The organism is Ruminococcus flavefaciens (genome assembly GCF_900143025.1).
Taxonomy (GTDB): domain Bacteria; phylum Bacillota; class Clostridia; order Oscillospirales; family Ruminococcaceae; genus Ruminococcus; species Ruminococcus flavefaciens_I.
On record NZ_FRCT01000002.1, the window covers coordinates 1 to 57,671 of the forward strand.

Genomic DNA, 57,671 nt, shown 5'->3' on the forward strand with positions numbered 1-57,671 from the left:
ACCTGTTCAGTATTTGATTTTCCTGCAGCTTTACGGATAAATACGCTTGTTCTCGGAAGAACATTGTGTATCACTGCTCTGTCTCCGCCAGTTATATCAGCCATAACATAATCGCCTACGGCAGGGAAATCAGATACAGTTTTGACGTCGTATCTGAATTTGCCCGATACCTGTGCCTGCATCATCCCGTCTTTATGTATGACATGGTAAAGCTCTTTTTCCTGCAAAACTATACGGCACACTGTAAGATCAGGATATTCTGCACTGTATGCCTCATATACAGGCGGTAAGCTCTCTAATTTCATTTTTATCTCCTATCTGTTCAGTGCTCGCTTTTCGGAACTTTGAAAAGCATTATCCCCTTAACTATAAGCAGCAGAAACGCTACTGTTGCCGCATAGGGTATTCTTGCCATGGTCAGGAATAAAACCGCGATAATGCTAAGTACAAGCGATGCCACTGTAACAGTACTTCTACCATTTTCTATGTTTCTGTAATTCATAAACAGCTTCACTGCACCAATGATGATAAGAGCGGCAAACAGTCCCCAGCAGACACAGCTTATCCCGAAGGAAATATTCGTGTAATCAAACAGGGCAACTGCCGAGACTGTCTCTCCTGTCTTTTTCGGATAAAGCGGCAGGAGAATAAGCATAATGCTCATTATATCTACTATGCCTATCAGCAGATCTATCATTTTCCCGATATTTGAGCGGTTCTCGTCTTTTGCTGCGGTAAGGAGTTCCTCCGATGACAGAAGCTCATCTATGGTCACAGAAAAGAACTTTGATATCTCTTTCAGCGAATCAATATTCGGATAACCCTTTCCCGATTCCCATTTCGATATAGCTGTACGTGAAACATAGAGCTCCATTGCAAGCTCCTCCTGAGTTAAGCCTTTTTTCTTTCTTAATTCCTGCAATTTCTCGTGAAATTCCATTTTCATTTCTCCGTTAGTTATTTTTTGTCAGTGAGTCGGACAGCACCTTGATATATGAGATAAAGTCCCAAGCTCAGCAAAACAGAGCCTGCTATATCCGTCAGCCAGTGTACTCCTGCAACAGTTCGTCCCACCACCATAAACGCCGTGAATAAGACCGTAAACGCATAAATACCGTATCTGACTTTAGTATTCCTTATCCTGCGATGCACCTGAAAAGCCAACGTAGGCATTACGCTCATAACAAGGAGCGTTGTTGACGACGGGTAAGAAGCCTCCATACGTCCTTCTATAAGTATCGGTCGGTAGTTTACAGGTATCATCTCAAATATGAGATAACCGAATATCACAAGGATATAGTAAATACCAAGCAGGATAATATCCTTATCAACTTTAAGAAGACTTCTCCGCTTTATAAGCTGGACAAGACCGACAACTCCGAATATCATACAGATAAAGATCGGCACAAGTCCAAGCCAGTCGGTGACAGTATACACCCACATATGAACGCCTGTCATTTTATGGAACCACACGTTCAGACCTGCAAAACCGATGTCGGTTCCGTTCTGTCCCACTGCCTGAACATCAACCGTCTGTATCAGTACAGTCCAGACTGCAAACAGTATCAGCATAATCGTACCTGTGATAAGTGTGTTCTTTTCATTCTTTTTCATAATTCCGTGTTCCTTTCAGATGATTTCCTTTCGGCTAATCTCATGGTAACACGGGGACTGAAAAAAGTAAAGAACCGTACGGTCACACCCATGACACGAATCGTAACATATGCGATATTTCGCCATTTGCAGCACATCTGCCGCCACGACTTTTTTATGACTTGAGCCTGATTATATTATAACCGAAAGGTGAAATTCCGTCAACCCATAGTCTTGACCAAACCATGCAGATATGTTATGATATAAACAGCACAACTGTGCAATCAAATGACAAAGATAAAAACGCAACGTATACCTTCGGGTATGCTAGAGCCGGTAGGTAGCCCGGCCGTCCTGTGAATACAGGGTAAGTAACCTGCCCCTCCGGGTTGTCCGTTCTTTGTCCATAGCAATTTTTAGGAGGGAAAGATATGGACAAAACGAACGGTATGCTGACAGTATTTTTCGATGAGCCTTTCTGGGTGGGAGTATTTGAACGCTCTGAAGATGATAAACTCTCAGCGGCTAAGGTCACATTCGGAGCAGAACCCAAGGACAGTGAAGTCTGGGATTACGTGCTGAGGCATTACTACAAGTTGAAGTTCAGTCCTGATGTTAAGGCCAAAACAAAGCAGACTGCTGATAATCCCAAACGGCGGCAGCGCAATGCACGAAAGCAGCTCAGTATCGCAGGTATCGGCACAAAGTCGCAGCAAGCGCTGAAGCTAATGCAGGAGCAAATGAAGACCGAACACAAGCAGCTCACAAAAGAGCAGCGTGAAGCCGAAAAGCAGCGTCAGTTTGAGCTTAAACAGCAAAAGCGCAGGGATAAGCATAAAGGTCATTGACAGCTTCCTGCGAAAAAAGTCCTGATAGTATCGGCTGTCAGGACTTTTTATCCAATCATTAATAATAAAAATATATGGTTCAGGAGAAAAACATGATAGATACAGCTTCTTTTATAGATAAATATATCTCAGCCTTGAAAAATACGTTTCCTGACAGGATATGTTTCGTTGGCTTGCAGGGTAGCTACGCACGCGGAGAAGCAACAGAAAGCAGCGATATTGATTTCGTTGTTATTCTCGATAATCTTTCGTGTGAAGATGTAAGACGTTACCGAACAATGCTTGACGCCCTTCCGTACAGGGAATTATTCTGTGGATTTCTTTCTGATGCAGACGATCTCAGAAACTGGGATGTCTCTGATCTGTTCCAGTTTTACCATGATACGAAGCCGATAATAGGAACTCTTGATGATATTGTTCCTTCGATAACTGATGATGATATCAGGCGCTCAATCAAAATAGGAGTCTGCAATATTTATCACTCCTGCGTTCATAATCTGATATATGAGAAAGATCCTGCAATACTGAAAGGATTGTACAAATCCACATCCTTTGTGATACAGGCACTCTGGTATCTGCGGTCAGGAGAATATAGCGCACGTTTACAGGAGCTTTTCAGCAAAGTTGAAGGCAGCGAAAAGGATATTATCTCCGCTTATATACAGATAAAAAACAGCGGAGTATCTGATTTTGAAAGACTGTCAGACCTTATCTTCAATTGGTCGAAGAAGCAGATAAATCAGATGCACGAACAAATTGAAAGGTAGCCTATTGCGTAATGTCATTAAGCTAATCAAATACGTAAAAGAACAGGAGTATGTTTGGAATATGACCAGACATACTCCTGCTGTTACATTCGCAAAAAATGCATGACGAAAAGACAGATCCGAGATCTGCTTGAAAAAAGATTGACATAATCGAAGAATTATGATAGTCTGTAGTTGAAGGGAATAGCAGAATGATATCGAGTTTTCCTATCAGCAATACAATCAGGTCTGACAGGGCACTTGTTTCTTGCTATCAGCTCTTCCAAAAGAAAAGGATTTGCGTGTGCAGAGCGAAAGAATTTGATGCAGATATGTATAGCAAAAGCATAATTGATTTTATAGCGGTAATCATTATGCTTATCGTCATCTATGGTGATATTTTCGGTGATCAGCATAGAGAAGTTATACATGATAAGACTTGCAAAGATTTCCTGTATCACGCAGTCCTTTTTCTTTGAATGGAAAGCAATAAGACCAACCTGGTACTTCAGTTCTCTGAATGAAGTCTCGATCCCCCAGCGCATTTTGTATATCATCTTTATATCTTCGGCAGAGAACTCATCATCACAGAGATTGGTAACAATGGTTTCATAGTTATCTTCAGATATCTTGAGCCTTATTATCCTGAATTTAAGAGGATATGTATCTTTCGATTCTTTCGGAAGGAAGTCGAAATTTGAAGAGTGCGGAAGATAACGATAAAGTTCAGGATTAGCCTTAACTTCATTAGTTTGTCTTCTTGTAATAATAATATTTGCAGCAAAATCAGCTTCCTCATTATGGGGAATGTTGAATTTATGAGCAATTCCAACGCTTGTCTTGATGCGCATCACATATTTCAAGCCGTTATTTTCAAGATGAGCGATCGTGTTGTAGGATTCATATCCTCTATCCGCAACGATAATGGACTCATGTCCGATATTTTCAAGCATACTTATGAGAGCAGAATGCTCATTTTCAATGCGACTGTCCTGTAATACAGCATCGATATATCTACGGTTCATAATGTCATACAAAGCATTCAGATGCATGAGGTTATAGCCTTTTACATCATTATTTGCACGATAAAAAGTATTCTTATCATAACGGTCATTCTGTGATCTTTTGTGCCTTATGGTAGTTTACTTCGTCAATGATTTTCTGCTGTTCCATAGCATACCTCCCTTAAAATCAATGTGACATTTCTGTCAAAAAAAATGAAACCTGTGTGAAAATTAGCACTCTCCCCTTGACAGTGCTAATTCAGAGTGCTATAATATAATCAGAACAAAGGAACAGAGAAGCACCAAAGGATCCGGGTGCTGAACCCTCCGTCCCCTTGCTCGAAGCAATGGAAACAATGTGACGAGTAAAAAGGAGGACTGACCTATGTTGTATCCTAGCATTTTCGGTGAAAACTTATTCGATGATTTCTTCAGATTCCCTGACTTCGGCAGAGACGTGGAGAAGAAGCTGTACGGCAAGCACGCTGCGCAGGTTATGAAGACGGATGTCCATGAGCATGACGACCACTATGAGATCGTTATCGATTTGCCGGGCTTCAAGAAAGACCAGATTAATCTTGAGCTTCAGAACGGTTATCTGACTGTCAGTGCCGCAAAGGGTCTTGACAAGGACGAAAAGACTGAGAAGGGCAAGCTGATCCGTCAGGAGCGTTACGCCGGTGCAATGCAGAGAAGCTTCTATATCGGTGATACTGTTACCGAAGCCGATGTGAAGGCAAAGTTTGAGGACGGTGTTCTGAACATCTGCGTTCCGAAGGCAGAGCCTAAGAAGCTGGAGAATCACAAGTATATTGCAATTGAGGGATAATACCTCGCTAAGATATGATTCCGAAATAATGCTCCCCGGAGCTGTTCGTTTTGAGCAGTTCCGGGGAGTTTTTGTGCCTGATGGCTATGTGGGCGTAACACATTGACTTTTTCAGGAATGGGATGTATAATATAAGCAGGAGACAATCAAAGTAATATATGAATGGAAAGGGATAAGATAGATGTTGAAAAACTTGTTTAAGGATCGTGAGAACACCGAAAATATCATTGTAAAAGCTCCAAATAAGGCGCTTTTAGAGTCCATATATCAGTACAACGACAAGATCGACAGTTTCGAGAAAAACATCAAAAGAGCAGCGCTTCTCTTTGTCATCATCATGGCAGTGATATGGATCGGCGGGGATATTGCCGGAATGAACTCAAATCTTGTGCTGATGTTTGGACTGCTGACTATTTTCGGGTATCCGCTGATATTGGTGTTTGGTGCTATATGGGTGAGCAGACCATCACTGAAAAGGAAATCTGAGGAAATGGCGATGCTGGCAGGCAGTGATATGGATGTGCCTGATGATGCAGTTGAAATTGAAATGCTATTTCCACAGAAAGTTTCGGATGACTTTTCGCAAAAGAAGAATCTGCTTTTTGATAACAGCCTGCACCTTGTCTACGCAGACGCTGAAGCATTCTATTTTGTGGATGTGACCGGAACTGCAAAAATTCCTTATTCGTTGATTGAACCGTGGGTAGATTCCGAGAACAATGCTAGGATCCGGCATTGGATCCAGAACAGCAAGCCGTCTGCTTATGCGAAAGAGGGTGTAAAAAAGAAAGGAAGACTGATCTCGCTGATACCTTTTGTGGGGAGTTTTATCCCGGATCATTATTTGATTCCATATAAATATACGGTTCTTCACACAAGCAGCGATGATTACCTGGTTTGTATCCCAAGATATGAAATGGAGAAAATTCAAAGACTATCATCTTTATAAATAGCATTACAATATGTACAGGGGCAGGAAAACCTGCCCTGTTTTTTATAACTTTTTCAACGTTCCCTTATAGCTGTCTTTGCCGATCTGTACAGTCACGGTAACATTGGATTCCTGCACATCGGGGGCAAGTGTGGGAGTCGGTTCAGTCTTACTGAATCCATTCAGCCCCTTACCCTTGATAATGGTCGGGAAATCCTTGTAGCAGATATCCATATCCACATTGCCGTTAAAGCGTATTTTCTGTCTGCATATTCACACACTTAACGATATTACAACTCGCAATGAAAATCTGCGACTTCGTTTTCTTCGATATTACGTTGTTTTGAAACCTGTCCGCATTTTCACACACTGAAAAAGGGGCAATCGCAGAATTACACACCAACCAACCGAGTGCGTAAAAATGCGGAAATATCGTGTATCTCATGGGACTTTTCCAGTTTGCCTGATATGTTCCCATTTACACGAAAACCGGGCTGGTTTGAGTGCTTTTTGAATGACGTATATTCCGTAAAACCACGTAAAATCGGCGTTTTATCAGTCGTTCCTTGTCAGCAGAACCACGCACTCAACGTGCAGCGTATTTGGAAACATGTCTATATTATTATAATATCAGATGCCTAAACTCTTGTCAATAAAAAAACGCCACCATACAAAGGCTCATTATAATATGTCAATAGCCCAAGGTCTATTGGCATAGCCAAAAACTGTGTCATTAGAGTTGTTTTTTAGATATTGCAATATTTCAGAAAAAATGAACACGCTATTGGAATATAATTGGAGCCGGTTATCCCGGCTCCGTCTCATTTATATATACTTTCTTTTGTATTCTTTTAGCCTGCGGTAAAAGGTGTTGGCACGCAGGCCCATTTCTTTCTGAAACCATACAGCTGTAATAGCGCCAGATTTCCACTGCTCATACAACTGTCCGAACTTTACCCAGTCAACGGCGATAGGCTGCCTACCTTTGTACTTACCCTGAGACTTGGCTATAGCGATATCCTCGCGCTGGCGCTGTAATGTCTGTTCGCGTTCAAGCTCGGAGAGTGCCGCGAAGATAGACAGCACAAAGCGACCTTGTGGAGCATTGGTATCGATGTTCTCCTTGCTGCTGACAAGAGTAACGCCTTTCCTTTGGAGAATGTCTATAATATTGAGCAGGTCTCTTGTCGATCTTCCGAGCCTGCTTATGCTCTCTATATACAGGGGATCACCATCCCGGACATATTCCAGCATAGCCTTCAGCTCCGGACGGTTGGCGTTCTTACCGGACATCTTCTCGGCAAAGACACGTTCCACCTGATATTGCTCCATGATAGCTTCCTGACGGGCAGTCTCCTGATGTTCTGTCGATACGCGGATATACCCGATCTTGCCCATCAAAAGGCCCCCCCATAGCAACCCTCATAGATATCCTCGCCGTACATATACTTCACATCCCTGAGTGCTTCATGGAGCAGTCTATGATCTGCGAGCATATCCTCGATTTCATCACAGGTATATCCATAATCGAGCAGAAGTTCTACGTCAGTACTGTCGACACCATAGCAGCCACAGTATTCCAACAGTATCTCCTCATGTATATTATAATAGGAAGAGCAGTCGTCATCATACCAGCTCAAATACTTAGAGCGATATATCCTTGGTTCGAACTGTGACCTTGTGATTTTTCCGCTTCTGTCAATACGAAGAATATCACCTTCCTCGGTATCTACACGCTTGGATTCGAATTTATGCAAGCCCAGTTGTTTCAGTGCCTTCTTCATGATTGTCTCAGTGCTTGCATATACGTATAAGCCTATTGTCTCAAAGTGGAGCAGGTACATTGGATTGCTCCCCTTTATAATGTATAAGGAGTTGTACTGATCAAGCATTGTGAAGGTGAAGTTGCCTTCTACAGTCTCAGCCATGTACTGTAAGCTGTCAAAGTCCAGCTTTCCTTGTTTCTCGATAAGCTGTACACCGATGTAGCTGTCGGTATCAATATATGAAGTCGGTATAACACCTTCCTTACGTAGATCTTTGTCATTCCATAAAACTCCATTATGAGCAAAAGCAAACTCTTTATCAGCATGACCTGAGAACGGATGATTATTAAAATTATGCTTCTTATCACCCTGAGTAGCCAGTCTGGTATGTCCCATGACGGCTTTTGTGCCGTTAGGTTCATTGAAGTGTATCTTATGCGCAGGCTTGGGCTTTTTGAATATAGTGACTTTATCGTCTTTAACATAGCTGATACCTGCTGCATCATCCTCATGAATCAGAGTATCGCAGCAGCTGCATCTGGTGTAGTGATTCTCATAGCAATGATGACAGAGAGTAGTGTATTCGTCGCCATAGCTATCGTCCGTCCAGATAGTTTCACCACATCTGTCGCAGGTTGTGGTATGACGTTCAAAACAGTCTGTGCAAACTATCTCACCGTTGACCTCTTCATAGTCATCTTCTTCGTCAATAAGTGCTCCGCAGTGCGAGCAGTATAAAGCGTTCTTGTTGTTATCTTCCATTGTTTAAAACCTCCATAAATAGCGATAGCCAGCCCCGAAGGGCTGGCCTTATTTTTAATATTCACTTGATAAAAGCATGGTGCTGTGGTCGCCGTCATCAATGATCACATGACTTTTCATGATCTCCGTCACTTGTCTGCGAGTGTTATGCTCATGCTTAACATTCCTGACAAGTATGCGATGGAGAGGGGAGGGTGGTCGACCAATTCTACGCTTAAATCAGTATATCAGCATACGTTCTCAGAGGAGCGTAAGCAGGTCGATAAAAAGATCGACGATTACTTTAACAGGCTGATTGAAGGATCAGATAAGGATAAGAATTTATGAATGGGGATTATTGGGCAGCCTTGCGGCTGCCTTTTTTTATTTGCTTTTTGATTAAAAAATAAAAATATCATTTTCCATGCTGCACTTTTGTGGTATAATAGAAATATATATAGTGAATGCATTCATATCCGCGAAAGGAGGAAACAAATAATGAAGCAAAGTGAATATCAGAAGCTTCTGGCAACAGACAAGAACAAAGCACAAAGAAATCTATTCAACGAGTATCTCAACTACGTATAGAAAACAGTATTAAATGCATTTTTGCAGATTTGTGTGACTGTTTTACAGTAAAAAACCACACGAAATTATTGGTGGTACAAAGCTATGAAAGAACCAGCTCCCGCAAGGGAGCTGGCCTTTTTAGAATAAAAATAAAGTATATTTTCTCCATATGACATCAATACTTAATAGAAGGCTTGCTCCGTGATGATATGCTCGGATATGTCAAAGAAGCTAAGCATGAGCCTAAGTTTATAGAATTGCTGTTAGAATGATAGTTACAGCCTCCCTAGGAGAGAATTGCCTTTTATACCTATAATCTATTATTCAAGAGGCAATAATTACATTTTGGGTTCAATAGCTTTTCACAAGCTCAATCAAAGAGATTGCTTTTTTATTTCGTTCAGTCGTGATTTTAACGCTATATAGCCTGTTTCGGCATCATCAATTTCTGCCACGGTCTTTTCCATCGGACATATATCCGTACCATGACGGTTAATTATACGCTTGGTCAGGATATCATATGTGCATGGGATACTATGACTTTCAAGGTAAGCTTTTCCGCTTTTAGACATTACTTTGCCGTGAACAGCAGATATTCCTGTTTTAACAAACAGCATCGCCGCTGCTTTGCCTACGATAACGTCGGCAACAGAATAGCCGCACAGATCTTTATTCTCATCGATAAATCTCATCATAGGCGATATCCCTCTGCTGTCGTCAGTGAAGAACCGACCGCTTCTACAGAGACATATTGAATGTCCATTCAGATTCTTTATTGCAATTTCAATATCAGTCATTAGCGTTATCCTTTATGAGAAGTTTTCTCAGGCCGATTATTATAACAGGAACAAGTACAGCCTGTACTGCAAGTCCGGTGAAACCTGTCTGGATCTGGCTCCATATCATTTTTGGAGTGAACTGTGTAAAGTTCTGTGTTGCGACTATTGCTCCGAGAAATACGCTCCTTCCGCAAAACTGAGCGAGTATTACGGCGGGAAAAGCCCAAAGTCCGTTTTCTGATATCTTCTTAGTGAAAAGACCTGAAATAGCTGCAAATACTGCAAGCTCCAGAATCATGAAAGGAAGTCTTGCTGACATAGGCATTGGATTGCCCATAGCTGAAGTTATCAGGAAGCTTACGACAGGGGTGAGTATTCCTATTGCAAGTCCCCATTCAGTTCCGAGCAGGCAGCCGCCTATAAGAACCGGCAGATACATTGGCAGCCATTTGACACCGCCCGGCTGTCCAAGTGCAAGATGAACGAGCTGCGGCAGAATAACAGCAAGCGCGATAAGACCGATAGAAACAAGGGTTTTATATGTTATCTTAGTGCCGTGAGATAAACCTCTCATAGTTAATGCGTTTTCAAACATTGTACTTCCTCCTTAGTGTTCAAAGGTGTTTGCAATATCTTCAAGCAGTTTTCTTATTGGCAGATGCTGCGGGCATATCTTTTCGCATTTTCCGCATTTGATGCAGCTTGAAGCTTTACCGCTGTCACGTGTATGTATATCATAATACATATGCGGATTCCAGTCGTGCGTGAGTTCTCTTGTGTTCATACATGAGAACAGATCGGGAATAGCGATATGCTGCGGACATCCATCCACGCAGTAACGGCAGGCAGTGCAGGGGATAAGGTCTTTGGAATGCAGGATTTCCACTACTTTATTCACTGCATTGAGCTCAGTATCGTTAAGCGGCTGAAAATCCTTCATATAGCTGATATTATCCTCAAGCTGCTCTATACTGCTCATTCCGGACAATACGCACAGCATTCCGTCAAAGCCTGCGGCAAATCGTACAGCATAGCTTGCAATACTGCCGCCGTTGAGTCCGCTTAATACTTGTTTGGCAGCATCAGGAAGATTAACAAGATTTCCTCCCTTAACAGGCTCCATAACAAGAACCGGCTTATTATGCCTGCGACAGACTTCGTACACCTTGCGGCTTTGTACAGCAGGATCGTCATAGTCAAGGTAATTGAACTGTATCTGTACGACTTCTATCTCAGGGTGATCGGTTAGTATCTGTTCGAGCACTTCGGCGGTATCATGGAATGAGATACCAACATGGCGTATCTTTCCCTCTGCTTTAAGTTCAAATGCAGTTTCATAAGCTTTGCATCTCTGAAATTGCTCGTAATTTCCTGCATTCTGAGCGTGCATGAGGTAGAAATCAAAATAATCTACTCCACACCATTCAAGCTGTTTTTCAAAGAATGGTCTGATATCTTCCTGCTTTTTAAAGTAGCTGTCTGTAAGCTTGTCTGTCAGTAGATAAGCTTCACGCGGATATCTGCTTGTAAGGCATGAGCGGATAGCTGTTTCGCTCTGACCTCCGATATATCCGTGTGCAGTATCAAAGTAATTGAAGCCCTCTTCGATGAAGCGGTCTATCATCCTGCAAAACTGTGGCTCATCAACTCTGCCATCCGTCATAGGAAGACGCATACAGCCGAAAGCCAGTTTTTTCTTTACTTTGTTCATTATCATGCCCTCCAAATCATAAGTAATTTTTAATTATTATATCATATCAGGTCATAGTTTTCAATGAATATTATGTAAATTATTTTTAATTCTTTCAATTATCTTGGTTATATTATTGATAAATTTTTCCATCTATGGTATAATTCAGATATGCATTACAAAAGAAAAATCTTATTATTCAGGAGGAAAAAATGTATTTTGATGATATGAAGCTCGGAATGACAGTAAATGTTGCACCTGCGGTTATAGACAAAGATAAAATGCTTGAGTTTGCGAAAGAATATGATGATGTACCGCTCCATACTGATGAAGAATATGCTAAAACTACGCCGTTCGGAAAGCTTATTGCTCCTGGTGTTATGTCTTTCATGGCTGTATGGGCTAAGTATCTTGAGGTGGATTTTTTCGGAGATGAACTTCTTGCTGGAAAATCAACTAAGATCGAATGGGTGAAGCCTGTATTTGCTGAAGATGTGCTGACGGGTAAAGCAACTATAACAGATCTTGTTAAGCGTAATGAGAAAAATGGTATAGTTGCCGTATCATTTGAGGTATATAATCAGAACGGCGAACTGGTATTGACAGACGTTACAGAAGCAATTGTAAAATGCAGATAAAAGTAAGGGGGACAGATATGTCTCAGAATGTTATGATAACCGGAGCAGGTAAGGCGGTAGGACTTGGCTTCAATTTAGTACTTCGCTATCTTGAAGCAGGAGATAATGTTGTGGCTACGATAAGAAAGCCTTGTCCTGAACTTGATGAACTAAAAAATCAATATGGTGATAGGCTTACGATACTGACAATGGATATAAGCAATACTGAATCAGTGCAGACTGCTGCAGCTGAGCTGTCAAGGATACTGGACCATCTTGATCTTCTGATAAATAATGCAGTATCTGTTTCTCCCGATTGTGATAAGGGATTCTTTGATGCAGATCTTGACTATATTGCAAGAACTGTGGATATTGCGGCTGTAGGAGCTATGCGTGTAATAAAAGCATTCTATCCGTTTTTGATAAAGAGTGACAGAACAGCTCTGATTATGAATATCTCTTCAGAAGCGGGAAGTATATCGAAGTGTTACCGTACTGATCTTATTGACTATGGTATGGCGAAAGCCGCACTGAATATGGCTACAATGAACCTTTACAACACTTTTAGGAACGATAGGGCAGTTAATATATTCTGTGTTCATCCAGGATGGATACGAACTGATGGAAAAGCTGATAATCCTGCTCCGCTCTCATCTTATGAAGCAGCAGAGATACTGCGTGAGCTTTTTGAGAAAAAGAGAAATGATTTTGACAGCCATAGGTTTATAACTAATCTTGATGAAGATTATCCGTTCTGAGGAGTTGAGATAATGCAACAGAAAACAAAAGAAACTTTAGTCAGGCTGATACTGTTATTTATTGGACTTGTGATCGCTCATCTCGGGGTTACATTATTTCTGCTTGCAGATTCGGGAGCAGATCCTTTCAATGTTATGATACAAGGACTTCGCCTTCTTGTCATTAAAACAGGTCTGTTTGTACCAACTCATGGAATAGTGCATATGTTCATTTGCTTTTTGATCATTCTTATCCTTTTGATCGTCGACAGAAGCTATATAAAGCTTGGAACGATAGTTTGTATGTTCTGCGGTGGACCGATAATCGATTTCTTCACATGGCTGCTGAGCGGTTTGAAAATCGGAGATGCTGTACTGCCTGTAAAAATTGCTGTACTGATCATAGGTTGTGGGATACTGGCATTCGGAATGTCGATTGTTATTAAATCTGAGGCAGGTACAGGTCCAAATGACCTTGTAGCAGTTGTCATAAGCGACAAAGAAAGATACGATTTGCAGCTGTAAGAATCACTACAGATGTGATATTTGTAGTGACAGGCTTTCTGCTTGGCGGAAAATTTGGCATAGGTACGATAATCTGCGCTTTTCTGGTTGGACCTGTTGCAGATATCTGTATGCCTTTTTCAAAATCTATTGCAGAGAGATGTGTACATAGAATAAGCAAGAATAATTCATAGGAGGATGCTTTATGTCTGAAGAAAAAGGAACCGTAAAATGGGGCGTTATGGGTACGGCCGGGATCGCATCATGGGGTACTATACCAGGGATGCAGAAAGCCAAGCGCTGCGAGCTGTATGCGATAGCAGGCAGAAGCCTTGAAAAAGCTCAGGCGTATAAGGAGCGTTTCGGCTTTGAAAAAGCTTATAAGGGCTATGATGCTTTGCTGTCTGATCCGGAGGTGGAGGCGGTATATATTCCATTGCCGAACGATATTCACTGCGAATGGGTAATAAAGGCTCTTAAGGCTCATAAGCACGTATTGTGTGAGAAGCCACTTGCTATGAACGAAGGCGAGCTTCGTCGTATGTTTGCAGCAGCAAGGGATAACGGCGTTATACTTATGGAAGCTTACGCATATCTCCATAGTCCGTATATATGCCGTCTGAAGGAGATAATTTCATCAGGCGAGATAGGAAAGGTAGACTATATAGATACCGCCTTTCTTACACAGGACTATTCAGAAGATATCAGACTTCACAAGGAGCAGGGCGGAGGAGGAATATATGATGTAGGATGTTACTGTACATCTATGATACTTTCGCTCATTGATTCACCGGTAAAGTACATAAAGGCTGATGCAGAGTTTGGAAGCTCAGACGTCGATCATATGGCTTCTGTTCTTATTGGATTTGAGGATGGTTCAAGAGCTTCATTCAATGCGGGCATGATACTCGGCACTGATACCAGCGACAGGTACGACAGACTGTTTATCCACGGCTCCAAGGGATATATTCGTTCCGATGTTGAGTATAACGGTGAAGGTGAGCTGTCATTTGAGGTAACAGTTAAGAACTCAAATGGTGAAAAAGTTACACGAGCTGAAACTGTTTATGCCGGTTCCAACTACAGTATGGAGATGGAGCAGATGAATGAATGCATTAATGGAAAAGCATTGCCATATATCACTGAGGAATTTTCAATCAGAAATATGCGGATTCTTGATAGTATACTTGATGCAGTGGGATATAATGACTCAAAGGAGCAGTTCATTCTGACAAATGGAACAGTGATACCGGCTGTAGGCTACGGTTCATACCTTTCAACAGAAAATGGCGGTGTTCAGACTATTTTAGACGCCCTTGAAGTCGGCTATCGCTATATCGATACAGCGGCATTCTACGGAAACGAGGAACAGATCGGTGAAGCTATAGAACGTTCTGGTATTCCGAGAGATGAAATATTCCTGTGCAGCAAGGTATGGCATACCGATCTTGGCGGGGAGAAAACGCTGAGATCATTTGAAGAGTCCTGCCGTAAGCTTAAAACTGATTATCTTGATATGTACCTTATTCACTGGCCTAAGAATGACGGAAATGATGAGGAATGGTTTGAAAAAGTCAGCGGCTCATGGGCGGCAATGGAGGAATTATATGAGCAGGGAAGAGTAAAGGCCATAGGTTTGTCTAATTTCCTTCCGCACCATATAAGACCTCTTTTAGAAGTCGCACGAATCCGTCCTATGGTAGACCAGCTTGAACTCCACGTTGGGTATATGCAGGAATATACGCTTTCTTACCTCAGAAAAGAGGGCATACTTCCACAGGCATGGAGCCCGCTTGGCAGAGCAAAACTTATAAACGATGGTGTAGTATCAAATATAGCTGCAAAATACGGTTGCTCGAATGCTGCATTATTGCTCAGATACCTTAATCAAAGAGGCATTCCTGTTATCCCGAAAGCTGCATCAAAGGAAAGAATGAAGGAAAATCTGGATATATTTGGCTTCAGTATTTCTGCTGACGATATGTCATACCTTTCATGTCTCCCTGAGAGAGGATGGTCGGGAGAGCATCCTGATGAAGTATAGGCGATTAATGGACAATTTTTAATTCCGCCAATATGGGCGGAGATCACTTTACATTCTGACATTTTTCAGTATTGATGATATTTATGCTGAAATGTGTTCAGTCAAATTATAAGGAGGAAAATTCAATGAAAGTACTTATAATCAACGGAAGCCCCAGAACCGATGGCAACACATCTGTCGCAGTGAACGAACTTATCAGAATATTTGAGACAGAGGGTATTGAGACCGAAGTCTGTCAGATAGGTAACAAAGTCATCCGCGGATGTATTGCCTGCGGAAAATGTGCTGAGCTTGGACGTTGTGTATTCAATGATGAGGTAAATGATATTGCAGCTAAGTTTGAAGCTGCAGACGGTCTTATAGCAGCCTCTCCTGTTTACTACGCTTCGGCAAATGCGACTCTCATCGCCTGTCTAGACAGATTGTTTTACAGTACTCACTTTGACAAGACAATGAAGGTCGGAGCAAGTGTAGTTGTAGCAAGACGCGGAGGCTGTTCGGCAACATTTGACGAGCTGAACAAATACTTCACTATCTGCGGTATGCCTGTTGCCTCAAGCACATACTGGAACAGTGTTCACGGCAGATTGCAGGGTGAATCTGCATTTGATGCAGAGGGCTTACAGACTATGAGAAATCTTGCAAGGAATATGTCGTTTCTGATGAAGTCCATAGCTCTTGGCAAGGAAAAATATGGTCTGCCCGAAAAAGAAGTATGGAATCCAACCCATTTTGTGAGAGATGATTTGAAATAAGAGGTAAGTATATATGAAAAGATTTGTTGAAGTACATTATTACATAAAAGACGGAAAACGCAACGAATTTTATAAGGCACTTTTGCAGAGTGGCATTGCTGATGCATCCCGTGCAGAGGACGGAAACGAGAAGTACGAATACTACTATAGTCCCGATAACGAAAACGAGCTTCTGCTACTGGAGGTGTGGAAGTCAGCAGAGGCTGTGGAGCTTCATCAGCAGTCGAATCATTTCAAAGCGCTTGGCGAGTTAAAAAAAGAATATGTAACAGAAACAGTATTTACAAGATATGAAATAGCAGAATAATATTAATCACAATCTCATTAGAGTTTTAGTAAAAATTGGTTGAAAACGAATGATGAAGCTTGTAGAAAAAAGTTAAGTGAACTGTTCTAAAGTGAGTATAAGTGCAGAAACGTATTCAACGCACCAAATACTCATCAGTATGATTATATAATGGAACGCCCAGCTATTAAATTAATCAGCTCCCTCTCGGGAGCTGATCCTGTTTTATTGTATCGATAATAATGGTATTGTTTATGCCGTAACAATACTGTCCGCCTTATGAAGCTTCAACTTTTCTACAGCCTGCTCTCTCATCTTGTATTTGAGTATCTTTCCTGCGGCATTCATGGGGAACCCGTCTACGAAATCAATGTATCTCGGGCACTTGTGCTTTGCCATTCTTGCAAGGCAGAAATCCTTTATCTCCTGGTCTGTAGCTGTCTCGCCTTCCTTGAGTACGATACAAGCCATTATCTCCTCGCCGTAGTCCTCATCGGGAACACCTATTACCTGTACGTCCTTGATCTTCGGATATGTGTAGAGGAAGTCCTCTATCTCTTTGGGGTAGATGTTCTCTCCGCCGCGGATTATCATATCCTTGATACGACCTGTTATCTTGAAGTAACCATCCTCTGAACGGCGCCTTGCAAGGTCTCCTGTGTGGAGCCAGCCCTCGGAGTCGATAGCTGCTGCTGTTGCCTCGGGCATCTTGTAGTAGCCCTTCATTATATTGTAGCCTCTTGCTACGAACTCGCCGTCAACGTCGTCAGGAACTTCCTGATTAGTCTCGGGATCAACTATACGGCACTCAACGCCGAAGATAGGTCCGCCGACTGTATTTACGCGCTGTTCCAGTGAGTCGGTAGTCTTGCTCATAGTTGTTGCGGGAGAAGCCTCGGTTTGTCCGTAAGTGATGCATATCTCGCTCATGTGCATCTTCTCGACAACTTCCTCCATTGTCTTGATAGGACAGGGTGAACCTGCCATGATACCTGTTCTCATGTGTGAGAAATCAGTCTTTTCAAAGTCCTCGTGTCCCAGCATAGCGATAAACATGGTCGGTACACCGTGGAAACAGGTTATCTTCTCCTTGTTTATGCAGGCCAGTCCCTTTCTCGGTGAGAAACGTGTTATAGGAGACATAGTTGTGCCGTGTGTCATGGAAGCAGTCATAGCGAGGACCATGCCGAAGCAGTGGAACATCGGCACCTGTATCATCATGCGGTCGGCTGTGGAGAGATCCATACAATCTCCGATAGCCTTGCCGTTGTTGACTACGTTATAATGTGTGAGCATTACGCCCTTCGGGAAGCCTGTTGTTCCGGAAGTGTACTGCATATTTGCAACATCGTGGATATCGATAGTCTTTCTAACTCGCTCGACTTCGCTGTAGGGAACGTTCTTTGAAAGCTCCATAGCCTGCTCCCATGTAAAGCAGCCCTTATTCTCAGAGTCAACTGTGATAACGTTCCTGAGGTAAGGAAGCTTTGCGGAATTGAGCTTGCCTGCCTCGCAGTTTTCAAGCTCGGGACAGAGCCCCTTGATGATGTCAACGTAATTAATGTTCTTGATACCGTCTATCATAACGAGAGTATTCGTATCCGACTGTTTCAGCAGGTACTCAGCCTCATGAATACGGTACTCTGTATTCATTGTAACAAGAACAGCACCGATCTTTGTGGTAGCCCAGAAAGTGATATACCACTGGGGTACATTTGTAGCCCAGATAGCAACGTGGTCGCCCTTCTTTACGCCCATTGCAAGGAGCGAACGCGCAAAGGTATCAACGTCGTCGCGGAACTCCGGATATGTTCTTGTGTAGTCAAGCTCGGTATAGCGGAACGCATACTGGTTCGGGAACTGCTCACAGATACGGTCAAGTATATCAGGGAATGTATAGTTGAGTATACGCTCCTTCGGCCATGGGTACTGTCCGTCACCACGCATATTCGTCTGGAGAGGGTGCTTGTGTGACTTTCTGTATGGTGTCATATACTCAGCGAACTGAGGTATTACTATACCTGCGTCGCTGAGGTCGGGAGCCCAGCGCTTTACCCATTCAAGGGTGATATAGCCTGTGTAGTTGATAGTGTCGAGAGCGGCTATCATCTCCTTTACAGGGATATCGCCCGTGCCCATGATACGGTACTGTACTTTTCCGTCAGCACCCATAACAGAGTCCTTGACTTGTATGTACTTGATGAATTCGCTGAGATTCGCAACTGTAGTCTCGGGAGATTCATTATTATAGCGGTAGGGGTGGTGCATATCCCACAGTGCTGCTACCTTGCGGCTCTTAACACCTTCCAGCACCTTTGCAAGTCTTGCAGTATCTGAATAAACGCCGTTTGTCTCAACGAGAAGAGTAACATTGTACTCCTCAGCGATAGGTACAAGTTTCTTCAGAGCTTCCACTATATAGTCGTCATCGACTTCGCCTCCCGGAGCAGGCTCAAGGTCTCCGAGCACCCTTATATATGAAGCACCAAGCTTGTTTGCAAGCTGAGCATATGCTTTTATCTCGTCCTCAGCTTCCTGATATTTGTCCTTGAATTTAAGGCAGGCTCCTGACGAAAGGCATGGTATTTCAAGTCCCAGCGACTGCAGCTTGGCAATGGTATTAGGCAGCTGTCCTTCTGTAAACGGTTGTGCCTTGACAGAGAATATCTCATTGCCGAGACCTCTTATCTCGATGCCGTCGAATTTAAAATCCTTTGCCAGTGAATAAATGTCTGACCATGCCCAATCGGGGCAAGAAAGAGTAGAAAAACCAATCTTCATTTTTATCATTCCTTTACATATTTTTAAGGCAATACCGCACAAAGATTGTGCTGAATATGCGCCGTGAGATTTTTCGTCAGATTGTATAGAAATTCCGCAGGCATACTGACGTATGTCAAGGGATTTCTGTGCAAGATGACGGAAAATATCCAAGCAGATTCAGTACAAAGACGTCAGGCGGTCTTTGTGCGGTGTTGCCTTAAGTACTAAAATTCATTAACGCCGCAAATTCTGTTTATAACATAGATGTCAGGATATTATTGATGTCCCAACTATCTCTTGAAGATATCTGCTTGTCTTTTTGCCGTGATACTGCGTTAGAAATCCTTGCCTTGCGTCAGCAAGGCGGCGGCTTTCTGCCTTGTCTCACGACAAAAATCCTGCGCATCTATTCTTCAAGATTTAATTGGTACATCAATAGTGATAGCATTTTTCACCTTCCTTTGCTTGGAACGATAAAAACAAAACCCGTCCCAAAGCGTAAGATTGCTTTGAGACGGGTATTATACAATACTCGCGGTACCACTCAAATTGCGGATATAAAAATCCGCCACCTCTTCGAAGTCTATCAACTTCTATGCACTAACGCAGCATTCACGGGAACCGTCTACTGGGTGTTTGAACCTTTGGGAGTTCCAGCTCAGAAGGGAGAAGTAAAGGTTACAGGCATTACTGATTCGCACCAACCATCAGTTCTCTGAAATGCTTTCGCCCTGACTATTCTTCGTCACAGCTTTTCTGTTACGATTTGCATTATATCACAAGTTGCATCTCTTGTCAAGAGGGAAACGCTCAAAAATGGAAAAAATAATTTCTAAAAAGCGTTTGATTATATAAAAATAAATTCTGCCATCAAGCTATCTTCTTCAAGTATTTCTAAAAGTTTATTCGTCAAATCCTCGTCTTGGATAACTATATCTCAGTTGGAGCAATGGTATATGACTTCATGCCGCCATGTCCGCCGAATATCTGCCATTTCCCTATACCGAGACGTTGAAAAAGTGCTGTTCTCTCAGCAGTGCAAAGCTCCTTGTCGGTATCTACTGACGTCATAAGTATTGGTGCATATCGGTTGTACTGTGCCTGCTGAGCGGTCATTTCTTTCATATTTACGAAAATATCACCTGTAAAAGCAATATGGTGATCGTAGTCAATAAGAACAGATTCTCCGGCAAGATGTCCGCCTTTACCCTCAAACAGCTCAAAATGCAGTTCTCCGAAATCAATGAAACCGGTCTGTTCTATAAGCTGACTTATTTCTTTTTTATCTCCTACAACGCTCAGTTTTTCAGCTGACACAGCAGTATATGAAGTAAGGACTTTGCAAATTCGTACATACGGCTTGTGCAGTGGATTCATCTCACGGAATCCGTCCTCGTTGTTACTTTCAAGCCGGAGACACTCCGCTGTTTTAGCGCTTGCATACACAGTATCGAAAATCGGCAGCAGTCCGCAGTGGTCAACGTCCGCATGAGTTATAAAGCATTTCTTTTTAATGCTGTCAAGTTCAGGGATAATGTTTCTGAAAACCGACAGCATTTCTTCTTTATAACAAGCGTAGCCTGTATCAATGAACAGGTATTTGTCACCGCTTTTTATAATAGCCGTATTGCTGCCGCACGGAGGCTCGATAAGGGTTATTACTGTATTCTCAGTAATATTATGATGAGTTATCCTTGGCGAGAAATTCCTGCCCCTTGAAGTCGCAAGTAACTCTGCAAAATGGCTTATGCTGTCAAAAGTACGGTAAGGAGATACACCGGTTTCATCAAGTATCTGCATAGCAAGGTTTGTATTGACTATCAAGTCCGTTGACCGGTTCATCGAGTACAAGAAGATCAGGGTTTCCAAGAAGAGCTATCCCGATACCCAGTCGCTGACGCATACCGAGAGAGAATTCTCCAGCCTTCTTTTTGCCTGTATCCGTAAGATTAACGATTTCCAGAATTTCAGAAATGTTCTTTTCGTTTCCGCCGTAAAGCAGAGAGAAACGATGAAGATTCTCATAGGCAGTAAGGTTTTTGTAAAGTCCAGGTGCCTCGATCAGTGAGCCGATCCTGCGCCTGCCCATATTGTCGATAGGCTTTCCGAACAGCTCGATCTCACCGCCGTCAGGGAATATCATACCGAGTATCATTTTCATTGTCGTGGTCTTTCCGGCGCCGTTTTTTCCGATAAATCCGTAAATATCGCCCTTGCGGATATTCAGGCTTATCTTGTCTGCCACAGTCTTCTGACCGTAGACCTTTGTAAGTTCTTTTGTCTTTAATACGTATTCCAAACTTCATTCCTCCCTGCGTATTGACTTTGGGATTTTATTGTGCTATGATATATATGGTTCATCTGTATCATCAGTATAGCATGGAAGTGCCCGAAAGTCAATAATATCGTGCAATTTGGTACACTTAGGGAGGTTTTGTATCATTTATGAAACGTACAAAAAACAAGCGTCCTCTGACGGTCAAGGACCGTATCGCAAGGGCGTTCATCAGACTGCTGAAAAAGCATGAATATCACGAGATAACTGTTGTGGACATAATCACAGAAGCGCAGGCAGGACGAGTGTCCTTCTACCGCAATTTCAATGAAAAGGACGATGTTCTGCGCTATTATATCACAAGCGTCACGGACGACTGGCTCTCGCAGACCGAGGAGAATTATCTCACGCTTACAAAAGAAAGCCTGAGTCCCTACATAGTATGGCTGTTTGAGCATATGTACGAGCATCGGGATGTGGTGAGTATCCTGATGAAAACGGACAAGCTGTATCTGCTCGAAGAAGAATTTGACAAGCGATTGTTCGCAAGACTGTCCGATACTGCTTCCCCGTGGGAGATCGTCTACAAGATCGGCGGCGTGTATAAGCTGTTCGTATACTGGGCGAAGAACGGCTATCAGCAAACACCGCAGGAAGTGGCGGCGCTTGTGAAATAAGGAGAGTAACGAATATGGGTTCAATGCTTCTTGCAGTGATTTATTTAGCGTTCATAAGTCTCGGACTTCCCGATTCGCTCCTCGGTTCCGGCTGGCCGACTATGCAGAAGGACTTCGGCGTACCGTCCTCTTACGCAGGGTATGTGTCCATGTCCATATCATTCATGACCATAATTTCCGCACTTCTTGCACCGACATTGATACGTAAGCTGCGTACACACCACATTGTAACAGGCTCGATATTGCTGACAGTAATAGGTCTTATCGGATTTTCGCTGTCAAAGTCCTATGCTATGCTGTTTTTATTTGTTGTACCATACGGTCTGGGGGCAGGCTCAGTGGATTCGGCACTCAACAACTACGTCGCAAAGCATTATTCATCAGCGGTGATGAATTTCCTGCACTGCTTCTACGGCGTAGGTGCAATGATAAGCCCCTACATCATGTCGCTGGCTCTTTCAAAAGCGCACTGGAACGAATGTTACCGCTGGACGGCATACATACAGTCGGGAATAATGCTCGTCTGTCTGTTTTCAGCTCCTCTGTGGAAGAAAAACGCCGAAGCCGACGATGACAGCGAGGAACATTCCGCAGGCATAACAGAAGCCCTCAGAATAAAGGGTGTTATCCCTACGCTGATAGCTTTTTACGCCTACTGTGCAGGAGAAGCGACCTGCTTTCTGTGGACTTCAAGCTACTTTATCGGAACAAAGACGATATCTGCACAAACAGCGGCGGCGTTCGGTTCTCTGATATTTGGCGGTCTGATGTTTGGCAGACTTATATCGGCATTCGTTTCAAATAAACTGAACGACAGACTTCTCATACGCATCGGAGTTGCCGTTGAAGCCGTCGGTATATTGTTGATATTTCTGCCATTTGAAGGCTATGTCCCTGCTGCGGTTGGCTTCGTGATAACAGGTGTCGGCATGGGACCTGTCTATCCTGCGATACAGCATATGGCTCCCGAGAATTTCGGCAGACAAAACAGTGCAGCAGTTATCGGTCTGCAAATGGCTTCGGCTTATATCGGAAGCACGTTTATGCCTATGGTATTCGGCCATTTACAGCAGGCTGTCGGTATCGGGATAATGCCTGTATATCTGACGTTATTCGCTGCACTGAACATCGGATTCCTTGAATATGCGTACAGGCGCCTGCTGTCATAACATCTGTCGTTAGTTCGCTGTATTCATTCGTTGACGGTGAGAAGATGCATCAAGAGTATTTAATCTGAGTAACGACTTAGCATCTTCATTTAATGTGAAATTGGCAATAAAAAAAGCAGCTGTAATAACCTCGATACTAATATAGAAGCTTATACAATTTATCTGGGGAAACCTTTCTGAAGGAAGGCTTTCCCCCTACCCCCTTTCCAAAGACTTTTTTAGCTGATTTTTTCTCAGATAGGGCACACCAAAATAAAAAAGCCCCGCAAGTAATGCAGGGTGTGCCCTATCTGAGAAAAAATAAAACTGAAAGTTTTAGGGAGAGAGTTTGAGAGAAGCCCCTTTTTCAAAAGGGGTTCTCTCAATAATTAGTGTAAAATTTCTATATGGGTATCAAGGTTATTTTCAGCTGCTTTTTCTTATTTATGAACCGGTACCGCTGTAGTTTTTGGCACCGTGCATCCATATCTTATAGCTGAGCCAGAAGAATGCGATGCCGATAACAGGCGAGAGCCACGACAGTACGGGTACTTTTTCGGGACGAAGTATAACAAGGCTGGGATAGTAGGCGATAAAGGCTATCGGCATGAGGAATGTAAAAATGAATCTGAATACGTTGCTGAAAATTGTGATAGGGTACTTAGCGTAGTCTCTGAATCGGTATGCTAAATCGAGCACGTAGAATGAATTCTGTATCCAGAAACAGGTCGCTGCCGCAGCGTTTTGCAGGGCTATCATTATAAGCGAAGCCGTTATGAGGAACACGATCAGTTTCAGCAGCATAAGCGGCGTGAAGCCCAGTCCGAGCTTTATCCATGAATAGATAAGCGTTACAAGTCCGAATGCAAGCTGTCCCAGACCTTTTATGTCGAAGACCTCCGACTGATAGTAGAAAAACATATTTATCGGTCTGAAGCAGTATTTGATGAAGTCGCCTGTGTAGACATTTTGTCTCAGGCTCCAGTTGTTGTCGAAGAAGCACTGCACAGGAGTAAGGGATATCAGTGAAAAGCCGTAAAGGAACAGCATTTCGTGGTAGTTCCAGCCCTTTATGGAAGGGAAGTTCCTGAATAATATCCAGAAGCTTATAAAGCCGGCTACATTTGTGAATATCATTCCTATAGTGGATATGATGAAGTCTGCACGGTAGCTCATTTTGCTTTTCAGATCCTGAGCCAGTATCTTGCAGTATATCTTAGCGTAGAAGCGTAAACCATTTCTTTTCATAAGTTATCAGCCTCCGTTTACAGTTATCTGACGCAGTGATGCCTTCCAGAACAGCTTGCTGACGATCATCATTGCTATGCACCAGATAAGCTGAGTTCCAAGAGTTGTAAGCACTGTTTCTGCGGTTGGAGCACCGTCCAGAAGGAGAGTGAGCGGTGCGTTGTATATTGACTGGAATGGCAGGAAGTTCACTATGGTTCTGAGTGTGTCGGGGAAGAATGCAAGGGGAATGGTAGCTCCCGAAAGCAGGAGAACTATGACCTGCTTCATGATGTTTATTCCCCATATGGACTCGGTGTAGAGACAGATCGTACCTACGATGAAGTCAATGCTGTAGTTGATAGAAATAGCCATGACAACGGAAAATATGAAGTACAGCAGATTTATCCCAAGGGGGATAGCTCCGTTGGTAACTATAGCCACGGCTATGAAGGTTGGCAGGAATGTCAGCAGGAACTTTGTAATGAACGAACCCGAAAACGACCAGAACAGATACTTCCGGTATTCCATAGGCTTTAAAAGGTCAAGAACTATCTTGCCCGACTGGATGCTCCTACCTATTTCCCAGACAGCGTACATCTCCATAAAATTGAAGAGGGCAGTTGCCAGAACAAGGTAAATAAGAGTATCCGAAAATGTCATGCCGTTTACTACGTCTGTGCCTGCAGATTCGTAAATAGCGTCCCACAGGAAGTATACCACTATGAGGTAAAGAAGATTTCCGATCACCATTACCACGAATGAAAGTCGGAACTGCAAGGCCTCTATAATGCCTGCACGGGTGAGGGAGAGGTACTTTTTCAGCTTCATTGTACTCCCTCCTCATATATCTTTTTGATGACCTCCTCGGTGGATATCTCTTCAAGCTGCATATCCTTTATATTATAGGAGTGCTGAAGCTTTCCGAGAACGTCTATAACTTTTGCCTTTTCTTCGTCAACGAGTACTGATATCCACTCGTCATCAGCAGATACGGAGAATTCGGGAAGCTCCTTTTGTATGTGTTCAGCCTGTTCTTTAAGGTCGCCGTCTATGCGGAGCTTTAGTGTACGGTATGAACCGAAGAAGCCTTTCAGGTGCTCGATATCGTTATCGTAGAGCATTTTACCCTTGTCGATGATAACTATTCTCTTGCAGAGGGCGTCAACATCGCCCATATCGTGAGTTGTCAGGATAACGGTGGTGTTTTTCTCCTTGTTCAGAGCGTGGATAAGAGTACGTATCTTTGCTTTCATTGATACATCGAGACCGATCGTAGGCTCATCAAGAAATACTATCTTCGGATCGTGGAGAAAAGCTGCAAGTATATCGCTGAGAGTACGCTGTCCAAGAGACATCTGACGGACAGGCTTGTGGAGCAGAGGCTCGATATCGACCAGCGAACGATATAGTTTGAGTATGCTTTCGTATTTTTCGTCGGGTATGCGGTAGATATCTTTCAGGAGCTTGAATGATTCCACAAGAGGGAGAGCCCACCATAGCTGAGAGCGCTGACCGAATACTACGCCTATTTCCTGAGCGTTTTTTGAGCGGTTATTATAAGGGACATTACCGCCTACAAGTATTTCGCCCGAGGTAGGTTCGAGAACGCCTGTCATCATTTTGATAGTTGTGGACTTTCCCGCACCGTTTGGTCCGAGATAACCCACTATCTCACCCTGCTCAATGGTCATTGAGATGTTGTCTACTGCTCGGACGGTCTTGTAATCCCTTGAAAACAGATCTTTAAGACTGCCTTTAAGTCCTTCGTGTCTGTTGAGCACCTTGAACTCTTTGCTTACGTTTTTGATTTCGATTATAGCTGACATAATATCCCTCTCTTTCTTGATTTCCTTGCTTTTTCTGTCAGAAAAAGTATTTTTTTAGTATATCACAATAGAAAATACAAGTCAAGATGAATTTTTTACTTTGTAAGTTTGCTTCTTATTCTATACATAATGTGGAGAACTATGATAAAATAAGCAAAAGGAGTCAAGCAGAAATGTGTTCCTGATATCACATGAACCATTATTCTGTCAAAAGAGTCCATTTGAAACAACTGATCTGTTTATCGGTGAAAGGTATAAAAAACCTTAAGTGGCAGCTGAGAAAATGCAGTTTGCAAATCTTTCTCAGCCCTCTTAAGGAAAATTGAGATTATCAAATTTTAATGGGGCTTGACTATGACAATGCCCTCATGTTGACGCTATAAGGTCTTTTCACAGTCTGTCTTGGTGAGCTCTGTGAATATAGATAGTATGGTTACTATCCATTATTACCGTAAAGCAGCTTATACTGCCGTTCAAGACGTTCCTTAGCCTGTGAGCGCAGGCTGTCAGGACCGAGTATCTCAATAACAGGTCCGAAGCTGAGCAGCATTATGAGCACTTCTGTTTCGTCCTGTTCGTCGTACCAAAGTTCCACAGTATACTCGTTCTTTTCGAGATCTCGCACGGTATGCTTTTCAAAAGAAGCAAATTCAAGCATAAAGCGCTCAACACCATTTCGCTCGTTTGTCACTCTTATAACAGCAGGCTCTTTGCATTTGCGGCTTCTGAAATAGTCATCAACGGAGACAGGTGTTCGGAATACTCGTCCTGTATCGGTTATGCTGCCTATACGTCCTATATTTATAAGACCGCTGCTGCGTATCATATCATTTCTTAGCAGATAGCAGTATGCACGGAATTTGCCGTTCTTAGGCGAGAACTCGATTTTCAGCAGTACAAATCTGCCGCTTGCGTCCTTACCGCGTCCTGTTTTAAAGCGTATATCAACTATCCTCCTGTTCTTTACAGCATCGAGAGCTGCACGGAAATTAGCAATGTATTTTTCATCGGAATAGTCATCATGGTCGGCAAATCTGTCCGTAAGTCTGAAATGCTCATGGCGGTACAGAGGCTTCACATCGGCAAGCTCGGTTTTTAGCTGCTCTATGGTCACATCGTCCATAAACAGCCTTATCCTCGGATCAGAGAGCTTCGCTTTGAGCCACATCTTCTGAAGCTTTGTAAGCACCTTCACAGGTGCTTTTTTGGTTATTCGCCTGAGAGTATTATCCTTTTCCCGTCTGAAAAGTCCCCAGTCCTCATCGCTTGGTATAAGCTTCTGAGGCAGGAAAAGTATGGAATCACGAAAGCCTTCACTAAGCACAGTGTCGCGTACAGTCTTTTCATCGGTGACTTCTTTTTCGAGCAGCTTAGCCGCTATTCGGAAATATGTACCATATATCTCACTGAATATGTTCATCTTCGCCACCTCCGTACATTCTGTACATTCTGGAAATATCCCTGTAAAAACGCACACGCACTTTCTGAGTGCCGCCGTCTATTGAAACTATTCGTCCGATAAAAGTCTTAGCCCAGTGCATTATCTCATTTGGGTCGAACACATCGGCGGTTAGAGTATAAAGTCCGTCGCCTGCCTTTTCGAGCACAGCGCAGCGCTTTTCGCGTTCAAGACGCTCGATTATAAAGGGCTCTCTTTTCTCATCAACAGTAAAGGTTATCTTTATTGCATCGACATTGCCTATTTCATGGCGATTACCGAAGGAAACTCCGAAACAGCGCTGTATATTCACATCATAGCGCTCTCTGAGCCTGTCGTAGTCAGTGCAGACAGTGTTTCTCTTTATCTGTTTTATCCTGTCAAGTCTGTATGTGGAGAATCTGCGCGTTTTCGGCACATATGCAGCAATATACCGCCTGCCTGTCTGAACGGAGACAAGTATCTGCATAGGTATTATTATCTCCTCCGCAGGTTCATCATCAGCTCTTACCGCAAATTTCCTGATTATGATACTGCTTTTATCATCAATAGCCGCCAGTATTTCGGGAACAAGTATATCTTCAAGGGCGTGTATCATATAATTATGCTTTATATGGAAAAGCTCGTTCTTTATACCGACAGCTTTCATTATGCTGTTGCCGATAACGCCGAAATCAGGAGCTTCCGAAAAGAACTTCAATGCGTCAGCAAGTCCCTTGTATTTCTCTATGTATTCATCTGTGCAGGCAGCTGAAAGCGAATAATACATAGTTTTGCCCTGCTTTTCTGCAACGATTATCCCTTCTTCGGTATATTCTTTTAGCTTGTTGCGGACTGTCTGGTCGTCAAAAAGCTGCTCATACTCATTGTTGAGAGTATCGGTAAGCTCCCTGAGAGTGCGGCTTTTTCCGTCACATAGAATGTCTATAAGAAAAAAATGAAGCTTTATATCGTTATCGGTAAAGCTCTTGGAGTAATATGCGTTATATAGCGGATTTTCAGAGATATGACAGCTGTCTACGGATATGGAAACACTTCTGCCGTGAACAGAGTCGTCATAGCGCATATAATCCTGCATCCAGCTCTCTACGCGGCGTTTTTCGTCATCGTAGGTGCGGACGCTCTTTTTGTCGAAATCACTTCTGACCTTACAGCCGTAAACGAAGAAATCACGAACATATTCTCTTGTTTTACTGAAATTCTTTATAAGCTCCGAAAATCCAGCCATTACAGCTACACTCCTTTCTTTATTAATATATTATCAGAAAAATCTGTTATTTTCAAGTGACATATGAGTGTTCGCAGATTTTTTTATATGATTATTTCCATTTCATGTGATATACTAAAGTCAAGCTAAAGGAAAGAGAAGTGAAAGAAATGTTCGTACATTATGAAAAGAATCAGAATATGCTCCCCATAAAGATATGGCAGACAGATATGGAAGCTGTCGGCACAAAATGTATCGAACAGGCGGAGCACCTTGCGAAGCTTCCCTTCGCATACAAGTGGATAGCACTTATGCCCGACACTCATGCAGGCAAGGGTATGCCAATAGGCGGAGTCATTGCCTGTGAGGACGTTGTTATCCCGAATGCGGTAGGAGTCGATATAGGCTGCGGTATGGCGTATGTTCAGACCGATATCCCTGTATCGCTTCTCCGTGAGACAATAACAGGCAGCGGCAACCTTGTACAGACTATCTGCGGCGATATTCTGAGAAATATCCCGACAGGCTTTGCACATTACAAGACAATGCAGGCTTCTAAGGTGCTTGACCGCGCAAAGGCTGAAATGGGCCGCTACGAAGCCGATAATGAGCTTATCCCTCAGATAGAGGAGGGATACTATCAGGCTGGTACACTTGGAGGAGGCAATCATTTTATAGAAATACAGCAGGACGACGACGGAATGTGCGGTATAATGCTCCATTCGGGCAGCCGTCATTTCGGAAATATCGTCGGACAGTACTTCAATAAGATAGCACATGAACTGAACGACAGATGGTTCTCACAGGTACCCAATGAATGGAATTTACCGTTCCTGCCTGTTGATACCGATGAGGGACAGCGTTACCTTGCATGGATGCAGTTATGTATGGACTTTGCCTACGAAAACCGTGCAATAATGCTCGGTAAGGTGAAGGATATCTTCACAAAGCATATCGAGAAGCACACAGGCATTGTACCTGTTTTCTCTGACGAGATAAACTGTCATCACAACTATGCGGCTCTTGAGAATCACTTCGGTAAGAATGTATGGGTACACCGTAAGGGTGCTATCCGTGCAGGTGAAGGCGAAATGGGCATTATCCCGGGAGCTATGGGTTCATACAGCTATATAGTTCGCGGCAAGGGCAATCCCGACAGCTTCATGTCCTCATCTCACGGAGCAGGCAGAGCTTACTCAAGAACAGCAGCAAAGGACACTTTCTCTGTAGAGTCAGTAATGGTGGACTTAAAGGAGAAGAAAGTAGTTCTTGCTAAGAATAATAAGGGCGATGTTGCTGAAGAAGCACGTTTCGCCTACAAGGATATCAACGACGTAATGGCTAATCAGCAGGATCTTACTGAACCTGTAAAGAAGTTATTTACCGTCGGAGTAGTAAAAGGCTGATTTTTCGCCGCTTCCAGCAATTATGGCAGTTCGTTCCAGAACGGGTTCAACTCCCAAAGCGACGAGTTTTAAGACACTGACAGCAGATGTTTAATGAAAATGGATTATTCATACAGTGTCTTGGCAGCGTGACGCTGCACCCTTCCACGTTGGCGCTTGTTTCACGCGCTCAACCTTATCAGAAATGATGATTTCACATCGCTTACAGCACATTTATAAATAAATTATTTTCGGCTCTGACAGCATTATTTAGGGACGCAGGAAGCTGCCCTACAGGGTAAGCACTGTGCAAAAAATGAGCCGCGAATAAGTCAGCAACAGCATATAAAATTGGTGAATACAGGTTCAAATCCTGTCCTGCGGAAACGTATGGTACAAGATGCTGACTTGAAAGCTCCGACAATAAAGTTGTGCCGTAAGCGATGTACACAGTACGCTACAAAGAGAAATAAGCGAGTTTACGAGCGCCATCGTTGATGTCACCGGCGTCACGCCGGTGAAAGGAGAATTACTATGCTTAACTTTTTAAAGAAGGAATCCAACCTGACATATACCGAGAACGGCGGTACTGCTTACCGTTCAACAACTTCCTTCTGCCTTGATATGTTTTTCAAGGCAGGAGCAATGAGAAATTCCACAGCAGAGGAGATAGCAGACGTGGTAACACGCGCTTACGCCGAGGATCCCGACAAGACTATGAAGATAGTCTTCTTTGCCCGTGATGCAAGAGGCGGTCTGGGTGAAAGACGTTTCTTCCGCTGCGCTGTTTCCGCACTGATAAAGACAGCTCCAAAGGCTATAGAGAAGAATATCCCTATGTTTGCTGAGTACGGCAGATATGACGACCTTTGCGTACTGCTGGGCACTCCTCTGGAGAAGGCAGCTGCAAAGGAAATAAAGGCGCAGCTGGACAAGGATATCGCAGCTATGAAGAGAAACGGTCAGGCTTCTCTGCTGGCTAAGTGGCTGCCCTCTGTAAACGCTTCCTCTAAGGATACACGTAACAAGGGCAGACGTATGGCAGCTTTGCTGGGTATGAGCGAGCCTGCATACAGAAGATCTCTGTCATCTTTGAGAGCGTACACAGATATCCTCGAAAACCGTCTCCGTGAGCGTGACTACACATTCGATTATGAGGTGCAGCCTTCCTGCGCTATGTTCAAGTATCGCCGCGCTTTCATCAGAAATGATAATGAGCGTTATGTAGGTTACCTGAACAGCGTAAACCGCGGCGAAACAAAGCTGAACGCCGACAGACTGTTCCCCTACGACATAGTAAGAGCAGCACTTACAGGCAATATCTCTGAAACTGAGAGAAAGTCTCTGGACGCTGCATGGAAGTCCCGGCCCGATCTTACAGCTTCAAGACGCGAGAACGCCATAGCTGTCATTGACGGTTCGGGTTCCATGACCTGCGGCAGAGGTATACGTCCCATAGATGCGGCACTGTCGCTGGGCATATACTTCGCAGAGCACAACACAGGTGCTTTTGCCAACCACTTTATCACGTTCTCCGAGTCTCCCCGAATAGTGGAGATAAAGGGCAGGGATATCGTGGAGAAGGTTCGCTACTGCAACACCTTCAACGAAATAGCAAACACCAACCTTGAGGCGGTATTCCTGCTGATACTCAAGACCGCAAAGAAGTATAAGGTATCGAAGGAGGAAATGCCTTCCAAGATATACATAATCTCCGATATGCAGTTCGACTACTGTATTGTCGGCGGCAACGACGAGTCTATGTTCCGTGAGATGAGAAAGCTGTTCAGAGCCAACGGCTATGAGCTGCCTGATATCGTTTTCTGGAACGTCAACAGCAGATGTGACGCGATGCCTGTTACACGCTCCGAAACAGGAGCTGCGCTGGTATCCGGCTACACACCAACAATATTCGATATGGTCATAGGCGGAGAAGTCTCCCCTGAGGCTGTAATGGATAAGATACTGGCTTCAAAGAGGTATGCACTTATAACGGCTGCATAAGACTAATATTTTTCCCACCTGAAAGGGTAGGGATTACAATAAAACAGACTTGCACGAGGAGGATTTTCCGGTTAGTGCGAGTCTGTTTTTTTATGATATGAATGTGTTATCTGTATTTTTTCTCTGGATGCTGGGCGTAATATTCCTTTTTATTTGCATACATTCTTTCATCTGCAAGTCGCATTGCTGTACGGATATCCTCTCCGTTTGATACAAAGCAACAGCCAACAGCAAAATGGAGATCGTTATCTATTACGGATTTTTCAGTAAGTTGTTGTAATCTTACATTGAACTCTTCCTCTGTTAATCCGGGAGCTATGATCATAAATTCATCGCCGCCTGCGCGGTATACATCACAATCATAAAAGACCTGACTAAGCATAGCCGAAGCAGTACGTAGCAATCTGTCGCCTGCAATGTGTCCTTTTTCGTCATTGATACGCTTCAGACCGTTCAAATCGGCAAAGACTACAGCATATGGCTCGGATATCTTAATTATTCCGGATACCATATCGTCTACGGCATTATTCATTGCATTTCTGTTTTTGCAGCCTGTCAGAAGATCTATGGAACTTAGGAATTCAAGCTGCTTCATAAGCTTGTAGTTTGCTATTTCCGATGCAATAAAGTTAGTGGACAGTTCAAGAGTCTCTTTTATCTTGACTGTATCCTCGGTCTTGAAATTCAACGCCCAAAGATAGCCAAGTATCTCATCGTTGTGCTTCAGCGGAAAAAGTACAACACTGTTCACTTTAGCTTTGCTGAGCAATGAATGTAATGCAGGATTGTTGGAGTCCAGCCATTTCATATCATTTTCATCTTTTATGATAACACAGGAACTGCCGCCGATAGCTGAATCAAATGTATCTGCAACATCATAAAAATCAGCTGCATCGTATATATCCGACAGACATAACGCAGATCCATTAAATGTTGCCTCACAGAAATTAATATACTTTCGTTCCTCAAGTTCGGAAAGAATAATGCTGCAATGTTCAGCACTGCATATTCTGCGGATATCTTCTATGATTTCGTTAAATACCTGACGGATATTTTCTTTATTTGCTCTGCCGAGCTTCAAGCTTATCTCAAGTGCATTTGTGGCAGTATCTGCTGCAAGGCTTGCCTGCTGCTCAGAGTCGGCATAAGGCGAGATATCACAGGAATAAAGACAATAACCTACATTCTCTTTATCAGATTCGATAGGTAAGAGGAACATATTGACCCATAATCCCATATGCTCTACATGAACATATGTATGCAGCGGCTTTCCGAGACAGGCACAGCGATACATAAAATCCTCAAAATTCTTATCCTTAGGCAAGCAGTAATAGTACGGTGAATTTGGAACAAAGGGGTGATGAAATATCATGTCGGCATCATCACGCAGAAGTTTATTTGCGGCAACGACAAGTATATTGCCGTAAGTGCCGTCATCATACTGCTCAACAGAAATAATGCACGATCTGCTTTTATGACCTGTTACTAACTGTTCAAAATCCATAATAATACCTTCTTTCACATTCAAATGAATAAATGCTTTGCGATCTTATATACGAAGGGTTTCTCCGATAATTAATAATAAGATTTTATCTGTATTTTACATACAATTTTATCACTTTCATATATATTCATCAATGTATTATGGTAAAAGTTTACAAAACATAAAAAATTATTGTCGGTTATTACAAAAACAAGGGTAAGTGTTTTGTGTAATAACTACAATAATGAATGAATATGTATTATCTGTAAAGATCTCAGTTGTATAAAGAGGTGGATGAAAGAAATTGTTAAAACATAAATGTTTATAAACATCTGCATTTTGTCCACTTAATCCTTGAAAATGTGGATTGATATTGTCAGAATTATGTGCTATTATTTGATTGAATATATATTTGTATTAAATAGGCTGTGGAAAAGTTCCGCAGTCATATAAATAAAAAGGGATATTATAATTAAAAAGGAGAATTGGAATGAAAAAGATCTTATCGGCAATTGCCATAGCTGCATTGTCAGCTGCATCTCTATGTACGTCAGCTCCTGCTGTTACGTATGCGGAAAATCCTATTGTTCAGACATCATTCACACCAGATCCCGCTCCGGTCGTTTTCGGCGATGAGCTGTATGTATTTACGGGCTGTGATCGTCAGGGCAACAACGACTTTTACTACATGACAGGTTGGCAGTGCTTTTCCACAAAGGATATGAAGAACTGGACTGACCACGGCAGGATACTTGAGGATACAAGCTTCAGCTGGTGTAATGCGAACGACGCATGGGCTTCACAGTGTATCGAGCGCAATGGCAAGTACTACTTCTATTTTACAACCACAAACAAGGGCGGCGGCGGAAGAGCTATCGGTGTCGGCGTGGCTGACAGTCCTGAAGGACCTTACAAGGATGTCCTTGGTAAGCCTCTCTGCGGTCCTAACTGGGATTACATTGATCCTACCGTTATTATTGACGATGACGGTCAGGCTTGGCTAATGTTCGGAAACCCGAAATGCTATTATGTTAAACTGAAAGAGGACATGGTAACACTGGACGGTCAGATCCAGTCCTTCAACCTTTCACTAAAGTCGGGTACAAAATATACGGAAGGTCCGTGGATATACAAGCACGATAATCTCTACTATCTTGTTTTCGCTTCTATGGTTGACGGCTTCGGCGGAGAGAGTATTTCCTACTGTACAGGACCGACTGTTACAGGTCCGTGGACTCACCGCGGAACTATACATGAGGGCTCCAACTGCTTCACAACACACGGCGGTATCATTGATTACAAGGGTCACTCTTATTCATTCTATCATATGAGCGGTATCCCGGGAGGCAGCTCCTTCAACAGAAGTGCAGCTTGCGAGGAGTTCAAATTCAATTCTGACGGTACTATCCCTGTTCTCAAGTCTACCAAAAACGGTCCCGACCAGATAGAGGCTCTAAATCCATTTGAAAGAGTCGAAGCAGAAACTATTTGCTGGAGTGAGGGCATCAAGACTGAAAAGGATGAAAATAACTCAGTCTGCATAGGAAGCATCAAAAAGGGCAGCTATATAAAGGTAGCAGGCGTGGACTTCGGTGAAGGTGCCGATAAATTCACAGCTTGCGTGGCTTCTGCTGAAAGCGGCGGAAACATTGAGCTCCACATTGACAGCAAGACAGGTCCTGTTGTGGGTAACCTTAAAGTCGGCGGAACAGGCGGCTGGCATGACTGGGAAGAGGTATCATGTGATGTAGCGGGTGCTGACGGTGAGCATGACCTTTACCTCGTATTCAACGGCGGAGACGGCTATCTGATGAACGTTGACTGGTGGAAGTTTGAAGGAGCAGGCTCCGGTTCTTCCGAAGCAGACCAGACATATATCTTTAAGAGTACATTTGAAGGCAAGCTTGACGGCTGCTCAGACAGAGGCGGTGCCACTGTTACTGTAAGCAAGGACGAAGCATATGAGGGCGAAAGCTCTGTTTACTGTACGGATCGTTCGGCTTCATGGAAGGGTGTCGGAAAGAGCCTGAACTATAAGTTCAAGGCAGGAGAGAGCTACAGCTTCTCTGCTATCGTTAAGTATAACGAGGGCACACCTTCGACTAAATTCCACCTCACACTTCAGTATGACGGCTCGGACGGTGAGGTCCACTATGATAAGATCGACACAAAGGATGTTGCGAAGGGCGAGTGGACACAGCTTTCAAATACAAGCTTCAAGATACCCGAGGGTGCAAAGAGTCCTCTCGTATATGTAGAAACCGAAGGCGACTCCGATGATGATACGCCTGCTACAAATTTCTATGTTGATAATTTCTTTGCAGCAGTAGACGGTACAGTTATAGAGGGTCCAAAGAATGTGGTAACACCTCCGACTACAACTTCTCCTGCACAGGATCTGAAGGATATACTTAATTCAAAGGTGACAAAATGGGGCGACGCTAACGGTGACGGCGATGTAGATATGAGCGACGTTGTTCTTATAATGCAGTCGCTGGCTAATCCTGACAAGTATAAGCTTGCAGGCTCTGGTATCTACAATGCTGACGTAAGTGAAGCAGGCGGCGGTATTACTTCAAACGATGCACTTGCGATACAGAAGTACCTCTTAGGTATAAATACTGCGCTTCCTGAGAGCTATTCCGATAATATCAAGACAGTTACTGCTCCTGCAACCACAACAACTACTACAACAAAAATAACCACCACAACCACAACGACTACAGCAGCAGCTACTCAGGCAGCAGAACATCTCTCGATGAAGGACTTTACTGCTAAGGTAGAGCCTAAGATAGCTGAAAAAGAGCCTGATTCTGCAAATCAGTCGAAGAACGGCGTAGCTTACGGTGAGATACAGAAAAAGAGCTATTATTCAACTACCTGTAACAGACAGAAAGATGTAAACATACTTCTGCCTCCTAATTATGATCCTAATAAAAAGTATCCTGTTATGTACATAATGCATGGTTACTATGAGGGAATTGACAGAATGCTTACGAAGGGCAACGCTGATATGCACACCCGTGAGATGATCGGCAATGCTATCGCTGAAGGTGCAGCAAAGGAAATGATATGCGTATTCCCTGATGTATTCTCCAGTCCTACACTCAAGTCATGCACAGGCATGGACGAGACAAATAATCAGGGCTATGATAACTTCATAAATGACCTTACAAAGGATCTTATGCCTTTTATTGAGAAGAATTACAGCATCAAGACAGGTAAGGATAACACTGCTATCACAGGCTTCTCTATGGGCGGACGTGAATCTCTTCTCATTGGTATGAAGAGACCTGACCTCTTTGGTTACATCGGTGCTATCTGTCCCGCTCCCGGAGTTACAGGCTCATTCAACTGGAGCAGTGACGATCAGCCTTACTTCCTGATGATAACAGGCGGAAGCAACGATACAGTTGTATATGACAACCCTAAGAACTATCACAATAACTTCCAGAAGAACGGTGTTCCTCATGTATGGCACTATGTAAATGGAGGTTATCACGGTGATAACTGTATCAGAGCTCACCTCTACAACTTCTTCCGCATAGCATTCCAGAACTAATATACAGTAAAAAAGTTCCGACCGTATGGTCTAATGGCATTAAATTTATCAAAACCACCCGTTTTGCGGGTGGTTTTGATTTTATAACAGAGTTTGCAGTATCAATTGTTATATCCAATTATTCAGCTATTTTTATTCGGCAATAAACGACTTGATTTTAAACTGCTGTTTTTATATAATAATGGCATAAAAACATCTCAGGAGGGTGATCATATGAGAAAAATACTGACAAAAATGCTGTCTGTTTTCACAGCAGGCATATGTCTTCTTACAGCGTCAGCCTTTAGTTCCAACGGCAGCACGATAATTGCAAATGCAGTTGATCAGGAGATAAAGGGCATAATCGACGATTACGTTTATGAGATGTGGAACGCTTTACACATGGGTGAATTCAACTATGAAAACACGGAAAACAACGGCTTTTCTGTCAGCTGGGACGGGATAACCGATTTTACGGCACTGAAGGGAAAGGGCTTTGAAAAAAACACTGTAAAGGCTTATCAGGTGGAGGATTACTCTATTGACTACTATCTTGATATCACTACCGACGGGATCGCATATGTCGGTGTACAGGGCTGGATGTCAAACGCAACAGCAAAGTTCAATATTGTTGAAGCCTGGGCATCATGGCAGCCGCCCGGGGAAAACGTTAAAAATCTTGGCAGCGTGATTATCGGCGACACTACTTACGATCTGTTCTGGAATCTGCACTTAGGACAGACTTTTGACGGTAGAGGCATCAATTACCCCATGTATTGGAGCGTTGCTCGCAGAGACCCGCTTGAGCCCGATACTACCAATCACCTGGAAGGGACTATAGATGTGAGCGAGCACTTCAGGGCATGGGCTTCCGCCGGACTTGATCTTGGATATCTTTATGATGTAAAATTCGGAATTGAAGCGTACAAGTCCAACGGTTCCGCAAAGCTTATCTCAATGGATACACACATGGATACGGCTACGGAGCAGCTGTTCGATAAATTCAAAGTACACGTTCCCTATGAGGAGCATGATCCTTTGCCCGTAGGCAAGGACGGAAGAATAATAAATGTTGACTTTGAAACTCCAAACGACAAGGTCGGTCCATACTACAATGAAGGGAAAGAAAACTTAACCAAAGATGTTTTTTTCAGCGGTGAGCAGTCATTGAAGGTGGAACACGGCGAATATGTAATAGCTACTTTCGGTTATGAGCTGGATCCATATGACCTTCCCGTTTCCGCGGACGGTGCTGCTGTCCGTTTTCAAACAGGAGCGAGGATATATGCAGATAAAGACGTTTCGTTCGATGTATATTTGGTCGAATACAATGATGATGAGGTCATACCGCAGCAACGGAATACCCTTATCGGAAAGAGAATATGCAAATCGGGACAATGGACAAATCTTCGCGGTCTGTTCTTTGATTTTCTGCATGATAAATTCAGAAAATACAAGATAGTATTCGCAGCAAATGATAGAGATGTTGATTTCTTTATCGACGATTTCTTCATAGGCTTTGCCGATACCGCAGACGACGCGGCGATACATACATTTGAAGCAGAGAAGCGCGGTGATCTCAATGATGACGGTATTATAAACAGCTTTGATCTCGTGGTATGCCGCAAGGCTTTAATTAAGTCCACAGCCAATAGTCTCATTGAGGAAAACGGTGACGTAAACGGCGATTTCAAGACTAATGTCAGTGATCTTGTGCTCCTGACAAAATATGTTCTAGGTACATCGGACGATATACCTCTTACGGATAATGAAGCAGTTTTGCTGACAGGCGACAGTATTTTCTATAATACAAATGATCAGCGTACTCTGGAGGTCTCAGCTCTCAGACAAAATGACGATACGGTCAGCACCATAGTCCGCAGGGACGGCACATTTACCGCTGAATGGAAAGGAATAGCCGATTATACTTGCGGAAGTTTTGCAGAATACGAAGAAAACTCATTTAATTACTGCAAGGACTTCGATATAAGCTATTGCGCGGATGTAAGCTCAACAAAGGATATAGAAGTGGTGCTTTGCGGCTATGTACAGAAGGATTACAGATGGATAGGCTTTGAGATACACGAATGCTGCAAATGGAGCGGCAAAGACAAGCCTGATATCCGTGAAGCAACAGACAGTGGAAGGCTAAAAACAGTCACCGTAAACGGCATTGAATATTATATGGACATTGGCGATGACAAAAATTCAGTTAATTATATATATTTCTATCGCAAAGATGATCCTATGAATAACAGTGATTCGTGCTGTATCGACAACAAATACAGGTTAAGTGATTTTCTTGGGAACTGGTCAATATACAACGAAGAAAATGATCGAGTCAAGCAAATAGGAATGTATGTTGAAGCATCTGATTCAAATGGTTATGCAGATTTCAAGGAGCTGAGCTTCACAAAATAAAATCTAATAAAATTGATCTCCGCTCATTATGGGCGGAGATCGTTATTTATAAAGGTTATCATATGCATAAATAAAAAAGCTACGCAATCCATGCATAGCTTAAACAAATGAACTTAATAAATATAGAAGGGGAATTGGGGGATTACTTAATCCACTTATAATATACAATTACAACCTTAAAATAGTCTTAATTTATGGCTCCATCTATTGAAAAAATTTATTTTTTTCTTCACTATTATTTTTCAGCGTTCTGTGACTTCGTCAAACTTATAATATAAATAACAAGTTTGCAAGCATCAGAGGATTTTCAGATAAATCAGGCATTGCAGGTGTATGAGTTCTCGACAGTCCTGTAATGTGGGAGAAATTTCAGTTAAGGAATAATTATTGCTAAATGAAATAAATAATGAATGCTGATTTTATAAGCAGACATTGGCTTTTTTAACAACAGGTGTATTTTAAACATACAATATTCTACAACTGTTGACATAATTTGTTTAATATGATAAAATATAGTATAAGGGGAGCTATGTCAGCTTCTACAAATTACAGGAGGTACAAGGCAATGGACATTAGAAATAAGATCAAGGCTTTTATGACAGCAGTTTTAGTGGCTGCGACACCAATGGCTATGAGTCTCTCATCTGTTTCGGCTGAGGATTATATAGTCGAGAATGCTCAGGTGCTCACTCTTTTCGGAGATGTAAACTTTGACGGCAGTGTAGGTATTTCGGACGCGGTCCAGCTTAACCGCTATTTGTTGGGACATATCAATGAGCTTGGCAACATCAAGAACGCTGACCTTTTGGCTGACGGTGTTATTGATATTTATGACATGGTATACCTCAGAAAACAGTTGGTTGCTGAAAATAAGCCTGCGGGTACTAAGCTCAGTGTAAAAGTAGTTGATATGATGTCAGGCGAACCTCTTGAGAGTGCTGATATCGTGCTTTCTGAGATGAACGGAAATCACTTGTATGATATCGGAAACTCTATTTCGACCTACGGCGAAGATGTCAATTACTATGGTCTTCCAAATGATAAGACTTATAAGTATTTCCTTTTAGTAGAGGGACTTCCGAAGAACTACAGTGAATCATACAAGACATGGGATCAAGTTGTAATATTCGATATTGAAGAAGGTACAGCTGAGAAAGAGCTTGTTGTAAGAGTTGCAGCTAATGATGCAGAGAAAAACGTAAAGTTCAAACATATGGATTGGTGTCAGGGCAGAGAGAATATAGGCTACGGCAATCTCTTTATTACTGACAAGGACGGCAATTATTACTATCAGAGACAGTATACAGGAGAGATGTCACTTCCTGACGGCGATTATCACGCTGATTTCAATTTCTTTGATTATCCTGTTTCTTTCGTTGAACCTGACAGTGAGTTCGCTGAAAGGATCAAGGAAAACTATCCCGATGCGCAGTTTGAAGACCTTTCAAACGGCATAGATTTCTCTGTTGTGAATGGAAAGCCTGACAGAGAGCTTTATCTGAATTTTGGCCCTAAGGAAAATATAGGCAATAATATAAATGTAAACTGCTATGACAGCAGTACAGGAGAGCCTCTTGAAGGCGTAAAGCTTTCTATTATTGAAGCTCCATACAGTTATGCTAAAACAGAGAGTTGGATATCAGACGGTACTACTAAGGTGTTCAAAGATCTCTTCCGTACAGGTCCGGACTGTTATAAGGTCGTTGTTGACAGTGTTCCCGAGGGATATATAAAAAGCTCAAAGGATCAGTGGGTATGCTTTGGTTATGTAAATAACTATTCGAGTAATTTCGATTTCTATTTTACCCCTTATGATGGTGAGAAAAATCTGTCATTCGATGTTTTGACATGGCCCGATAAGCAGCCGTACACAGGTGATTGTACATATACTGTAATGCAGGACAATTCTATTATCCTGACAGGTATAAAGCCGGGTGAGAAGTTCGGAATAAAGGACGGAGAATATATGCTGTTCGCCGGATCGTATTCTGAAGATGATCCGTATTGTGGTGCTGATATTTCATCAGAAATTGGTCAGGAACTTGTTAAAGAGACCGATGTATTTGCTGATGGAGCAGCATTCAAGTCAGATATGGCAAAATTCACAGTCAAGGACGGCAAGATGGATAAGGATATCGTTTTGTATGTAGGTGAAAAGGCAAAATGCCGTTCAGTGTATGAAGAAGAACTCATAGAAGAAGAGAAGCGCCTTGAAGAAGAGAGAATCCAGAAAGAAAAGGAATACGAAAAGCTTCTTCTGGAATCTGAATAAGAGCAGCCTAAAAGGCTTGAAATGAAGAATTTCTTAATAAAACGATCTTACATTAATAAGTCCCCGCATTTGCGGGGACTATTCTGTTTCATGCTGCTTTTTCAGAGTATTATGGCAGCATTTTATTATCAATAAATAGTTTTAATAAGTTTTTTATACACATACGCAATATAATACTTGATTTTATTAAACAAATGATGTAAAATTTGTGTAATATTATAGGTATTCGTTCAGGATACATGGGAGGAATTATTATGAGGATACGCACAAGAAGCTTTTTATCCGCTGTTATTTCGGCGGCATTGTGTATTGAGGGGGTGCCGCTTCAGACGGCAAATGCCGATATTATTATCGATCATAATTGCAGCGGAATCGACAAGGGCTATTATTATGAAATAGCAAATAATGATAAGGACAGTCAGCCTGAATTCAGGGTGATGACAAATGGCAACTACAGTTGCAGCTGGGATAACGAGGAGGAATTTTCAGCAGCAAGGGCTATGAAATTTGCTTCGCCTGTGGAGTATTCAAAGCTGGGAGCTATCAGCTACAAATACTGGAAGAGAATAGATATTGAGAGACTTGCCAAAGATAAAGATGCTTATGTAAGATTTGGCGTAAGGCTCCATAATTCAAATGGCGACGTATTTGATATAGTTGAAGTCGATTCGTCCTCAGACAATAAAAACATTACTGAAAAGCAGAGCGGATACAAGAAGATTGGCACACTTGCTTCAAAAGAGGCAATTAATGATTACACTATCTTCGGTCCATCAGCTGATGAGCCGCTCGATGTGGCATATACTCTCTATGTGCGTGAAAACGAGGACAAGAAGAGCAATACCTTCCTGTGCCGCAGAGATGTGCCTATGAACGTGAATAACGATATTGAGAACGAAAGAAGAATAAATATAAACGATAAGCTGGACGCTATAGCAGCGGCAGGCTACGACCTCGGAGATATAACGGATATCGGTCTTTTCCTTGAAAGTGCATACTCAAAGGGTGAGGCTACGATATTTACGTATGATATTTCTATTGAGAATATGCCCGAGATAGCTCCTGATGAATATGATGATGAAGAGGCTCCGATTATCGTCAAGGATTACGATTACGGTGTTCGTACAGGTTATTATTACGGCATCGACAGCAGATTCACCGATGATAAAATAGAGGTAATAGCTCCGTCATTGTTCAAGGCGGAGTGGGATTCAAGGGAAAACAAATACAACTGCGATCCGTATTTCGAGCGTGGAAAGCAGTATGAGAGCGGACAGTCCTACAAGGCTGTTTCAGGTTCATCTATAGATTATACCATGAATTTTGATGTTGAGGGTTCTTTTGCAGTAAGTGCTGCGGCTAAGCTTTCTTCTCTTGAGCTTACCGATAAATTCCAGTCTGCTGAATTATATGTCGTAGATGCTTGCAGCGAGGGCTGGCAGCCGTCGGAATGGTCTAAAAAGATAGATGATTTCAGTGCAGAGGGCACTGAATATGAAGTTTATGACGGTTCGCAAGGTTTGATGGGAACCGGTAAAACGCAGGTAACGAAAAGATATTTCTTTATCAGCAAAGACGCAGTAAAGAATGGCAAAAAGGGAACAGTTACAGCAAAGCACGACATGAAGCCATATATGGAGTATGTTTACGGACTGGGCGAGCCGCTCGGTAGTCCTAAGGTAATTGTTGCTCAGATAAATGGCTATGTATCCAAAGGAAGTGCAGAGCTTGTAAAGAATGAGATCACTCTGCCTGAGTTTATTAAAGATGATGGTGAGTTTGAAAGAGCAAAGAGAAGAATAGATATTAGCGGTTTCAACTCAGATGTTTATGTAAATGGTCTTACCTATGGTAAGCAGGACTATAACATGAGCATGAAGGGCTATGCAGGTGAGAAGCTTAACTGCGAATGGAATTCTGATTCAGCGCCGATAATTGGTTCAAGTGATTATGAATATGGACGTGATTTCTATGTTGGTCTGAATAACTTGGATGAAGGCCGCGGAAACAGCGTTATTGGGAACAGTGAAGATCTGCTGATAGACTACAGTATTGATATTGGCGATGTAAAAGCAATAAAAGATGATCATTACTGGGTTATCGGCGGCAGCATAACAAGCTATAATACTGCTGCTTTGAATGGTAATGAGAATATAGACGATTACACTGACTGCAATATCTTTATAGCTGATAAGTGGGAAGGTGAGTTTGCGTTCAGAAAGCCTTCTTTCAATGATCCGAAGGAGTTCGGAACTATCGAATCAAACGGCGTAAAATATGATGTTATTGTTTCAATGCCCGATGTCAAGAAGGGCAATTCGGAGTATGTTCTCCTTAAACGTCAGGAGCAGCCGGAGCCTGTTGAAGCTTCAGACGTTTCCGATGGACATAAACGTTATACGGGCAGCATAGATGCAGCAGATATCATAAAGAAGCTGAACGGACTCGGCATAAAGACATACGATATATGGAATGCTTATTTTGTACTTGATGTCTACGGCAATGAGGGCTCGGCTGTTATAAATTCTGTTGACGTTAAGGGAATGAAAAATGAAGAGATCACTTACACTAACGATGATCTTGATAAACTGAGTGCTTTCATTCTCGGCAAAAAAGTTGATATCAAGGAAGGTACAGACTATGATGTGAACGGTGACGGAGTTTGGGATACATACGACCTCTGTCTTATGAGAAAGCAGCTTGCAAAAAATAATAATGAGGCGTATGTTGAGCCGGATAACCGCTGCGTATTCGGAACGACATATATTGTTAACGGTGAAAATGTGAACCTATATAGAGGTCCCGGTAAAAACTACGAAGCTGTTGCATCGATTCCCGTAGAAATACAGCTTACAGAACTTGGATATCAGAATAATCATGATTCATGGTTCTTTACTCAGTATGACGGAAAGTATGGCTGGATCAGTTTAAACGATGCGGTAAGTCCATATTATGCAGGCGCACAGTGGGGGAAACCCGTGATCTATCTTTATCCTGAAGAGGAGACAGATGTTCATGTTGAGCTTGAGCTGACTACCTCCGAGCTTTACACAACCTATCCAAAGTATAACAACGGTTGGGACGTGACAGCTTATCCCGATGGTTCACTTCTTAATAAAGCGGACGGTACGCACCATAAGTATCTTTTCTGGGAAAGTGTGAATTCACGTACAAGATTTGATTTCTCAAAGGGCTTTTGTGTCGCAGGAAGCGATACCGAGAGTTTCCTCAAAGAAAAGCTTACATATATGGGACTTACGGAAGAGGAAATGAATGAATTCATCGTGTACTGGCTGCCCAAAATGGAACATAATGAATATAATCTCATTACCTTCCAGGGCGACTTATATACAGATGCAGCCAAGCTTGATATCACACCTTCGCCTGACAGTCTGCTGAGAATATTTATGGTTTATGCTCCGCTTGAAGATGCAATTGATATCGAACCGCAGCAGCTTGATAGCTTTGAAAGAAACGGCTTTACTGTAGTTGAGTGGGGCGGTACTGAAGTACGATAATTTGTGTTTTTATAAAAATTGAACTCTTTGAAAAAATGCAGGAGTTCCGAAAGAATGGCAATATATGTCTGCACTGATATTTTATCATCAGTGCAGACATTTTTTGTTCTATGTATTGGCAGATAATATTTCTGAATTCAGAATGTAAAGTTTTTGTTAGATGCTTGTAAAAAAATATATAATGTGATATAATAAACATATATTGATGAGGATAAAAAAACTTTTGGTGATTTTTGCACAAACTTATCTTTGCGATGTTTTATTAAGGGGGGATACCTCAATCAATGGATATTATTATAGATTTACTGAAAGAATACCAATTGAATATAATGTTTGCGCTTAGCATGATATGCGCAATGCTGGCTTTTTTCGTATTGATAACAAAAACGATGATGGCTTCCAGAAGGCATATATTGCTTTCTTTGGAGCTTTGTGCCATGTTTTTGCTTTTATTTGAAAGAATGTCATATCATTATCGTGGGGATACCACGGATATTGGCTTTTGGATGGTCAGGATAAGCAATTTTATGGTTTTTGTATTGATTCTTGGTATTATTTTTTCGTTTACACTGTATTTGATAGACCTGTTAAAACATGAATGTGGTGTTGATAAGACTCCCAAGCAGCTTATAATTTCATGTTTTATATGTACGATCGCTATTATAATTCTTATAATATCCCAGTTTACCGAGTTCTACTATTATTTTGATGAATTAAACCGATATCATCGAGCACGGGGATTTATTATATGCTATCTTTTCCCACTCATGGTGCTTATACTGGATCTTTCGGTAATTATTGAGTATTATAAGCGTATAGGAAAGCTTCAGCGCATATCTATCCTGCTGTTTTCAGTTGTTCCGCTGATAGCTTCGATAATACAGATATTTACATACGGTGTTTCATTTACAAGTATCACCTTAGTCGGACTTGTTGTTGTACTCTATGTCTTTGCACTTATAGATATGAATAACATAGTCGAGCGGGCAAATAAGCATGAGATAGAGATAATTCGTGGAGAGCAGAAAAATATGCAGCTGCTTTTTAAACAGACTGCTACAGCTCTTGCAAATGCAATAGATGCAAAGGACAAGTATACCCACGGCCATTCGCGCCGTGTAGCGGAGTATTCGGTAAAGATCGCAAAATATGCTCATAAAGGCGAAAAAGAGTGTGAAGAGCTTTATTTTGCTGCTCTTCTCCATGATGTTGGCAAAATAGGCATAAAGGACAGTATAATCAATAAAGAAGGAAAACTTACCAATGAGGAATACGGTGCTATAAAAATGCACCCTGTAATAGGAATGCAGATATTGTCAAGTATCAGTCAGTCGCCGTATCTCAGCATTGGTGCGCACTATCACCATGAACGATATGACGGGCGTGGTTATCCTACCGGACTGAAGGGAGAGGATATCCCTGATATTGCACGTATTATTGCAGTTGCAGACGCCTATGACGCTATGACCTCCAGACGAAGCTATCGTGATCCTATTCCTCAGCAGCTCGTCCGCGAGGAATTTGTAAAGGGCATAGGTACTCAGTTTGACCCTACTTATGCAAGAATAATGCTTCATCTCATAGATCTTGATTCAGAGTACATTATGAAGGAAAGCAGTGGGCAGAATAAAAGTGAAAAGATCGAATCCCTTGTGTGCGGAGCATACAGATCCACTGTCTCAGATGGCATACTGCTTACAAATACAGTGACACATATACATCTGACAAGTTATATGAACGTGGAGCGAAAGCATGAAAATATCCCGAGCTTTGTTCTTTTTGATTCACTTGACGGCAGGATACATGACGATGAAAGAAAATGCAGGGAGCTTTTGTACCATGAATATGCTTCGATACGTGCAGACGGTATTGTTACGGGTAAGGGCATAAGAAATGTTCAGAAGCGAACAAACGAGACAGCAGGTGCAGCTGCCGAGGATAAAGCTATGCTTCGCGGTGAGAAGATAAGCTTTGATCTCGAGGCTGTGAGATATAGGGATCATTTGCTTATTAGAATGTCAAACCGTTTCCGTTTTCATGAGATAATCATTGCATTGCCCGACAGTACAAGATATGCTTATCTTTCTCTTACAGGAGAGTACTGCGTTATCGACGATGTGGACATCTACAAGACAGAGGAAGAGATAGGAAAAGGTTATATCCCGCGTATTGCTGAAGAGATAACATATATCAATGTCCCGGCAGGTGATATCCCGAATGTACAGGTGGACGGCTGGCGTTCGGCAATATCTGAGGGCTTTGTAGTCACTGACGGAATGAGAGTTATTTTCCATACCATGAGTCTGCCTACAGCCCGATTAGTGTGGCATTGTCCGTTTGCTGTACTGTATACATCTGATGACGGACTTCCGAACGGTGATGATTACCGTGAGCTTACAGTTGTACGTCTTGACGGAGAAGGCTGGGAGGAGGACGATCATGTTGAAAACCGCGTGAATGTCAGCAAACTTGACAGCTTTATCGACTGGAACGATTGGAAAGAGAAAAACAAGGCAGGTCAGGACTGTGAGCTATTATTCCGTGTTGATAAAGAAAAGATATCTATAACCACAGAGTATTGCGGATTGTCGATATGTTCCGTTACTACTTTTACGGAGGATATGCATGAGGTATATGCTGCACTTACAGGCGATCAATGTGCATTGACCAATATACGCATCATAAGATAAATTACGTAAGTTTTCTGCAAGCGCAGGATAGTATAAGCTTATATAGTGGGTCATAAAATGAGCCTTGTCCGATATATGGACAAGGCTCTTATCATTTTTGCGTGCTGTGGCTGTGTATTATGACATTTCCAGCCTTTGTTTGAATTCCTCTTTATTGGTCCTGGAAACACGGAGCTCTTCCTTGTCGGACATTACTGCAAGGAGGGCACGGTCAAAACCAACCTTATATCCGACGGTTTTGTCCATATTTACAATGACAGAGCGTGAAATGCGGAAGAAATTCTTGTTTGTCAGCATTTCCTCCATTTCAAAAAGCCGCTGCTTGATCTCATATTTTCCGTTTTTCATTGCTGCAAAAACCTTCTTTTCATATGATTCAAAATACAAGACGTTCTCAAGCGGTGCTTTGGTCATAGAGCCATTGTGCATGACCATAATGGTTGCAGAGGGCTTTTTATGGGTGTTATCCGAATGTATCTGTTCGGTATAACTCTCGGTTTTTTTAATATTATCCGATGTATCTACAGCTTGTCTGACTCGAAGCAGTTCCGCACCTATCGCTATTCGGTTTGCAAATTGTTTTGCATGAAGAGTATATAATTCAGCACCGGCATAGCCTATGGTCATAAATCCGTATGTCTGCTTGTCAAATACCAGAGGAAGGATATGTATATTCTGTATCGCTCCGAATGAAAACATATCGGGATAGAGGTCTTTTGCACGGAAAACTGCGGTCTCACCGTTCAGAAGGTAATCCTTTAAAAAGATACATTCAGCCTCTTTATCGTTCTGTTCCATAAGATTAACGCTTACACTTATATGGTTTCTTATAAGATATTTATGATTTTTTATGAACAGTGAAAGCTCTTTCTGAGAATTGATCTTATAAAGCTTTTCTTCAAAAAGACTGTTGCGAAATTCCATTTCAGCTTTTTCGTTCATATTAAGAGCGTCTAATCTTCCGCGTACATTCAGAAGCTTTTTACAGCCGCAGCCGCAGCTGTCTCCCGTGATGACGCTGTGCTTTTTATGCTTCAGCGGTTCGGGAGCGCTGCCTGTTATCAGTGAATGGAGCAGAGCAACAGCCCGCTGACCGCAGAAGTGAGTATCTGCTGAAAATGTCGTTATCGGGACAGCGCTGTTTGAAGCATATGATGAGTTGTCAAAGCCTGTAACGAGTATATCCTCGGGTACGCGCAGTCCTACAAAGAAAAGCTGTTTTATCAGAGCATATGCAATCTCATCGTTAAGACATACTATAGCATCAGGCTTTTCCAGTGTACCGCAGGCAATATCCTTTGCAGCTGCCTCAGCACCTGATATCCAGTAGCCTCCATACAGCAGATTATCTTCATCGCAGGGAAGCTCATGTTTTTTCAGTACATTGACAAAGCCGTCTATCCTTTCATCTGCAATGCCCTTTTCGCCGCCGAGACAATAAAGGTTTCGGCAATTATGAACATCTATAAGGTGCTCTACGACCTTTTCAAAGTTTTTCCGGTTTTCCAGACCGATCACATGAGGCAGAATGTTGGATTTTCCGATGACAACTACGGGACATTTGCAGTTTTCGCTAAGCGATCTTTCTATAGGCGGTATGAGGCTTTTGTGTGTTGAAAAGCTGTGTTCAACGAAGATTACACCGTCATATTTTTCATAGTCGATAAGACTGTATATCCATTCCTCATTATTGGTATAAAGCTCACTTGTCTGCGGCATAGAAAAGGTGAAAGTACGGTATCCGTAGGCGTTGGCTTGTTTCTGTATTCCGGTAACATATTCGTCATTATAGTCGTTCTTCAGATCAGAGAAAATAACAGCAAATGCTTTGTGTAATGACATAATAAAGTCCTCCTGTGTAATAAATAGATATGATCGATAAGATAACAGTTTGTTTGTATTTGGAAATTCGATTATAAAAATGTTTATATGATGACGAAATGTTTATTTTTACGGACGAACGGTTAATACAGTATATTTATCCCATAAGCTGCGATTCGGTATGCTTTTTGTACCATTCGTCGCTGTATTTTGCTTTTTATCGCAAAATCCTGCGTTCTGTCGCAAATTATTGAAAGCATTTTGGCAATATGATAAACTATGGTTACAGACATGAAACAAAAGGTTTCAGTCAAATACAAAGAAAACAAAAACATGAATGGAGGAAATCACCATGAAAAAACTTATCAAAACAGTAGCAGCTCTGTCTGCAACAGCAATACTTGCTATCCCTGCAAATATGACGGCATTTGCTTATCGCGTGGACACAGGTAAGTCCTTCAGCAATCCGTTGATAAACTATGATTTTTCGGCGGGAAGAGGTCAGCAATGGACATATCAGTCAAGTCAGGATAATCTTCCTGCACTGACAAAGAATATTCTTGAAGCTAAAGGCAAATACACTTACTATGCAACTACTGACACACGTTGTAATGAATACGGTAACTGCGATATGTTTGCACTTCTGCCTCTTGATGTTGCAACAACTGCAAAAATCAATAACGCACGTCCGTATGTGGATAATCTTTCTGTAAAGTCCAAAGCAGGAAACTACTACGCTTTGGTAATGGAGTATGAAGATGTCTCAAGGACAGATAGTCATGCCAAGCGTCCAAGCATTAAAGTTAATGATAAGTGCTGTGACTATGGTCTCAGAATGCTTGCAGGTCCGTACTTACAGAACATTCTGAACAAGTTCTATTTCGATAATCCCGATGATATCAATTATAATTATATAAAGCAGCATAACGGTTATACAGGAAATATTTACCTTGATGATTACTATGTTGCAGGTATGAGAATTACAAGTACAGATCGTTATACAACATTTGACGAGCCTGTTCTTGAGCAGAAGCCAAGCGGAAAGGGCTTCCGTACAAAGATAACATTCCACATCAGTAATCCTGTTCCTGAAAAGACAACATATTTAGGTGTGTCAGGTTCTACATCAGGCAATTATACATATGACGTTCTTGCAAATATGAAGCTCTCATGTAACGGTGATACATCAAGCGGTGTAAAGGATTACATTGCCATTGGCGGAATATCAAAGAAAACCTTAACTGTTCCTGTAAGCGATATTAATGAGTACAATAATCTTTATCAGGGACTTATAAGCTGTCCGGGATTTGTAACACGTCTGAGAGGCAATGCAGCAGAGTATTTCTATGATAACAGATTCAATGCCTATAAGCGCGTCGGTAATACCCTTTATATCTACACAGGTAAAAAAGCAGGTATTGGTGACAGAAAATGGACCAACGGCTGGGGTAAGGAAAAGTTTGAGGCTTTCTTTAGCAGCGGCGGCAGAGATATATTAGGACATTGTGATTCTCTGAAAATATACCTCCAGAACGTAACAACTGTACGTTTCTATTGCGATTCAACACCAAAATCTGAGGGTACACAGTATTACTCATGCGACGCAAGCTACCTTCTCGGAAGAATAGAGCGCGGCTGATATAATTAAATACCATACGCAAATAAATACTTCAAAGCAGTCTGTAGAAATACAGGCTGCTTTTTTATGATTATATAAAAATATTGCGTCAGGTGTCAATAATTTTGTGCCAAGCTGTTTTTTTCAGAAGGTAAGTTGCATTTTTCAAGGGGTAAGTTGCATTGACATAGGTTTGTCAGATGTGTTATCATATATATGAAATAAAACAAGCTGTGTACTCCTTTTATATCGTAACCGCAGGCAGGATCCGTAAAAACAGATTTTACTTTTTAATTGAAATTTACCATGTAATATGATACAATGAAGTGAACATACAGCGAAGGAGCTGATCGCTTATGCAGGAAAAAAAGATCAATATCACATGGTATGGTACAGCTTCGGTCAGAATAACCGCAGGAAGCTCGCAGATATTGATAGATCCGTTCTTTCCTTTTCCTGACAGCAGGATAAAGGTCGCAGAGGACGCTTATAACAATTGCAGGAATATTCTCGTTTCCCACGGGCATTTCGACCATATAAGCAGTATCGGTAAGATAGCAGGTGCGGATACTGCGGTATACTGTACAAAAGCACCGTACAGGACTCTTTTAAAAAAAGGAGTCGGAAAGGAAAATCTGCGCCTTATTCATGTGGGCTCTGTGTTTTCAGTGGGAGATTTCAGTATCACCGCATATAAGGGAAAGCATATCAGACTAAACGCCATAGATTGTCTGAAAGCAGCGTTCAGCAGGCGGGTACTGCAAAACAGAAAGGGGATCATAAAAAAGCTTGTGAAGATAACCTCTTTTCTCGAAAGGAAGGAGACTCTGTGCTATCTTGTGGAGGTGTATGGCAAGCGTATCCTCATACTTGGCAGCCTTTCTCTTGCAGCGGATACTGCTTATCCAAAGGAAGTCGATCTGGCTTTTTTCCCGTATCAGGGCTCTGACAGGCTGTGTGAGATTGCAAAGAGCATATATGCTCGGCTAAGACCAAAAGCAGTCCTGCTTACACATTTTGATGATACTTTTCCTCCATTCAGCTCGGAGATCGATACATCGGAAATTGAGGATTATCTGAAAAAACGTGCAGCCGTATATAAACTGCGGCACGGCGGTTCCATTGAGATATGATCCTGTTCAATCAATATTTATACTATTTTTACTACTAAAGCGGAGGCAGATAATGAGAATAATAATCGAATCCCCTCAGCCAAATGACGAAGATGTTGTAATAGTCAGGTGTGCTTCACCTGATCAGCGGCTAATTTCCATGCTGCTTTCATTTCAGACAGCAAACACTGACCTTACGGGATATATGAATGACAAAATAGTTCGCCTTAATTATCAGGACGTATATTATTTTGAGGCAAATGAAAACCGTGTTTTTGCATATTACCATTCAGATGTCTATGAAGTCAAATATAAGCTCTATGAGCTTGAGGAGATGTTCATGCCATTGGATTTTGTGCGGTGTTCAAAGTCTATGATAGTAAACATGGAAAAGATCGAATATCTTTCACCTCTTTTCAGCGGAAAGCTGGAGGCACATTTGAAAAATGGTGAAAAAGTCGTTATATCGCGGCAATATGTACATAGCCTGAAGGTAAAGCTGGGTATAGAGGAGGTCGAATGATGATAAAGGAATTTTTTGTTTCGTTATTGCATTATTTTGTTGATATCACAACTGCTGTTCTGATAGCAGCTGCTATATATCTGACCATATCAGGTCAGCAGATGGACAGTATTATACTATGGGAGATACTGCTCAGCGGTCTTATAACCGCTCTTCCGACAGCTGTTCTGCTTTGCTTTGATACAAAAAGTGTAAAGCTTTCATTGATACTGTGGTTCATACATTTTCTGATGATATTCTTCATTACGCTTTTGCTTCTGAAAATGTTCGGCTGGTGCAGGATAACTCCTATGTCAGTACTTCTGACATTTCTTGCCGTTGTATTTATCTATTTCTTTACCTGTTTTGTGCATTATCTTGTGGACAGAAAGCATACGGCATTGATGAACAAGCAGCTGAAAAAGCGATATTTGAACGAAAAAGATGCTTAAAAATAAGAAATCCTGTATTTAGCGTTTTGTGCTAAATACAGGATTTTTTTATCAGCTGCTCTTGCGGAAGTTCCTGTCAGTGAGTATTCTTGCGAATATAAGACCGAGGGGGAGTGCCATAACGATGAGAATTGCTTTTGTGAGCCATAATCCGCCGGTTGAGATGTCATTAAGGGCGATGTAGTATATCGCCTTGTACATGAACATTCCGGGGACCATGATAACTATTGATGGCACAGTAAGGGTGATACGAGGATAACCTATCCAGCGTTTTATTGCCGAAGCCATAAGTCCGGCACTGAGTGCGCCGATAAATGCGGCGAGTCCTACGTGTATACCAAGCATATCTATAAGCTCAAGGCGCAATGTGTTTGCGACCATGCCTATACAGCCTGCAAGGGCTGCCATTCTTCTTTTGCTGTTGAACATAAGTGAAAAGCCGTAGACTCCGCAGAAGCTTGTCAGCATTATAAGCAGGAAGCGGAGCAGGGGAGATATCTTGTATTCGATGAAATCCTGCGGATAAAATCTGAATACAAGTGCGCATACCCAGCCTGTAAGAGTTGCCATTATTATAATGAGAAATGCGTATGTTATTCTTTCTATTCCCGATCTAAGGTCAAGCTTTGAAAGGTCGATACCTCCTGTAATAAGCGGAAATCCGGGGATAACAAAGAGCATTGAACAGATATATCCTGCCTGATGTACTGCGGAAACATCAAAAAGCATCTCCGCAAGCTTGATGAAAAGTACATATGTACAGCAGGCAGATGCAACTCCTGCGGCTACATTTGCAAAAAGGGTTATATGACGTTCGATCAGCAGCTTCCTTATGAAATTGCCTATGCCTGCACCAAAGAATGCACAGATCATTTCGGCCGGACCGCCGCCCAGAAGAAAGGTGAAGGCACAACAGGCAAGTGCAGAGGCAAGACCTAAATTCCAAGCCTTGTAATTGCCTTTCATATCCTGAAATTTATCAAGTATCATATGGAACTGATGTACCGAATATTTTTCTGCTCGTTCAGCAAAGCCGTCTGTGAAGTTTTCAAGCTCGTTGAGTTTGTCGGTATTCACACCTGTTGTATTCAGCGAAATCGCATTTGTGTATGTTTCACCGCCGCTTATGCAGGTGTATTCTATTGACAGCAGACCAATGTCCGCATTGCAGGTTATACCAAGAGCACGGGCTATCTTGTTCATCGATGCTCTGACTCTCCATGCACCCGTACCTACAGAAAGCATCATAAGACCTACTCTTCCTACAAGAGAAGCCTTTTCTTTCAGTGAGGCGTTCAGTGCAGGCTCTGTACTTTCACTGTCAACGATCTCATGCCATTTTATTGACATATGCTGTTTTCTGAATTTACTCATAAGTACACCCCTTATGTGAATTTTTGAGCCGTTTTGTATTATATCATATTATTTCTGAAAAAGCAAGAAATACGGTCGGAAAGCATATGAAAAAAACGGAAGGATCATCTTCTGTTTTTATATGTATCAAATAATGTTGTTTTTGATAGCAAATACCGCAAGCTGAGTGCGATCCTTCATTCCAAGCTTTTCGAGAAGTCTTGAAACACCGTTTCGTACAGTGCCCTCTGCGAGGAAAAGCTTTGATGCTATTTCTCTGTTGTCGTAGCCTTCACATATAAGGCGTATAAAATCTATCTCACGGTCGGTAAGGTCGAAATTTCTTGCGTCCTGCTGTACAATAACATCTTTCTTTATGGAACGGAAAACATTATCGCAGAATACGTTTATTCCGCCTGCGACTGCCTTGATGGAATTTATTATCTTTTCATTGTCCATCTCTTTAAGTATATAGCCGTCTGCTCCGCTTGCGATAGCCTTGTCAACAGTTTCTTTGTCGTCAAATGTTGTAAGGACGAGCACTTTTACATCGGGAAGTGTGTCCTTGATTTTTCTTGTGCCGTATCCTCCGTCGTAATCAGGCATACGCATATCCATGAGCACTACGTCAGGCTTCAGCTTTATGCTCATTTCGTATGCTTCTTTTCCGTCTGATGCTTCACCTACAACAGTGATATCGCTGTCGCTGGAAAGAACAGCTGTAAGTCCTGCCCGGAGTATCTTCACATCATCAGCTATAATTACGTTTATCATTTCTCCACCCCATCTATCGGTATTTTTATTATGGTATTGAACCCTTCATCTTTTACGGAGGAAAATCTAACTGTTCCTCCCAATGCTTTTGTACGTTCGCGGATACCTCTCAATCCATTGTGTTCGGAGATATTTTCGCAGACCTTTCCATTGTCGAGAATGTACATTTCTATCGTTCGGTCAAGGAACTTGATTATAACGTCTATCCTTGAAGCCTCGGAATATCTTAGGGCGTTGGTTATTGTCTCGCGGCAGTTGTCGTACATTTCCCTTATGCAGAAGCGATAACGTTCGTTCTCTGTACCTTGTGTGCAAAGCTCGATATCAACGCCTCTTACGGCAGTTATAACAGTCTGTACAGCTTTTGTTACCGATGTCATGAACTCATCGTCACGGAGGTTATTTATCGTACATCTCAGCTGTGTAACGCCGCTTCTTGATAGTCCGTCGATCTCAGATATGTTTTCAAGCATCTTTTTCTTATCTATCTGCGGTTGTTCCGCATCATATTTCAGTATCCTTGCAAGTGAGCTTATCATTGTGAAGGTATGACCTGCGGAATCGTGCATTTCCTGAGCTATTCTGGTACGCTCTTGTTCGAGACTAAGCTTTTTCTCAACTTTTACGAGATCATGGTACTCGGTTACGTTGTTAATAGTTATTACACGAGCCACATCGTTTCCGCTCTTGTTCTGACAGTATGTCTGCTTTATATTGTAATACTCATTATCATATTTCAGCTCCATAAGGCTGAAATCGCTGGGTATCTCTTCGTTCATAAGCTCGGAAATGACCCTTACGAATTCATTTGATGTATCAATATCCTTTAAAAAAGGAATATTCTCGGAGTATTTGTTTTTGTAGGTTATCCTGTTGTTATTATCAAATATCATTACTCCGCTGTCTATGTTGTTGATAGTATCTCTGATAGCTATAGTGTTGATATTCAGCAGTCCGTAGCGTCCTAATGCGATTATAATGAGGATACTGGATATGCCGAAGAAAAGTGGCGTGAGAGTTACATTTGAATGGAATACACCTGTAAGTGACAGTGTATTAACTCCCAAAGGTATAGCTGCTGAAAGAATAAGCAGAAATGACTGCTTTGTTATCTGAGAGGAACTTCTTGTGTGTTTCAGGCAGATTATGGTTATACCTGTAACTATGCATACATAATAGATAACTTGATACACATAGAAAAGAGGTCCGTATGTAAATCTTTTGGCTACGAATGAGGAATAATAAAGGTGATGCATGGGGTTGGTGAATACTACGATTATTGCAGAGATGGTTATAAGGGGAAGCAGCCATAGAAAACGGGGCTGTTTTTTCGGAGACAAGGTGTATTCCTGAGACAGCCACAGCCATAGAGGTCCGAAGCAGCTTATTCCAAGATTTCCTATTACGTAGCTTATCCAGAATTGTTGTTTTGTATATGAAAAAAGTATCAGGACTTCTGATACAAGCCAAAGCACAATAGAAAGCTGACAGCTCAGGAACAGGTGAGTCAGTCGGTTGCTGTTGCCGCGGCGAAGCACCCATGTGACTGATATTAACATACCGCACAATCCGATCAGAAGAAGTACGGCAGAAACAATTGTGGACGTAGTAATGCACCTCCATGTATAGATATTATATATTTATTATAACACATGAACTCTTTTTAGGCAATATTTTTTTGTAAAAACATGAAAAAATGCTCCGCAGTAACATCGATACCC

The 57,671-nt window shown here is 42.2% G+C and carries 46 protein-coding genes, 1 pseudogene and 1 other annotated feature; of the genes and pseudogenes, 24 read left to right on the forward strand and 23 right to left on the reverse strand.

What is annotated here, in order from left to right:
- From BUB28_RS02155 to BUB28_RS02165, 3 genes and pseudogenes are all read right to left on the reverse strand, one after another.
- Positions 1–305 (reverse strand): annotated as a pseudogene (locus BUB28_RS02155) (ribosome small subunit-dependent GTPase A); the annotation flags it as partial.
- 17 nt (positions 306–322) lie between these two features.
- On the reverse strand, positions 323–940 hold the full coding sequence (locus BUB28_RS02160; protein WP_072948255.1) for a helix-turn-helix domain-containing protein: 618 nt from the start codon (positions 938–940) through the stop codon (positions 323–325).
- A gap of 17 nt (positions 941–957) precedes the next feature.
- On the reverse strand, positions 958–1,614 hold the full coding sequence (locus BUB28_RS02165) for a phosphatase PAP2 family protein (RefSeq protein ID WP_072948257.1): 657 nt from the start codon (positions 1,612–1,614) through the stop codon (positions 958–960).
- Positions 1,615–2,024: 410 nt separating this feature from the next.
- On the opposite strand from BUB28_RS02165, the gene BUB28_RS02170 reads away from it, so the two are divergent.
- Complete coding sequence (locus tag BUB28_RS02170; protein ID WP_072948259.1) at positions 2,025–2,441, forward strand: YjdF family protein; 417 nt, start codon at positions 2,025–2,027, stop codon at positions 2,439–2,441.
- A gap of 92 nt (positions 2,442–2,533) precedes the next feature.
- Positions 2,534–3,208 carry a nucleotidyltransferase domain-containing protein gene (locus BUB28_RS02175; RefSeq protein ID WP_072948261.1) on the forward strand — a complete coding sequence of 225 codons (675 nt, stop codon included), beginning with the start codon at positions 2,534–2,536 and terminating at the stop codon, positions 3,206–3,208.
- A gap of 158 nt (positions 3,209–3,366) precedes the next feature.
- On the opposite strand, the gene BUB28_RS02180 is transcribed toward BUB28_RS02175, so the two are convergent.
- Positions 3,367–4,323, reverse strand: coding sequence for an IS4 family transposase (locus BUB28_RS02180; RefSeq protein WP_278290471.1), 957 nt, complete (start codon positions 4,321–4,323; stop codon positions 3,367–3,369).
- A gap of 253 nt (positions 4,324–4,576) precedes the next feature.
- On the opposite strand from BUB28_RS02180, the gene BUB28_RS02185 reads away from it, so the two are divergent.
- Positions 4,577–5,020: an Hsp20/alpha crystallin family protein gene (locus BUB28_RS02185; protein ID WP_024859423.1), complete on the forward strand. Its 444-nt coding sequence runs from the start codon at positions 4,577–4,579 to the stop codon at positions 5,018–5,020.
- Positions 5,021–5,201: 181 nt separating this feature from the next.
- Positions 5,202–5,969, forward strand: coding sequence for a hypothetical protein (locus BUB28_RS02190; protein WP_072948264.1), 768 nt, complete (start codon positions 5,202–5,204; stop codon positions 5,967–5,969).
- Positions 5,970–6,014: 45 nt separating this feature from the next.
- Here the strand turns inward: BUB28_RS02190 and BUB28_RS16910 are convergent, their stop codons facing one another.
- From BUB28_RS16910 to BUB28_RS02200, 3 genes are all read right to left on the reverse strand, one after another.
- Positions 6,015–6,185, reverse strand: coding sequence for a hypothetical protein (locus tag BUB28_RS16910; protein ID WP_175547785.1), 171 nt, complete (start codon positions 6,183–6,185; stop codon positions 6,015–6,017).
- Between the two features lie 591 nt (positions 6,186–6,776).
- On the reverse strand, positions 6,777–7,349 hold the full coding sequence (locus BUB28_RS02195) for a recombinase family protein (protein ID WP_072948266.1): 573 nt from the start codon (positions 7,347–7,349) through the stop codon (positions 6,777–6,779).
- Positions 7,349–8,479 (reverse strand): class II glutamine amidotransferase, encoded by a 1,131-nt coding sequence (locus BUB28_RS02200; RefSeq protein WP_139277498.1) that lies wholly within the window; start codon positions 8,477–8,479, stop codon positions 7,349–7,351. Before BUB28_RS02200 ends, BUB28_RS02195 begins: the two co-directional genes overlap by 1 nt.
- A gap of 108 nt (positions 8,480–8,587) precedes the next feature.
- Here BUB28_RS02200 and BUB28_RS02205 point away from each other — a divergent pair, with 108 nt between their 5' ends.
- Positions 8,588–8,806 (forward strand): site-specific integrase, encoded by a 219-nt coding sequence (locus tag BUB28_RS02205; protein ID WP_081373362.1) that lies wholly within the window; start codon positions 8,588–8,590, stop codon positions 8,804–8,806.
- 596 nt (positions 8,807–9,402) lie between these two features.
- On the opposite strand, the gene BUB28_RS02210 is transcribed toward BUB28_RS02205, so the two are convergent.
- From BUB28_RS02210 to BUB28_RS02220, 3 genes are read right to left on the reverse strand one after another with little or no spacing between them, the layout of a single operon-like run.
- Positions 9,403–9,825: a DUF1893 domain-containing protein gene (locus BUB28_RS02210; RefSeq protein WP_072948268.1), complete on the reverse strand. Its 423-nt coding sequence runs from the start codon at positions 9,823–9,825 to the stop codon at positions 9,403–9,405.
- Positions 9,818–10,402, reverse strand: a complete 585-nt coding sequence (locus tag BUB28_RS02215) for an ECF transporter S component (protein ID WP_072948270.1) — start codon at positions 10,400–10,402, stop codon at positions 9,818–9,820. The genes BUB28_RS02210 and BUB28_RS02215 overlap by 8 nt, the downstream gene beginning before the upstream one ends.
- 12 nt (positions 10,403–10,414) lie before the next feature.
- On the reverse strand, positions 10,415–11,518 hold the full coding sequence (locus BUB28_RS02220; protein WP_072948272.1) for an aldo/keto reductase: 1,104 nt from the start codon (positions 11,516–11,518) through the stop codon (positions 10,415–10,417).
- A 191-nt stretch (positions 11,519–11,709) separates the two neighbouring features.
- Between BUB28_RS02220 and BUB28_RS02225 the strand changes: the two genes are divergently transcribed.
- The 6 genes from BUB28_RS02225 (at position 11,710) to BUB28_RS02255 (ending at position 16,461) form a co-directional block, all read left to right on the forward strand.
- A complete protein-coding gene (locus BUB28_RS02225) occupies positions 11,710–12,135 on the forward strand; it encodes a MaoC family dehydratase (protein ID WP_072948274.1) in 426 nt (141 codons plus the stop codon).
- 17 nt (positions 12,136–12,152) lie between these two features.
- A complete protein-coding gene (locus tag BUB28_RS02230) occupies positions 12,153–12,872 on the forward strand; it encodes an SDR family NAD(P)-dependent oxidoreductase (RefSeq protein WP_072948276.1) in 720 nt (239 codons plus the stop codon).
- Positions 12,873–12,884: 12 nt separating this feature from the next.
- A complete protein-coding gene (locus BUB28_RS02235; protein ID WP_347497219.1) occupies positions 12,885–13,376 on the forward strand; it encodes a DUF6198 family protein in 492 nt (163 codons plus the stop codon).
- A gap of 184 nt (positions 13,377–13,560) precedes the next feature.
- Positions 13,561–15,399, forward strand: coding sequence for an aldo/keto reductase (locus tag BUB28_RS17325; RefSeq protein ID WP_242939910.1), 1,839 nt, complete (start codon positions 13,561–13,563; stop codon positions 15,397–15,399).
- Between the two features lie 125 nt (positions 15,400–15,524).
- On the forward strand, positions 15,525–16,154 hold the full coding sequence (locus BUB28_RS02250; RefSeq protein ID WP_072948933.1) for a flavodoxin family protein: 630 nt from the start codon (positions 15,525–15,527) through the stop codon (positions 16,152–16,154).
- 13 nt (positions 16,155–16,167) lie between these two features.
- On the forward strand, positions 16,168–16,461 hold the full coding sequence (locus BUB28_RS02255) for a putative quinol monooxygenase (RefSeq protein ID WP_072948278.1): 294 nt from the start codon (positions 16,168–16,170) through the stop codon (positions 16,459–16,461).
- A 231-nt stretch (positions 16,462–16,692) separates the two neighbouring features.
- Here BUB28_RS02255 and BUB28_RS02260 read toward each other — a convergent pair whose 3' ends face one another.
- The 3 genes from BUB28_RS02260 to BUB28_RS02275 form a co-directional block, all read right to left on the reverse strand.
- Positions 16,693–19,221, reverse strand: coding sequence for an AMP-binding protein (locus BUB28_RS02260; protein WP_072948283.1), 2,529 nt, complete (start codon positions 19,219–19,221; stop codon positions 16,693–16,695).
- A 489-nt stretch (positions 19,222–19,710) separates the two neighbouring features.
- Positions 19,711–19,961: a binding site (T-box leader), on the reverse strand.
- 172 nt (positions 19,962–20,133) lie between these two features.
- A complete protein-coding gene (locus tag BUB28_RS02270; protein ID WP_207647071.1) occupies positions 20,134–21,045 on the reverse strand; it encodes an MBL fold metallo-hydrolase in 912 nt (303 codons plus the stop codon).
- Complete coding sequence (locus tag BUB28_RS02275) at positions 20,990–21,502, reverse strand: ATP-binding cassette domain-containing protein (protein WP_072948287.1); 513 nt, start codon at positions 21,500–21,502, stop codon at positions 20,990–20,992. The genes BUB28_RS02270 and BUB28_RS02275 overlap by 56 nt, the downstream gene beginning before the upstream one ends.
- A gap of 146 nt (positions 21,503–21,648) precedes the next feature.
- Here BUB28_RS02275 and BUB28_RS02280 point away from each other — a divergent pair, with 146 nt between their 5' ends.
- Both BUB28_RS02280 and BUB28_RS02285 read left to right on the forward strand, forming a co-directional pair.
- Positions 21,649–22,155, forward strand: a complete 507-nt coding sequence (locus BUB28_RS02280) for a TetR/AcrR family transcriptional regulator (protein WP_072948289.1) — start codon at positions 21,649–21,651, stop codon at positions 22,153–22,155.
- A gap of 14 nt (positions 22,156–22,169) precedes the next feature.
- Positions 22,170–23,324 (forward strand): MFS transporter, encoded by a 1,155-nt coding sequence (locus BUB28_RS02285; RefSeq protein ID WP_072948290.1) that lies wholly within the window; start codon positions 22,170–22,172, stop codon positions 23,322–23,324.
- 423 nt (positions 23,325–23,747) lie between these two features.
- Here BUB28_RS02285 and BUB28_RS02290 read toward each other — a convergent pair whose 3' ends face one another.
- From BUB28_RS02290 to BUB28_RS02310, 5 genes are all read right to left on the reverse strand, one after another.
- Entirely contained in the window at positions 23,748–24,551 is an 804-nt protein-coding gene (locus BUB28_RS02290) for an ABC transporter permease (RefSeq protein WP_072948292.1), read from the reverse strand.
- A gap of 6 nt (positions 24,552–24,557) precedes the next feature.
- A complete protein-coding gene (locus BUB28_RS02295; RefSeq protein WP_072948294.1) occupies positions 24,558–25,361 on the reverse strand; it encodes an ABC transporter permease in 804 nt (267 codons plus the stop codon).
- Positions 25,358–26,359: an ABC transporter ATP-binding protein gene (locus tag BUB28_RS02300; RefSeq protein WP_081373347.1), complete on the reverse strand. Its 1,002-nt coding sequence runs from the start codon at positions 26,357–26,359 to the stop codon at positions 25,358–25,360. The genes BUB28_RS02295 and BUB28_RS02300 overlap by 4 nt, the downstream gene beginning before the upstream one ends.
- A gap of 436 nt (positions 26,360–26,795) precedes the next feature.
- Positions 26,796–27,779: a WYL domain-containing protein gene (locus tag BUB28_RS02305; RefSeq protein WP_072948296.1), complete on the reverse strand. Its 984-nt coding sequence runs from the start codon at positions 27,777–27,779 to the stop codon at positions 26,796–26,798.
- Positions 27,763–29,025 carry a helix-turn-helix transcriptional regulator gene (locus BUB28_RS02310; RefSeq protein WP_072948297.1) on the reverse strand — a complete coding sequence of 421 codons (1,263 nt, stop codon included), beginning with the start codon at positions 29,023–29,025 and terminating at the stop codon, positions 27,763–27,765. The genes BUB28_RS02305 and BUB28_RS02310 overlap by 17 nt, the downstream gene beginning before the upstream one ends.
- A 149-nt stretch (positions 29,026–29,174) precedes the next feature.
- Between BUB28_RS02310 and BUB28_RS02315 the strand changes: the two genes are divergently transcribed.
- Together BUB28_RS02315 and BUB28_RS02320 are read left to right on the forward strand one after the other, a co-directional pair.
- Complete coding sequence (locus tag BUB28_RS02315) at positions 29,175–30,410, forward strand: RtcB family protein (RefSeq protein WP_072948299.1); 1,236 nt, start codon at positions 29,175–29,177, stop codon at positions 30,408–30,410.
- A 513-nt stretch (positions 30,411–30,923) separates the two neighbouring features.
- The gene (locus tag BUB28_RS02320; protein WP_072948301.1) at positions 30,924–32,393 is read left to right on the forward strand and encodes a DUF2828 family protein; all 1,470 of its coding nucleotides are present in this window, start codon (positions 30,924–30,926) and stop codon (positions 32,391–32,393) included.
- A gap of 106 nt (positions 32,394–32,499) precedes the next feature.
- Here the strand turns inward: BUB28_RS02320 and BUB28_RS02325 are convergent, their stop codons facing one another.
- Complete coding sequence (locus tag BUB28_RS02325) at positions 32,500–33,897, reverse strand: sensor domain-containing diguanylate cyclase (protein ID WP_072948303.1); 1,398 nt, start codon at positions 33,895–33,897, stop codon at positions 32,500–32,502.
- A gap of 469 nt (positions 33,898–34,366) precedes the next feature.
- Here BUB28_RS02325 and BUB28_RS16430 point away from each other — a divergent pair, with 469 nt between their 5' ends.
- The 5 genes from BUB28_RS16430 to BUB28_RS02365 all read left to right on the forward strand — a co-directional run bounded on the left by BUB28_RS16430 (position 34,367) and on the right by BUB28_RS02365 (position 48,318).
- Positions 34,367–37,438, forward strand: a complete 3,072-nt coding sequence (locus BUB28_RS16430) for a family 43 glycosylhydrolase (protein WP_242939911.1) — start codon at positions 34,367–34,369, stop codon at positions 37,436–37,438.
- A 213-nt stretch (positions 37,439–37,651) separates the two neighbouring features.
- Complete coding sequence (locus BUB28_RS02350) at positions 37,652–39,838, forward strand: glycoside hydrolase family 11 protein (protein ID WP_072948305.1); 2,187 nt, start codon at positions 37,652–37,654, stop codon at positions 39,836–39,838.
- A gap of 565 nt (positions 39,839–40,403) precedes the next feature.
- The gene (locus BUB28_RS02355; protein WP_072948306.1) at positions 40,404–42,110 is read left to right on the forward strand and encodes a dockerin type I repeat-containing protein; all 1,707 of its coding nucleotides are present in this window, start codon (positions 40,404–40,406) and stop codon (positions 42,108–42,110) included.
- Positions 42,111–42,364: 254 nt separating this feature from the next.
- Positions 42,365–45,628 carry an SH3 domain-containing protein gene (locus tag BUB28_RS02360; RefSeq protein ID WP_072948308.1) on the forward strand — a complete coding sequence of 1,088 codons (3,264 nt, stop codon included), beginning with the start codon at positions 42,365–42,367 and terminating at the stop codon, positions 45,626–45,628.
- Between the two features lie 461 nt (positions 45,629–46,089).
- The gene (locus tag BUB28_RS02365) at positions 46,090–48,318 is read left to right on the forward strand and encodes an HD-GYP domain-containing protein (protein WP_242939912.1); all 2,229 of its coding nucleotides are present in this window, start codon (positions 46,090–46,092) and stop codon (positions 48,316–48,318) included.
- A gap of 117 nt (positions 48,319–48,435) precedes the next feature.
- On the opposite strand, the gene BUB28_RS02370 is transcribed toward BUB28_RS02365, so the two are convergent.
- Positions 48,436–50,160 carry a substrate-binding domain-containing protein gene (locus BUB28_RS02370; RefSeq protein ID WP_072948312.1) on the reverse strand — a complete coding sequence of 575 codons (1,725 nt, stop codon included), beginning with the start codon at positions 50,158–50,160 and terminating at the stop codon, positions 48,436–48,438.
- A 331-nt stretch (positions 50,161–50,491) separates the two neighbouring features.
- On the opposite strand from BUB28_RS02370, the gene BUB28_RS02375 reads away from it, so the two are divergent.
- From BUB28_RS02375 to BUB28_RS02390, 4 genes are all read left to right on the forward strand, one after another.
- On the forward strand, positions 50,492–51,778 hold the full coding sequence (locus BUB28_RS02375; protein WP_072948314.1) for a hypothetical protein: 1,287 nt from the start codon (positions 50,492–50,494) through the stop codon (positions 51,776–51,778).
- 335 nt (positions 51,779–52,113) lie between these two features.
- Positions 52,114–52,890, forward strand: coding sequence for an MBL fold metallo-hydrolase (locus BUB28_RS02380; protein ID WP_072948316.1), 777 nt, complete (start codon positions 52,114–52,116; stop codon positions 52,888–52,890).
- 52 nt (positions 52,891–52,942) lie between these two features.
- Positions 52,943–53,392: a LytTR family DNA-binding domain-containing protein gene (locus BUB28_RS02385; protein ID WP_072948319.1), complete on the forward strand. Its 450-nt coding sequence runs from the start codon at positions 52,943–52,945 to the stop codon at positions 53,390–53,392.
- A complete protein-coding gene (locus BUB28_RS02390) occupies positions 53,389–53,823 on the forward strand; it encodes a DUF3021 family protein (protein ID WP_242939913.1) in 435 nt (144 codons plus the stop codon). The genes BUB28_RS02385 and BUB28_RS02390 overlap by 4 nt, the downstream gene beginning before the upstream one ends.
- Before the next feature lie 51 nt (positions 53,824–53,874).
- Here BUB28_RS02390 and BUB28_RS02395 read toward each other — a convergent pair whose 3' ends face one another.
- From BUB28_RS02395 to BUB28_RS02405, 3 genes are all read right to left on the reverse strand, one after another.
- On the reverse strand, positions 53,875–55,197 hold the full coding sequence (locus BUB28_RS02395) for a threonine/serine exporter family protein (RefSeq protein ID WP_072948323.1): 1,323 nt from the start codon (positions 55,195–55,197) through the stop codon (positions 53,875–53,877).
- 126 nt (positions 55,198–55,323) lie between these two features.
- The gene (locus BUB28_RS02400) at positions 55,324–55,950 is read right to left on the reverse strand and encodes a response regulator (RefSeq protein ID WP_072948325.1); all 627 of its coding nucleotides are present in this window, start codon (positions 55,948–55,950) and stop codon (positions 55,324–55,326) included.
- A complete protein-coding gene (locus BUB28_RS02405) occupies positions 55,947–57,590 on the reverse strand; it encodes a sensor histidine kinase (RefSeq protein ID WP_347497264.1) in 1,644 nt (547 codons plus the stop codon). Before BUB28_RS02405 ends, BUB28_RS02400 begins: the two co-directional genes overlap by 4 nt.
- Positions 57,591–57,671: the final 81 nt, after the last annotated feature.

Bases quoted from the DNA above. Each gene is read 5' to 3' on its own strand.
- BUB28_RS02320 (WP_072948301.1), top strand. From the start codon at position 30,924: ATGCTTAACTTTTTAAAGAAGGAATCCAACCTGACATATACCGAGAAC.
- BUB28_RS02395 (WP_072948323.1), bottom strand. From the start codon at position 55,197: ATGAGTAAATTCAGAAAACAGCATATGTCAATAAAATGGCATGAGATC.
- BUB28_RS02315 (WP_072948299.1), top strand. From the start codon at position 29,175: ATGTTCGTACATTATGAAAAGAATCAGAATATGCTCCCCATAAAGATA.
- BUB28_RS02295 (WP_072948294.1), bottom strand. From the start codon at position 25,361: ATGAAGCTGAAAAAGTACCTCTCCCTCACCCGTGCAGGCATTATAGAG.
- BUB28_RS02285 (WP_072948290.1), top strand. From the start codon at position 22,170: ATGGGTTCAATGCTTCTTGCAGTGATTTATTTAGCGTTCATAAGTCTC.
- BUB28_RS02305 (WP_072948296.1), bottom strand. From the start codon at position 27,779: ATGAACATATTCAGTGAGATATATGGTACATATTTCCGAATAGCGGCT.
- BUB28_RS02350 (WP_072948305.1), top strand. From the start codon at position 37,652: ATGAGAAAAATACTGACAAAAATGCTGTCTGTTTTCACAGCAGGCATA.
- BUB28_RS02220 (WP_072948272.1), bottom strand. From the start codon at position 11,518: ATGAACAAAGTAAAGAAAAAACTGGCTTTCGGCTGTATGCGTCTTCCT.
- BUB28_RS02165 (WP_072948257.1), bottom strand. From the start codon at position 1,614: ATGAAAAAGAATGAAAAGAACACACTTATCACAGGTACGATTATGCTG.
- BUB28_RS16430 (WP_242939911.1), top strand. From the start codon at position 34,367: ATGAAAAAGATCTTATCGGCAATTGCCATAGCTGCATTGTCAGCTGCA.
- BUB28_RS02380 (WP_072948316.1), top strand. From the start codon at position 52,114: ATGCAGGAAAAAAAGATCAATATCACATGGTATGGTACAGCTTCGGTC.
- BUB28_RS02375 (WP_072948314.1), top strand. From the start codon at position 50,492: ATGAAAAAACTTATCAAAACAGTAGCAGCTCTGTCTGCAACAGCAATA.
- BUB28_RS02175 (WP_072948261.1), top strand. From the start codon at position 2,534: ATGATAGATACAGCTTCTTTTATAGATAAATATATCTCAGCCTTGAAA.
- BUB28_RS02390 (WP_242939913.1), top strand. From the start codon at position 53,389: ATGATGATAAAGGAATTTTTTGTTTCGTTATTGCATTATTTTGTTGAT.
- BUB28_RS02230 (WP_072948276.1), top strand. From the start codon at position 12,153: ATGTCTCAGAATGTTATGATAACCGGAGCAGGTAAGGCGGTAGGACTT.
- BUB28_RS02260 (WP_072948283.1), bottom strand. From the start codon at position 19,221: ATGAAGATTGGTTTTTCTACTCTTTCTTGCCCCGATTGGGCATGGTCA.
- BUB28_RS02215 (WP_072948270.1), bottom strand. From the start codon at position 10,402: ATGTTTGAAAACGCATTAACTATGAGAGGTTTATCTCACGGCACTAAG.
- BUB28_RS02210 (WP_072948268.1), bottom strand. From the start codon at position 9,825: ATGACTGATATTGAAATTGCAATAAAGAATCTGAATGGACATTCAATA.
- BUB28_RS17325 (WP_242939910.1), top strand. From the start codon at position 13,561: ATGTCTGAAGAAAAAGGAACCGTAAAATGGGGCGTTATGGGTACGGCC.
- BUB28_RS02235 (WP_347497219.1), top strand. From the start codon at position 12,885: ATGCAACAGAAAACAAAAGAAACTTTAGTCAGGCTGATACTGTTATTT.
- BUB28_RS02400 (WP_072948325.1), bottom strand. From the start codon at position 55,950: ATGATAAACGTAATTATAGCTGATGATGTGAAGATACTCCGGGCAGGA.
- BUB28_RS02225 (WP_072948274.1), top strand. From the start codon at position 11,710: ATGTATTTTGATGATATGAAGCTCGGAATGACAGTAAATGTTGCACCT.
- BUB28_RS02270 (WP_207647071.1), bottom strand. From the start codon at position 21,045: ATGAACCGGTCAACGGACTTGATAGTCAATACAAACCTTGCTATGCAG.
- BUB28_RS02205 (WP_081373362.1), top strand. From the start codon at position 8,588: ATGACTTTTCATGATCTCCGTCACTTGTCTGCGAGTGTTATGCTCATG.
- BUB28_RS02300 (WP_081373347.1), bottom strand. From the start codon at position 26,359: ATGTCAGCTATAATCGAAATCAAAAACGTAAGCAAAGAGTTCAAGGTG.
- BUB28_RS02360 (WP_072948308.1), top strand. From the start codon at position 42,365: ATGAGGATACGCACAAGAAGCTTTTTATCCGCTGTTATTTCGGCGGCA.
- BUB28_RS02355 (WP_072948306.1), top strand. From the start codon at position 40,404: ATGGACATTAGAAATAAGATCAAGGCTTTTATGACAGCAGTTTTAGTG.
- BUB28_RS02310 (WP_072948297.1), bottom strand. From the start codon at position 29,025: ATGGCTGGATTTTCGGAGCTTATAAAGAATTTCAGTAAAACAAGAGAA.
- BUB28_RS02190 (WP_072948264.1), top strand. From the start codon at position 5,202: ATGTTGAAAAACTTGTTTAAGGATCGTGAGAACACCGAAAATATCATT.
- BUB28_RS02325 (WP_072948303.1), bottom strand. From the start codon at position 33,897: ATGGATTTTGAACAGTTAGTAACAGGTCATAAAAGCAGATCGTGCATT.
- BUB28_RS02385 (WP_072948319.1), top strand. From the start codon at position 52,943: ATGAGAATAATAATCGAATCCCCTCAGCCAAATGACGAAGATGTTGTA.
- BUB28_RS02170 (WP_072948259.1), top strand. From the start codon at position 2,025: ATGGACAAAACGAACGGTATGCTGACAGTATTTTTCGATGAGCCTTTC.
- BUB28_RS02195 (WP_072948266.1), bottom strand. From the start codon at position 7,349: ATGGGCAAGATCGGGTATATCCGCGTATCGACAGAACATCAGGAGACT.
- BUB28_RS02290 (WP_072948292.1), bottom strand. From the start codon at position 24,551: ATGAAAAGAAATGGTTTACGCTTCTACGCTAAGATATACTGCAAGATA.
- BUB28_RS02280 (WP_072948289.1), top strand. From the start codon at position 21,649: ATGAAACGTACAAAAAACAAGCGTCCTCTGACGGTCAAGGACCGTATC.
- BUB28_RS02250 (WP_072948933.1), top strand. From the start codon at position 15,525: ATGAAAGTACTTATAATCAACGGAAGCCCCAGAACCGATGGCAACACA.
- BUB28_RS02200 (WP_139277498.1), bottom strand. From the start codon at position 8,479: ATGGAAGATAACAACAAGAACGCTTTATACTGCTCGCACTGCGGAGCA.
- BUB28_RS16910 (WP_175547785.1), bottom strand. From the start codon at position 6,185: ATGGATATCTGCTACAAGGATTTCCCGACCATTATCAAGGGTAAGGGG.
- BUB28_RS02185 (WP_024859423.1), top strand. From the start codon at position 4,577: ATGTTGTATCCTAGCATTTTCGGTGAAAACTTATTCGATGATTTCTTC.
- BUB28_RS02365 (WP_242939912.1), top strand. From the start codon at position 46,090: ATGTCATATCATTATCGTGGGGATACCACGGATATTGGCTTTTGGATG.
- BUB28_RS02370 (WP_072948312.1), bottom strand. From the start codon at position 50,160: ATGTCATTACACAAAGCATTTGCTGTTATTTTCTCTGATCTGAAGAAC.
- BUB28_RS02160 (WP_072948255.1), bottom strand. From the start codon at position 940: ATGGAATTTCACGAGAAATTGCAGGAATTAAGAAAGAAAAAAGGCTTA.
- BUB28_RS02255 (WP_072948278.1), top strand. From the start codon at position 16,168: ATGAAAAGATTTGTTGAAGTACATTATTACATAAAAGACGGAAAACGC.